Origin of the sequence: Shewanella sp. T24-MNA-CIBAN-0130 (assembly GCF_040310185.1) — a bacterium.
GTDB lineage: Bacteria > Pseudomonadota > Gammaproteobacteria > Enterobacterales > Shewanellaceae > Shewanella > Shewanella psychromarinicola.
The window spans coordinates 1-57,671 of the sequence record NZ_JBEOPP010000017.1; the positions used below are offsets into that span (position 1 = coordinate 1).

54 protein-coding genes (1 of these 54 running past the window's edge) are annotated in these 57,671 nt (G+C 42.1%); 27 read left to right on the top strand and 27 right to left on the bottom strand.

Translation table 11 applies throughout. The annotated features are described in order from the left end of the window. Positions 1 to 813: 813 nt before the first annotated feature. Positions 814 to 1,044, bottom strand: coding sequence for a hypothetical protein (locus AAEZ02_RS09170; protein WP_101032051.1), 231 nt, complete (start codon positions 1,042 to 1,044; stop codon positions 814 to 816). A gap of 374 nt (positions 1,045 to 1,418) precedes the next feature. Here AAEZ02_RS09170 and AAEZ02_RS09175 point away from each other — a divergent pair, with 374 nt between their 5' ends. Next, positions 1,419 to 1,865, top strand: a complete 447-nt coding sequence (locus AAEZ02_RS09175; RefSeq protein ID WP_124011744.1) for an Hsp20 family protein — start codon at positions 1,419 to 1,421, stop codon at positions 1,863 to 1,865. Between the two features lie 140 nt (positions 1,866 to 2,005). On the opposite strand, the gene soxR is transcribed toward AAEZ02_RS09175, so the two are convergent. Beyond that, positions 2,006 to 2,449 carry a redox-sensitive transcriptional activator SoxR gene (gene soxR / locus AAEZ02_RS09180; protein ID WP_101032049.1) on the bottom strand — a complete coding sequence of 148 codons (444 nt, stop codon included), beginning with the start codon at positions 2,447 to 2,449 and terminating at the stop codon, positions 2,006 to 2,008. Positions 2,450 to 2,546: 97 nt separating this feature from the next. Here soxR and AAEZ02_RS09185 point away from each other — a divergent pair, with 97 nt between their 5' ends. Next, the gene (locus tag AAEZ02_RS09185; protein WP_164839497.1) at positions 2,547 to 2,972 is read left to right on the top strand and encodes a VOC family protein; all 426 of its coding nucleotides are present in this window, start codon (positions 2,547 to 2,549) and stop codon (positions 2,970 to 2,972) included. 103 nt (positions 2,973 to 3,075) lie between these two features. On the opposite strand, the gene pepE is transcribed toward AAEZ02_RS09185, so the two are convergent. Next, positions 3,076 to 3,783, bottom strand: a complete 708-nt coding sequence (gene pepE / locus AAEZ02_RS09190; RefSeq protein WP_351122812.1) for a dipeptidase PepE — start codon at positions 3,781 to 3,783, stop codon at positions 3,076 to 3,078. Between the two features lie 266 nt (positions 3,784 to 4,049). Between pepE and htpX the strand changes: the two genes are divergently transcribed. After that, the gene (gene htpX, locus AAEZ02_RS09195) at positions 4,050 to 4,913 is read left to right on the top strand and encodes a protease HtpX (RefSeq protein WP_101032046.1); all 864 of its coding nucleotides are present in this window, start codon (positions 4,050 to 4,052) and stop codon (positions 4,911 to 4,913) included. Positions 4,914 to 5,207: 294 nt separating this feature from the next. Then, on the top strand, positions 5,208 to 7,727 hold the full coding sequence (locus AAEZ02_RS09200) for a sensor domain-containing protein (RefSeq protein ID WP_124011742.1): 2,520 nt from the start codon (positions 5,208 to 5,210) through the stop codon (positions 7,725 to 7,727). A 67-nt stretch (positions 7,728 to 7,794) separates the two neighbouring features. Here the strand turns inward: AAEZ02_RS09200 and AAEZ02_RS09205 are convergent, their stop codons facing one another. Both AAEZ02_RS09205 and AAEZ02_RS09210 read right to left on the bottom strand, forming a co-directional pair. Continuing rightward, positions 7,795 to 8,157 (bottom strand): hypothetical protein, encoded by a 363-nt coding sequence (locus AAEZ02_RS09205; RefSeq protein WP_233768546.1) that lies wholly within the window; start codon positions 8,155 to 8,157, stop codon positions 7,795 to 7,797. A 64-nt stretch (positions 8,158 to 8,221) separates the two neighbouring features. After that, positions 8,222 to 8,485, bottom strand: a complete 264-nt coding sequence (locus tag AAEZ02_RS09210) for a hypothetical protein (RefSeq protein WP_101032043.1) — start codon at positions 8,483 to 8,485, stop codon at positions 8,222 to 8,224. 136 nt (positions 8,486 to 8,621) lie between these two features. Here AAEZ02_RS09210 and AAEZ02_RS09215 point away from each other — a divergent pair, with 136 nt between their 5' ends. The 6 genes from AAEZ02_RS09215 (at position 8,622) to AAEZ02_RS09240 (ending at position 14,728) form a co-directional block, all read left to right on the top strand. Beyond that, positions 8,622 to 10,127, top strand: coding sequence for an ATP-binding protein (locus AAEZ02_RS09215; protein WP_164839496.1), 1,506 nt, complete (start codon positions 8,622 to 8,624; stop codon positions 10,125 to 10,127). After that, positions 10,124 to 10,828, top strand: a complete 705-nt coding sequence (locus AAEZ02_RS09220; RefSeq protein WP_124011740.1) for a response regulator — start codon at positions 10,124 to 10,126, stop codon at positions 10,826 to 10,828. Before AAEZ02_RS09215 ends, AAEZ02_RS09220 begins: the two co-directional genes overlap by 4 nt. 755 nt (positions 10,829 to 11,583) lie before the next feature. Continuing rightward, positions 11,584 to 12,456 (top strand): 6-carboxytetrahydropterin synthase, encoded by an 873-nt coding sequence (locus AAEZ02_RS09225; RefSeq protein ID WP_124011739.1) that lies wholly within the window; start codon positions 11,584 to 11,586, stop codon positions 12,454 to 12,456. 126 nt (positions 12,457 to 12,582) lie between these two features. After that, a complete protein-coding gene (locus AAEZ02_RS09230) occupies positions 12,583 to 13,404 on the top strand; it encodes a M23 family metallopeptidase (RefSeq protein WP_351122828.1) in 822 nt (273 codons plus the stop codon). A 196-nt stretch (positions 13,405 to 13,600) separates the two neighbouring features. Further along, positions 13,601 to 14,002 (top strand): GFA family protein, encoded by a 402-nt coding sequence (locus tag AAEZ02_RS09235; protein WP_124011737.1) that lies wholly within the window; start codon positions 13,601 to 13,603, stop codon positions 14,000 to 14,002. Between the two features lie 486 nt (positions 14,003 to 14,488). Next, positions 14,489 to 14,728 carry a CDGSH iron-sulfur domain-containing protein gene (locus AAEZ02_RS09240; protein WP_124011736.1) on the top strand — a complete coding sequence of 80 codons (240 nt, stop codon included), beginning with the start codon at positions 14,489 to 14,491 and terminating at the stop codon, positions 14,726 to 14,728. A gap of 168 nt (positions 14,729 to 14,896) precedes the next feature. Here AAEZ02_RS09240 and AAEZ02_RS09245 read toward each other — a convergent pair whose 3' ends face one another. Next, the gene (locus tag AAEZ02_RS09245; protein ID WP_101032035.1) at positions 14,897 to 16,516 is read right to left on the bottom strand and encodes an NAD(P)/FAD-dependent oxidoreductase; all 1,620 of its coding nucleotides are present in this window, start codon (positions 16,514 to 16,516) and stop codon (positions 14,897 to 14,899) included. 396 nt (positions 16,517 to 16,912) lie between these two features. Between AAEZ02_RS09245 and AAEZ02_RS09250 the strand changes: the two genes are divergently transcribed. The 5 genes from AAEZ02_RS09250 (at position 16,913) to AAEZ02_RS09270 (ending at position 19,684) form a co-directional block, all read left to right on the top strand. Continuing rightward, a complete protein-coding gene (locus AAEZ02_RS09250; RefSeq protein WP_124011735.1) occupies positions 16,913 to 17,530 on the top strand; it encodes a cytochrome c oxidase subunit 3 family protein in 618 nt (205 codons plus the stop codon). A 3-nt stretch (positions 17,531 to 17,533) separates the two neighbouring features. Continuing rightward, a complete protein-coding gene (locus AAEZ02_RS09255; RefSeq protein ID WP_233768545.1) occupies positions 17,534 to 17,791 on the top strand; it encodes a cytochrome C oxidase subunit IV family protein in 258 nt (85 codons plus the stop codon). Positions 17,792 to 17,901: 110 nt separating this feature from the next. Beyond that, on the top strand, positions 17,902 to 18,711 hold the full coding sequence (locus tag AAEZ02_RS09260; protein WP_101032032.1) for a CbbQ/NirQ/NorQ/GpvN family protein: 810 nt from the start codon (positions 17,902 to 17,904) through the stop codon (positions 18,709 to 18,711). A gap of 11 nt (positions 18,712 to 18,722) precedes the next feature. Further along, a complete protein-coding gene (locus AAEZ02_RS09265; RefSeq protein WP_351122820.1) occupies positions 18,723 to 19,355 on the top strand; it encodes a cytochrome c oxidase subunit 3 family protein in 633 nt (210 codons plus the stop codon). A 41-nt stretch (positions 19,356 to 19,396) separates the two neighbouring features. After that, a complete protein-coding gene (locus AAEZ02_RS09270) occupies positions 19,397 to 19,684 on the top strand; it encodes a cytochrome C oxidase subunit IV family protein (RefSeq protein ID WP_101032031.1) in 288 nt (95 codons plus the stop codon). A 125-nt stretch (positions 19,685 to 19,809) separates the two neighbouring features. On the opposite strand, the gene AAEZ02_RS09275 is transcribed toward AAEZ02_RS09270, so the two are convergent. From AAEZ02_RS09275 to AAEZ02_RS09290, 4 genes are all read right to left on the bottom strand, one after another. Next, a complete protein-coding gene (locus AAEZ02_RS09275; protein WP_101032030.1) occupies positions 19,810 to 20,178 on the bottom strand; it encodes a hypothetical protein in 369 nt (122 codons plus the stop codon). Positions 20,179 to 20,445: 267 nt separating this feature from the next. Continuing rightward, positions 20,446 to 22,287, bottom strand: a complete 1,842-nt coding sequence (locus tag AAEZ02_RS09280) for a nitric oxide reductase activation protein NorD (protein ID WP_124011734.1) — start codon at positions 22,285 to 22,287, stop codon at positions 20,446 to 20,448. Between the two features lie 103 nt (positions 22,288 to 22,390). Continuing rightward, positions 22,391 to 23,779, bottom strand: coding sequence for a cbb3-type cytochrome c oxidase subunit I (locus AAEZ02_RS09285; protein ID WP_124011733.1), 1,389 nt, complete (start codon positions 23,777 to 23,779; stop codon positions 22,391 to 22,393). A gap of 3 nt (positions 23,780 to 23,782) precedes the next feature. Then, positions 23,783 to 24,229: a c-type cytochrome gene (locus AAEZ02_RS09290; RefSeq protein WP_124011732.1), complete on the bottom strand. Its 447-nt coding sequence runs from the start codon at positions 24,227 to 24,229 to the stop codon at positions 23,783 to 23,785. A 769-nt stretch (positions 24,230 to 24,998) separates the two neighbouring features. On the opposite strand from AAEZ02_RS09290, the gene AAEZ02_RS09295 reads away from it, so the two are divergent. From AAEZ02_RS09295 to AAEZ02_RS09305, 3 genes are all read left to right on the top strand, one after another. Continuing rightward, the gene (locus AAEZ02_RS09295) at positions 24,999 to 25,250 is read left to right on the top strand and encodes a GlsB/YeaQ/YmgE family stress response membrane protein (protein WP_101032025.1); all 252 of its coding nucleotides are present in this window, start codon (positions 24,999 to 25,001) and stop codon (positions 25,248 to 25,250) included. Between the two features lie 694 nt (positions 25,251 to 25,944). Then, positions 25,945 to 26,610, top strand: a complete 666-nt coding sequence (locus tag AAEZ02_RS09300) for a DUF3047 domain-containing protein (protein WP_124011731.1) — start codon at positions 25,945 to 25,947, stop codon at positions 26,608 to 26,610. Positions 26,611 to 26,826: 216 nt separating this feature from the next. Then, complete coding sequence (locus AAEZ02_RS09305) at positions 26,827 to 27,189, top strand: hypothetical protein (protein WP_124011730.1); 363 nt, start codon at positions 26,827 to 26,829, stop codon at positions 27,187 to 27,189. 66 nt (positions 27,190 to 27,255) lie between these two features. On the opposite strand, the gene cls is transcribed toward AAEZ02_RS09305, so the two are convergent. Beyond that, positions 27,256 to 28,710, bottom strand: coding sequence for a cardiolipin synthase (gene cls / locus AAEZ02_RS09310; RefSeq protein ID WP_124011729.1), 1,455 nt, complete (start codon positions 28,708 to 28,710; stop codon positions 27,256 to 27,258). 267 nt (positions 28,711 to 28,977) lie between these two features. Between cls and AAEZ02_RS09315 the strand changes: the two genes are divergently transcribed. Continuing rightward, positions 28,978 to 29,844: an endonuclease/exonuclease/phosphatase family protein gene (locus tag AAEZ02_RS09315; protein ID WP_267898627.1), complete on the top strand. Its 867-nt coding sequence runs from the start codon at positions 28,978 to 28,980 to the stop codon at positions 29,842 to 29,844. 392 nt (positions 29,845 to 30,236) lie between these two features. Here the strand turns inward: AAEZ02_RS09315 and AAEZ02_RS09320 are convergent, their stop codons facing one another. The 3 genes from AAEZ02_RS09320 to norV all read right to left on the bottom strand — a co-directional run bounded on the left by AAEZ02_RS09320 (position 30,237) and on the right by norV (position 33,297). Then, the gene (locus AAEZ02_RS09320; protein WP_101032020.1) at positions 30,237 to 30,572 is read right to left on the bottom strand and encodes a TehB family protein; all 336 of its coding nucleotides are present in this window, start codon (positions 30,570 to 30,572) and stop codon (positions 30,237 to 30,239) included. 77 nt (positions 30,573 to 30,649) lie between these two features. After that, positions 30,650 to 31,795: an NADH:flavorubredoxin reductase NorW gene (norW, locus tag AAEZ02_RS09325; RefSeq protein WP_124011727.1), complete on the bottom strand. Its 1,146-nt coding sequence runs from the start codon at positions 31,793 to 31,795 to the stop codon at positions 30,650 to 30,652. After that, entirely contained in the window at positions 31,792 to 33,297 is a 1,506-nt protein-coding gene (gene norV, locus AAEZ02_RS09330; protein ID WP_351076049.1) for an anaerobic nitric oxide reductase flavorubredoxin, read from the bottom strand. The genes norW and norV overlap by 4 nt, the downstream gene beginning before the upstream one ends. 1,481 nt (positions 33,298 to 34,778) lie before the next feature. Between norV and AAEZ02_RS09335 the strand changes: the two genes are divergently transcribed. After that, positions 34,779 to 35,447, top strand: coding sequence for a LuxR C-terminal-related transcriptional regulator (locus tag AAEZ02_RS09335; protein ID WP_351076052.1), 669 nt, complete (start codon positions 34,779 to 34,781; stop codon positions 35,445 to 35,447). 100 nt (positions 35,448 to 35,547) lie between these two features. Here AAEZ02_RS09335 and AAEZ02_RS09340 read toward each other — a convergent pair whose 3' ends face one another. The 6 genes from AAEZ02_RS09340 to AAEZ02_RS09365 all read right to left on the bottom strand — a co-directional run bounded on the left by AAEZ02_RS09340 (position 35,548) and on the right by AAEZ02_RS09365 (position 41,815). Beyond that, positions 35,548 to 36,492, bottom strand: coding sequence for a hypothetical protein (locus AAEZ02_RS09340; RefSeq protein WP_124011724.1), 945 nt, complete (start codon positions 36,490 to 36,492; stop codon positions 35,548 to 35,550). 38 nt (positions 36,493 to 36,530) lie between these two features. Further along, positions 36,531 to 39,008, bottom strand: coding sequence for a fimbria/pilus outer membrane usher protein (locus tag AAEZ02_RS09345; protein ID WP_124011723.1), 2,478 nt, complete (start codon positions 39,006 to 39,008; stop codon positions 36,531 to 36,533). Then, positions 39,008 to 39,823, bottom strand: coding sequence for a fimbrial biogenesis chaperone (locus AAEZ02_RS09350; protein WP_124011722.1), 816 nt, complete (start codon positions 39,821 to 39,823; stop codon positions 39,008 to 39,010). Before AAEZ02_RS09350 ends, AAEZ02_RS09345 begins: the two co-directional genes overlap by 1 nt. Positions 39,824 to 39,915: 92 nt before the next feature. Next, complete coding sequence (locus tag AAEZ02_RS09355) at positions 39,916 to 40,647, bottom strand: fimbrial biogenesis chaperone (protein ID WP_124011721.1); 732 nt, start codon at positions 40,645 to 40,647, stop codon at positions 39,916 to 39,918. A gap of 72 nt (positions 40,648 to 40,719) precedes the next feature. Then, complete coding sequence (locus AAEZ02_RS09360; protein WP_124011720.1) at positions 40,720 to 41,211, bottom strand: hypothetical protein; 492 nt, start codon at positions 41,209 to 41,211, stop codon at positions 40,720 to 40,722. Positions 41,212 to 41,308: 97 nt separating this feature from the next. Then, positions 41,309 to 41,815 carry a hypothetical protein gene (locus AAEZ02_RS09365; RefSeq protein WP_124011719.1) on the bottom strand — a complete coding sequence of 169 codons (507 nt, stop codon included), beginning with the start codon at positions 41,813 to 41,815 and terminating at the stop codon, positions 41,309 to 41,311. Between the two features lie 1,313 nt (positions 41,816 to 43,128). Between AAEZ02_RS09365 and AAEZ02_RS09370 the strand changes: the two genes are divergently transcribed. The 3 genes from AAEZ02_RS09370 (at position 43,129) to AAEZ02_RS09380 (ending at position 47,121) form a co-directional block, all read left to right on the top strand. Further along, complete coding sequence (locus tag AAEZ02_RS09370) at positions 43,129 to 43,725, top strand: LemA family protein (RefSeq protein ID WP_351076058.1); 597 nt, start codon at positions 43,129 to 43,131, stop codon at positions 43,723 to 43,725. A gap of 21 nt (positions 43,726 to 43,746) precedes the next feature. Continuing rightward, positions 43,747 to 45,693, top strand: coding sequence for a M48 family metallopeptidase (locus AAEZ02_RS09375; RefSeq protein WP_124011717.1), 1,947 nt, complete (start codon positions 43,747 to 43,749; stop codon positions 45,691 to 45,693). 771 nt (positions 45,694 to 46,464) lie between these two features. After that, on the top strand, positions 46,465 to 47,121 hold the full coding sequence (locus AAEZ02_RS09380; RefSeq protein WP_267898626.1) for a glutathione S-transferase family protein: 657 nt from the start codon (positions 46,465 to 46,467) through the stop codon (positions 47,119 to 47,121). A gap of 242 nt (positions 47,122 to 47,363) precedes the next feature. Here the strand turns inward: AAEZ02_RS09380 and AAEZ02_RS09385 are convergent, their stop codons facing one another. Further along, positions 47,364 to 48,599, bottom strand: a complete 1,236-nt coding sequence (locus AAEZ02_RS09385) for an MFS transporter (protein WP_124011715.1) — start codon at positions 48,597 to 48,599, stop codon at positions 47,364 to 47,366. Positions 48,600 to 49,172: 573 nt separating this feature from the next. Here AAEZ02_RS09385 and AAEZ02_RS09390 point away from each other — a divergent pair. Next, entirely contained in the window at positions 49,173 to 50,054 is an 882-nt protein-coding gene (locus tag AAEZ02_RS09390) for an MYG1 family protein (protein ID WP_233768666.1), read from the top strand. Positions 50,055 to 50,460: 406 nt separating this feature from the next. Further along, entirely contained in the window at positions 50,461 to 51,063 is a 603-nt protein-coding gene (locus tag AAEZ02_RS09395) for a class I SAM-dependent DNA methyltransferase (RefSeq protein ID WP_124011713.1), read from the top strand. A gap of 274 nt (positions 51,064 to 51,337) precedes the next feature. Here the strand turns inward: AAEZ02_RS09395 and AAEZ02_RS09400 are convergent, their stop codons facing one another. Both AAEZ02_RS09400 and AAEZ02_RS09405 read right to left on the bottom strand, forming a co-directional pair. Beyond that, positions 51,338 to 51,913 (bottom strand): VOC family protein, encoded by a 576-nt coding sequence (locus AAEZ02_RS09400; protein WP_124011712.1) that lies wholly within the window; start codon positions 51,911 to 51,913, stop codon positions 51,338 to 51,340. Positions 51,914 to 51,964: 51 nt separating this feature from the next. After that, a complete protein-coding gene (locus AAEZ02_RS09405; protein ID WP_101032012.1) occupies positions 51,965 to 52,468 on the bottom strand; it encodes a L,D-transpeptidase family protein in 504 nt (167 codons plus the stop codon). 166 nt (positions 52,469 to 52,634) lie between these two features. Between AAEZ02_RS09405 and AAEZ02_RS09410 the strand changes: the two genes are divergently transcribed. Continuing rightward, entirely contained in the window at positions 52,635 to 53,465 is an 831-nt protein-coding gene (locus AAEZ02_RS09410; RefSeq protein ID WP_101032011.1) for an ion transporter, read from the top strand. A gap of 60 nt (positions 53,466 to 53,525) precedes the next feature. Beyond that, entirely contained in the window at positions 53,526 to 55,064 is a 1,539-nt protein-coding gene (locus AAEZ02_RS09415) for an MATE family efflux transporter (protein WP_124011711.1), read from the top strand. Positions 55,065 to 55,184: 120 nt separating this feature from the next. On the opposite strand, the gene AAEZ02_RS09420 is transcribed toward AAEZ02_RS09415, so the two are convergent. From AAEZ02_RS09420 to AAEZ02_RS09435, 4 genes are all read right to left on the bottom strand, one after another. After that, positions 55,185 to 55,385: a DUF2986 domain-containing protein gene (locus AAEZ02_RS09420; protein ID WP_101032009.1), complete on the bottom strand. Its 201-nt coding sequence runs from the start codon at positions 55,383 to 55,385 to the stop codon at positions 55,185 to 55,187. 308 nt (positions 55,386 to 55,693) lie between these two features. After that, on the bottom strand, positions 55,694 to 56,143 hold the full coding sequence (locus AAEZ02_RS09425; RefSeq protein ID WP_124011710.1) for a hypothetical protein: 450 nt from the start codon (positions 56,141 to 56,143) through the stop codon (positions 55,694 to 55,696). Between the two features lie 169 nt (positions 56,144 to 56,312). Beyond that, positions 56,313 to 56,669: a glutaredoxin family protein gene (locus tag AAEZ02_RS09430; protein ID WP_124011709.1), complete on the bottom strand. Its 357-nt coding sequence runs from the start codon at positions 56,667 to 56,669 to the stop codon at positions 56,313 to 56,315. Positions 56,670 to 56,788: 119 nt separating this feature from the next. After that, a protein-coding gene (locus AAEZ02_RS09435; RefSeq protein ID WP_124011708.1) for a DUF748 domain-containing protein crosses the window boundary here: on the bottom strand, positions 56,789 to 57,671 show its 3' portion. It continues 2,417 nt past the right edge of the window; the window shows 883 of its 3,300 coding nt (coding positions 2,418-3,300); its start codon lies off the right edge, out of view; it ends in the stop codon at positions 56,789 to 56,791.

Below are 57,671 nucleotides of genomic sequence, written 5' to 3' on the forward strand. Positions count from 1 at the left end.
AGCCCGCTATTATATAGCGGGCTTTTTTACGTCTGCAATTTAACAGCTTCGCTGCAATTTATGGTGTAGAGTTTGTTTTATGGTGTAGAGTTTGTTATTGGCCAAAACAAGACAGCAGTTTGTCGAATATGCCCATGGGAGAGTAGGTCATTTCCACGCGCCTAATTTACTTGAAAGAGTAGTGAAACAGCCCGCTATTACATAGCGGGCTGTTTTTCGTCTGCAATTTAACAGCTTCGCTGCAATTTATGGTGTAGAGTTTGTTATTGGCCACAACATGACAGCAGTTTGTCGAATATGCCCATACGAGAGTAGGTCATTTCCAGGCGCCAAATTTACTCGAAAGAGTAGTGAAACAGCCCGCTATTATATAGCGGGCTTTTTTACGTCTGCAATTTAACAGCTTCGCTGCAATTTATGGTTTAGAGTTTGTTATTGGCAAAACATGACAGCAGTTTGTCGAATATGCCCATGCGTCCCCTTCGGGGATAAAAGAGTAGGTCATTTCCAGGCGCCTAATTTACTCGAAAGAGTAGTAAAACAGCCCGCTATTACATAGTGGGCTTTTTTACGTCTGCGATTTGAGATGTTAATGATATATCTGCTGTTAACGTGCGCTGACTCAGCAAAATATGATCGCAGTGTATCTGAGATTTTGACCAAGTGGCCATTGGTCGCTATAACCACCGATTTTCGCTGAGATAAAGGATTTTGGAACTGGTTTGACTTTCCCCGTGCTCAAGACAGTAAAGCCATCCACTGCGGTGGCTTTATGCTTTGAATATTAGTTGTACTTAACAGTACTCAATCACCTTATGCGTTATTAATTTTTTGTTTTAAGTCGTATGCATCTTCGGTAACAACCCTTTCAAGTACTTCAATGCGTTGGCGTAGGGAGCTTATTTCATCATGCAATGCTTTATTATTAGTTGCTTGTTCTGTTGTCGCACGTACTTGGCGTTCTCTAAGTTTCATTATACTAACAATAAAGCTGCCTAAAATAGCCAAGATTGGGATCAGTAATGCCATTGTTGCTGGGTTCATAAAATGTCCTTATTTGTTTTTATTCGTTGCCCATTATTGTGACAACTTAGGCCAAAATTACCAGTAACAAAAGTCATCACTGTGGAATTAATATCACGGAATTGTTTATCTCATTAATTTAACTCTATATGAGTTACTGATTCTAATGAGTATTTATAAGTAATCGCTATTAATAAGTGATTTATTTACTTGAAGCACTTGATATCATACAGGCGGTCCATATATCTAACTCTGTAGCAGGAATGATTAACGAAATGCTCGATAGAGGTTTCAGTAAACTTGCTAGCACAGTGCCGTAAGGGCTGTGAAAACTGTCCGCCACTGACATAGACAGTGGTTATTTTTTACATATTGCTTTAGACAAGGGTATGAACATGCGTAATTTTAATCTTTCTCCAGATTTAACTCCTCTTTACCGAAGTGCGATTGGCTTTGACCGTTTAGCACAACTTGCTGAACACGCTGCAGCGAATAATGCCAACTGTGGTTATCCTCCTTATAATATTGAGCTTTTAGGTGAAAATAGTTACCGAATTACCATGGCCGTTGCAGGTTTTTCGATGCCAGAATTAGATATCATGAGTGAAGGCGAAAAACTGATAGTAAAAGGCAATAAGACAGCCAAAAGTGATGATCGCAAATATTTGCATCAAGGTATCGCTGAGCGAGGCTTTGAGCGCAGCTTCCAATTAGCTGATCATGTTCGCGTAGTGGGTGCGGAATTAGAACATGGTTTGTTAAATATTGATTTAGTTCGTGAGATTCCAGAAGCAATGAAACCACGTAAAATTGATATTGTTTCAACCAACTCCCTTGGTTAGGCCAATATTGTTAGGCTGATATGATTGGTGGGCTAAGTGTTAACTGCCACTTAACCTACATTGTTAACCTTGTAGTTTATCTCCCCCCCCTATTTAGCGTTTTTGCTTACGCCTAGTTTTTAAACTAGGCTTTTTTGTGCTTAATTTTTATTTAACAGCACCGGACCTGGACCTTGCTCGACTAGAATATCTTCTGGGTTATACAGTGGACAGTGTTTCATCGATAAACAACCGCAGCCGATACAAGCTTCTAATGAGTCTTTCAACTTTTGCATCTTAGCAATCCGCTGAGTTAGCGTCTTTTTCCAGGCATTTGATAAATCGGCCCAATCTTCTTTAGTGGCGGTTCTACCATTAGGGAGACTGGTAAAGGCGAGGTGTATTTCATCTAACGAGATCCCTAATTGCTGCGCAGCTTTGATGAGCGAAATCCGCCTGATAACTTCTCGTGCATAACGGCGTTGATTACCTTGGTTTCGCCAACTGCTGATAAGACCTTTTTGCTCGTAAAAATGAATCGCCGAGATGTTGATCCCGCAGCGTTTTGCAACTTGGCCCACACTTAATTCTGTTTCTACTGACATTAGCACTCCAAATTTTTTATCATTTTGGCAAATCTAATCCTTTACCTCAAGTTAACTTGAGGTATTAAGCTGTGCTGTATCAATAATAAGGAGATAAGTGATGAGATTAGAACATTTAAATTTAGTGGTGCATGACTTAGATGAAACATTAGTATTTTATCAGGCGGCATTTCCCCATTGGCGGGTTCGTGGTGGCGGAGAGTCGATTTGGCATGGCACACCACGGAAATGGCTTCACTTTGGCGATGATTTTCATTATTTATCATTTAATGATTCTGGTACGGGTGAGGTGCGCGACCTTAAAAGCAATGCATTGGGCTTAGCTCATTTTGCTTATGCAGTGGATAACATTGATGCGTTAGTGGCAAGATTAGCACTGGTGGGTTTTGAAGTAGCCATTATGGGTGGACATGACCCTTTTTACAAAAGCCGTTACTTTATTGATCCGAATGGATTTGAAGTAGAATTTGTTGAATACTCAACGGATATACCCAGTGAGCGAAATCAGTACGATAGTGAGTAGCCGATATACTGCACCATTGGGCTTATTAGAGTAAGCCCAATAATTTAGGTTAAAGCCGATTGCAACAAGCTAAAATCCGATATTCTTATTAACAATACGCTGATTAAAGGAAGTGTGATAAGTCACTGTTAACGGCTATCTCAACTTCTTGTTGCTTGCCATGGAATAAGTAAGCTACTTCATCGCCAATCAGTTGCAATGTCTCCCCTCTACGCCACAATGCACTGCCTTCCTGAATAGCTATCACCGGCGTTAATGGGTCTACCATCGTAAACTCTAATAGCCGTTGTGCGCGTGTTTCACCATTGTGCCCCGGCATTTGGTAATTGGTGTAATGCGGATTTAATTGAAACGGAAGAATGCCTAAGGCTGTAAAAGAGGGAGGCTCAGTAATTGGCATATCATTAGTGGTACGAATGCTAGCACCGGTAATGTTTGAACCTGCGCTCCAACCAACATACGGCATGCCATTTTCTACTTGTTCACGGATTAAATGCACCAAGTCATAACGATACAGTTCGTTGAGCAATTGGAATGTATTTCCGCCACCAACCAAAATACCCGCTGCATTTTTAATCGCTTGTTTGGGATCGGAAAATTGATGAATGCTAGTAATGATAATGGGCAGTGGTTCAAGCGCAGTTTGTACTTTAATTAAATAGTCATCGTAACTTACACTGACGCCAGCATAGGGAATAAACAGCCATTGCTGCCCAGGTTGAGTTAATGGGCGGATGAGTTCGAGAGTATGGGTTAAATAAGCTGAATCACCGACACGTGAAGCACTCAACATTAGTGCATTAATGGTCATAAAATGTCCTTTGGTATTTTGTTTTTGATAGTTTATCAAAAATTAATCATTACCGACAATTAGTTGGTTTTTGTCGTTTTTATTCAGTTTGGTTTAATAATATCTGCCTAAAATCTGCTCGCTAGAGATTCAAGAGTATGATTAATCCGCCTATATAAGAAGGATAAATATTTTTTAATATAACTAAGCTTGAATTTTAGATTTATTGACATATTATGTCTTTAGTAACAACTGAAAATCGGCACTTTCGCCATACAGGAGCTTAAATGAAGCGTATATTTTTGTTGATCGCAACCAACTTTGCCATCTTACTGGTTGCCTCAATTGTAATGTCTATTCTTGGTGTTAATACCTCAACGATGGGTGGACTGTTAGTATTTGCTGCCATTTTTGGTTTTGGTGGTGCGTTTATCAGTTTAGCTATTTCAAAATGGATGGCGAAGAAAACCATGGGTTGTGAAGTTATTACTCAACCACGTGACAGTATGGAACGTTGGTTAGTTGAAACGGTTGCACGCCAAGCTGAAAAATCTGGAATTAAGATGCCTGAAGTGGCAATTTACCAGTCACCAGAGATGAACGCATTTGCAACGGGTCCAAGTAAAAATAACGCCTTAGTTGCTGTGAGTTCTGGTTTGCTTTATGGCATGACCCAAGACGAAATTGAAGGCGTTCTCGCTCATGAAGTGAGCCACGTGGCAAACGGTGACATGGTGACCTTAACCTTAATTCAAGGTGTGGTGAATACTTTTGTTATTTTTGCAGCACGTGTCGTTGCTGGCATTATTAATAATTTTGTTTCCAGTAATGACGAAGAAGGTCAAGGCCTAGGTATGTTCGCCTACATGGCTGTAGTATTTGTACTTGATATGCTATTCGGTATTTTGGCATCGATTATCGTAGCTTACTTTTCACGTATTCGTGAGTTTAAGGCTGATGAAGGCGCCGCGCGTTTAGCAGGCAAAAATAAAATGATTGCCGCATTAGAACGTTTACGTCAAGGGCCTGAATCTGGCGCTATGCCAGCACAAATGTCAGCCTTTGGTATCAATGGCAAACGTTCAATGGCTGAGTTATTGATGAGCCATCCGCCATTAGAAAAGCGCATTGCTGCTTTAAAAAATAGCTAGCATTCAGGAGTTTACCGTCGCACTGACGGTAACGAATCCCACAAAGGAGTCTTTTGGCTCCTTTTTTGTTTTTGTGTAATATTATGATTGAATCTGAGTTGTTAATCAGGTAATTATAGTGTCCTTATAGTATTAATCGCTCGAATCGATTGCATTGGTTGTTTAATTACAGCTAATAAGGCCGATTCTGATATAATCTGACTTGGCACTAATGCTAATAAGAATACTCATAATAGTACCCATAAGATTTGGCTTATCAAAGCTTACTCAATAAGCACTATTCAGGAAGGTGGTATGCTGAAAAAAGCTATTTCTCCAGCGCAATTAAGAGAATGGCAGCTAGAAATAAATGATATTTCTGCCGAGTTTCGTCTTACAATCATGTTTTACCATGTCAATTCTGATAACAGTATTGAAGCTATTTGTACAAGTCAAAATATTGATGAAATGACTCAGCGACAACATAACGCTAGCGTGTTACAACATCTTAAAGCAACACCCCCTAATAGCGTAAAAGAAGTAGGCCAACACACTAGTGTTTATCATCAGCTTATTCGTTCACCTCAAGGTCATATCATCGGTGTGATCAGCTTTAGTGCCAATAACATCGAACCGACTCAGGCGACTTTATTTCAACCTTTATCTGCGATGCAAGCGCGCATAGCGGATATGTTAACTAATGCCATTCGCTATTATATAAGCTCCTTAACCGTTGATTTAAATATCACAGAGTCAGTGTCCCCAGGTGTTGATTTACAGTCTTTTATTGATGCTTTTGATGAACATGTTTGGGTTAAGGATGCTAGCGGGCAATATGTTGCCTGTAATAAAAGTGTTGAACGAGCTTGGCGAAAATCTAAAGAACAAATTGTCGGTAAAACTGACGTTGATCTTTTTGACCAACGCACCGCCGAAGAATTTATTGAGGGCGATAAATTAGCCATTAATAACGGCGCAACGGTAGTGGTTTCTGAATGCGAAGAATTCGACATTAATTTTAACAAAGTGTGGCTCGAAACCATCAAGGCTCCGATCCTTAATGCCCAAGGCCATTTGGTCGGTGTCATCGGCATGACTCGTAATATAGCCAAACATAAAGAGGCAGAAGAACAGTTAACGTTAGCTGCAAACGTGTTTCAAAATGCGGTCGAGGGAGTCGTTATAACTGACCGTGATGGTAATATTACTGAAATTAACCAAGCGTTTACTGATATCACCGGTTATAGCCGTGAAGAGGTAATAGGTCAAAACCCTAGAATACTCAGTTCGGGACGTCACCCAAAAAGCTTCTTTGAACGTTTGTGGAATACCTTGCTTGTTCAAGGTAAATGGCATGGTGAAATTTGGAATCGTCGTAAATATGGGGCTATTTTTCCGCAAGCTATTACCATCAGTGCGGTATTTGATAAACAAAATATCATTCAGTATTACGTTGCAGTGTTTGCCGATATTTCAGCACAGAAACAAAATGAAGAAAAACTCAAAAACTTAGCTTATTTTGACCCCCTGACACAATTGCCTAATCGGATGCAATTTATGTCACTGCTAGAGCAAGAGGTTAATCACTCTCACAGGGCCAAAAAACAGTTGGCTATTGTGTTTTTAGATATCGATTTTTTTAAGCACATTAATGACAGTTTAGGTCATGTTATTGGCGATGAAGTTTTAGTTGAATTGGCCAATCGTTTATCTTATGCATTATCTGATTTTGACGCATTAGCACGCTTAAGTGGCGATGAGTTTGTGGTTATGTTGCCTAGCATCACGGGCACTGATTCTGTTACTTCTTCGGTAGACCGTATTCGAAGTGTGTTTGAACAGCCATTTATTCTCGATAATTCCCAATCTGTACGTCTTACTGCCAGTATGGGGGTGGCGATATATCCAAGTGATGGTGATGATCATGACAGCTTATTGCGTAATGCTGATGCAGCAATGCACCGTGCAAAATTAGATGGGCGAAACAATTATGCCTTTTATACTGAGTCAATGACCAAACAGGCTGTGGCGCAATTAAAACTGCAAACAGCATTGCACCAAGCGCTGGTGAATGAAGATTTTTATTTAGTTTATCAGCCGAAGTTGAAACTGTCTGATCTGACACCCAGTGGCTTTGAAGCGCTAATTCGTTGGCATGACCCTGTCTTTGGCAATATTTCTCCGGCAGAGTTTATTCCATTAGCTGAGAAGATTGGCTTGATTTGGGATATTGGTTTATGGGTATTAAAGGCAGCCTGCCTGCAAGGGGTTGAATGGCTAACTCAAGGTAAAATGTTTGAGCGTATTTCAGTTAATGTGGCTAGCTTACAGCTGCAAAGAAATGATTTTGTCGATAAAGTGCGCTCCATTTTATTAGAAACCGGATTACCTGCCAAACATTTGGAATTAGAAGTAACCGAGTCTTGTATGATGATCGATCCCGATGCGATTATTCATGATTTGAAATTATTAGGTGCTATGGGAATTGCCTTGAGCATCGATGACTTTGGTACCGGTTATTCTTCACTCAATTATCTGAAAAAGTTACCGATTGATACGTTGAAAATCGATCAGTCGTTTGTGCGTGATATCCCTCATGATGCTAATAACACCGTCATTGCAAAGGCTGTTATTGCACTTGGGCATGCACTGAATTTGCAGATTATTGCTGAAGGAGTCGAAACCGTCGATCAAGCAGATTTTCTGCGGCTCAATGGCTGTGATTTTGCTCAAGGATATTTGTACAGCAAACCGCAATTGCCACAAGATCTTAACGAGTTTTTACCTATGATCCGTAACAGCATTAACCTGCCCACTGAAATTAACTTAAAGTAAATAAAATAGCAGCTTACACAATATGTAAGCTGCTTTTATATCACCATTACGACTTTTTAGTACTGTATTAAGCGTAAATATCTACGTTCACAGAGGTTGAATTACTGTTAGCCGTTTCGGTGTTATCACCATTATAAATACTGCTCAACGCCTCAAAGAAAATACTGCCGATGTCCTCGTCAGATAAGCCTTCTGTAAGTGGTTTTAATTCATCCAACATAGACTTCAACGACTCTTGTTGCTCGTCGGTCAATGATGACAACATGTCAGTTGTTAATTGCTGTTGATCATCAGACAAGGTCGACACCGCTGTATCTAACCCAGGCGGTACACCGCCTTTTGGTGGTGGCGGACCATCAGGACGCGGAGGTCTTTGGGTGTTCTCGGCCGATGTCATTTGCATCGAATTGTTACCACTAGTCACTTGCATATTTACTCCTTAAGCATTGATTATTAATTATTTTAGGCAAGAATACCCCTTAACCACACGAGTGTTATTTGCGTTGTTTTGGCGGTTGTTTCATATCGTCAGGACCATTGGCGGGTACAGCGACAAGCTCGCCATCGATAATTTGACAGCTTGCTTCAAGGGTGTCGCCACGGGGGGTGTCAAAACTAACCTGATCATTTTCAGCACTGTTAGCACACGCTTCAACAGCTTCTTTAGGTGGTTTTCTATCATGTGGGTTAGCATTAGCACCGACAGATACTAATAACATAAAGCTAAGTAGACCAATACTGATTGGCTTAAGAGTCATGGTGACACTCCTTGGTTAGGTAACTCATGGCAATATAACCTAACAATGTGGAGTAATTGTGCAGAATTGGAGGAGATTTTTATCAGTTATTTATCGCGACTAGTTTGTGCGTATATAGCTGGTTATAATGTCTTTTATGAAAATATCTCAAAAGCTTTTCTTAGCCTTCGTTGGCCTTACCAGTATTGTACTTATCGCCACGTTATCATTAGCGAGGTGGAGTTTTGACCAAGGTTTTTTAGACTACATCAACGGATTAGAACAAGAGCGTTTACAGTATTTATCGAATGAACTATTGGCACTTTATGCGGCTAATCCGGTATCACAAACTGATCCATCAGTAATGACAGAGCAACAATCTACACGAGTGTGGAAGTCTATTAATCAAAAAGCATTAACACAAGCCATTGCGCTTCATGCGCCACGTCCACAAAAATATCGTCCAGACGGCAGCGCAATGCCCCCCCCAAAACCGATTGGTGATAATCCTCCTCTGGGACCGGGATCACAATTAGGTCCTCCTAGACGACGGCCTCCGTTTGCTTCACCACCTTCTGGTCCACCGACAGGGTTATATTCAGCAGCGCAACAATTTATCGTCGGCGCCGACATTGACCATGCGGACGTTCTCATTAGCTTACCGCTAATATTTGATGATCAGGTCGTCGGTTATTTATACAGCAGCCCTATTAGAGACATTGAATCTTCTTCGGCTACGGCATTTTCTCAGCAACAACGCTGGACCAGTATGGGAATTGGTTTATTGTGTTTACTGCTTGCGAGTGCGATTGCTTGGTGGTTATCTCGTTTTCTGCTTATTCCGGTAAAGCAAGTTATGCTGGGCGTGTCATATTTATCTCAGGGTAATTATGATCAACGTTTATCGCCTCAGCGCACCGATGAATTAGGCCAACTAATGGCCAATATTGATCATCTGGCGCTGACATTATCTAAAAATCGTAGTGCCAAAAATCGTTGGTTAGCGGACATTTCGCACGAATTGCGTACCCCTTTGAGTATTTTATGCGGTGAAATTGATGCGATTAAAGCGGGGATCAGAACATTTAATCACATTCAGTTAATCTCACTTGAACAAGAAGTGCTGCGTATGAAGCACTTAGTCGATGATTTGTATGAACTATCTTTATCTGATGTTGGTGGATTACGTTATCATTTCCAGCGGGTGAACGTCAGTGAATCACTACACAGCACGCTTAATAGTATGGCTACCAGCCTACAAGATAAAGGCCTAACGCTACAAAGTAAGCTCCAGCCTGAGGTGTATTTATCTGCCGATATGCTTCGTCTTGAACAGCTATTTATTAATTTATTAATGAATTCTATGGCTTACACAGACAGTCCAGGGGTAATTGATGTGCGATTATCACAACAAAATAAAACGATGAGATTAACTATTAATGACACCAAGCCCAGTGCCAGCATTGAAGAGTGTGAACACCTGTTTGAGCCATTATATCGCCAAGACAGTGCCCGCACACGCCGTGGTAGTGGTGCAGGTCTTGGTTTAACCATCTGTAAGAATATTGTCGAAGCGCATGATGGCACCATTAAGGCCATCCCATCACCACAGGGTGGACTTTGTATTGAAGTACTATTACCTATGCACAGGGAATCATTATGAGTGGACATGTTCATCAACAACCATTAACCATATTAGTGGTGGAGGACGAGCCTAAAATAGCGCAGATTTTAGTTGACTTTTTAGCCCTTGAAGGTTTTAACACCTTGGTACAACACGATGGTCGTGAAGTGATTGAAACGGTTAAGTCTCAACAAATTGACTTTATGATTTTAGATCTGATGTTGCCCTATAAAGACGGTTTAACCATTTGCCGTGAGTTGAGGCAATTTTCAATGCTGCCAGTATTAATGTTAACGGCGCGGGTAGATGAAATTGACCGCTTAATGGGCTTAGATATTGGAGCAGACGATTATGTGTGTAAACCATTTTCGGCTAGGGAAGTCGTCGCTCGGGTCAAAACGATTTTAAGACGAGTTGAAAATACCCATGGCAGTCAAAGTGAACAGATTATTCGTTATAAATATCTGCAGATCAACATCGAACGTTTTAAATGTCAGGTCGACCAACAAGAGATTGAATTAACACCGGTTGAATTTAGATTACTGCACACTTTGCTAAAAAGACCCGGTGTAGTGCACTCTCGCGACAGCCTAATGCAAGTTTGCTATGTTGACGATCGTATTGTCAGCTCGCGTACCATAGATAGTCATGTCAAAAATCTACGACATAAGTTGGCCCAAGCTAGTCAACAAAAAGAACTATTACATTCAATTTATGGGGTAGGCTATAAGGTGGAATGAGCTGGTAAATAATACCAGCGCATGTGGCTGGCTCGAGGCATGCAGAGCGTGTGGTAAGTCCGTTTGGCTATGATGAATATAGCTTGTTAGCTGCTCACCTTATTGATAAACGGCCTGGTATTGTCGACATAAAACGCCCTCAATCTGCCCCGTTTTTTCGAACATCTCTATCCGCCATGCCCATAGCGGTGGGCTTTGACAAGCAACAGTGGTATGCCTTCACTTATGACGCTTAGTTTACTGGTTCTATTTATGTTGGTCCGTTAAGAGCTATCATCACTTGGTACTATCTGTGCGCTACAACGCCTTATTCATCAGTTATCTCGGTTTAGCAAATGCTTAACTGAGATCATTAACGCTCCACTTTCCGCTTCTTCGGTAGTCATCTGGTTATTAAATATTATTGAGTCGACTTACTTTTATTTATTATATCTACAAGGATATTTGCTCGCTCATCGCTTCGCTTTTGTTTGACATGGCATTGAAATAATTCGCGGTATCAATGTGGTATCAATGCGGTCTCATTTTGATCTCATTTGGGTCTCATTTTGACATCGAACACACTGACGAGACATTGATTTAGACGATCGGCAGTAGAGCATCGGTATTTAACTATCGGTATTAGCGCAATTGGTTGTAGACTAAGAGTTGATAGTCGGACCAAGGTGGATCAGGTAAGATAGTGCTTCCACTGGCATGTGCTATTTGGAATACATTTATACTGAGGTGGACTGTTTTTCTGCCTAGGAGCATTAATGCAACTGTTTGTAAAAGATTTAACTGTTATTGATTTTTCTTATCTTTGCCCCATTCGCGGCATGGTAGGTGAAAGCTGGATTGTCGATGTGCTATTAGATGGCGGCTTAGATGAGCAAAATATGGTGCTCGACTTTGCCAAAGTCAAGCGTACCATCAAAAACACCATCGATGATGTTGCCGATCATCGTTTGTTAATCCCTACTGCTTGCAGCGAAGTGCGCTGGCAGCAAAAGGGCGACCGAGTATGGATGGACTTTAGCAGCCAAAAAGGTGATATCCACCTGGCGTGTCCATCACAAGCTTTTGCACTGATCCCAACCGAAGTTATCGACTATGAAAGTGTTAATGACTTTTTGAAAAAAGCCTTACGTGAAGTGTTGCCTGAAAATGTCCAAGGTATCAGCCTGACATTACGCCACGAAGCACTTGATACACCGTTTTATCATTACAGTCATGGTCTACGTAAACATGACGGTAATTGTCAGCGTATTGCTCATGGTCATCGGAGCCCGGTAACGGTATTTGAAAATGGCATCGCGACACCTAAATGGGACCACTATTGGGCTGAACGTTGGCAAGATATTTACCTTGGCACCGAAGAAGACTTAGTGTCTATCAAAACACTTCATTTGTCTAAGCAAACGAAAGTCAGCGACGAAACGCATTTTGGTTTTCACTATGTTGCCCCTCAAGGTGATTTTCAATTAGCGATACCTAAGCATTGTTGTGACTTAATTCCCCATGACACCACCGTCGAGTTATTGGCTGAATACATGGCTAAAACATTGTCGAGTAAAGAGCCCGAAAGTCATTTTAAAGTCATCGCTTTCGAAGGTATTGGCAAAGGAGCCATTGCAGTAAGAGGTTAATCAAGTATTATTAATGGGCTGCCATACGGTAGCCCTTTTTTTATGTTTTTTGTCGCAATTAACAAGGAATACATTTCGATTATGTTATTAAAAAAGACACTTTTACAATCGATTTCAACGGCCGCAATGCTGGTGATCAGTCTATGCGGACTCAGTACTAACGCTGCAGCGGTGACGTTTCAAGGTCAGTTTGAACAAGGTGCACTAGTGCGTGGCGCCGTGCCAGCAGGCAGTAAAATTTTACTTAATGGCCAACCGGTAAAAATCACCCCAAATGGTCAATTTGCCATTGGGTTTGATAGAGACGCGAAAGCAGAGCAAGTGTTTAAAGTCATTTACCCAGACGGATTAACCGAAATTAAACCGCTAAAAATTGCCGCGAGGCAGTACAAAATTGATCGGGTCACTGGCATTAGCCAAAAAATAATGAAACCCGATCCTGTCGCCCAAAAAAGGGCGGCTAAAGATGCCAAACAGACTCGCGCCGCCAGAGGCTTATTCAGTCAGCAACAGGCATTTATGCAGCCCTTTATTTGGCCAGTTACGGGCAGAATTTCAGGCGTTTATGGCAGCCAACGGGTATATAACGACGTTCCCGGTAACCCACATTTTGGTGTTGATGTTGCACGTCCAACAGGCACGGTCGTCGTCGCGCCAGCAGACGGCGTTATTACCTTAGCCGAGCCTGATATGTTCTATTCTGGTGGCACTGTGATTATCGATCACGGTTATGGGATTAATTCAACATTTTTGCACTTAAGTAAATTGTATTTAACCGTCGGTGACAAAGTTGTGCAGGGCGATAAAGTTGCTGAAATTGGTGCAACCGGTCGCGTTACAGGTCCGCATTTAGATTGGCGCTTAAATTGGTTCCAAATGCGCCTAGATCCAGTGTCAATAGTGCCGTCAATGGCCAGTGTGTTGGCAGCGGAGAAAGCGGCAAAATAGTTTTTAGCTTATATTTTATCGTTCCGGTAATGCGATTAAGTTGGAAGAGTTTGTTTATGTTTACATTTTTTGAACTATAGCGGGCGCGATTTTCGGTTTAAATGAACCACTCTGGTGATATTTTAATGTTACCTCGAGTTAACGACATAGATAGCACGAGTCAATCGTTACATTATAAAGCACAAAGGGTCTTGGCATGATCAAACGAGTTGGCAATACCAACATTGAACTGAAACACAAAGCGATATGTCATTGTGGTGCGGTTGAACTTGAACTCACTTTACCAAACGGCATCGAAAACCCGAGACGCTGTGATTGTTCAATTTGTCGTAGAAAAGGTGCCATTGTTGCTTCGGTTAAACTCGATGGAATTCGAGTGGTAAAAGGCCAAGATGTGCTTAAGCTATATCAATTTAATACCAACACCGCGAAACACTTCTTCTGTTCTCACTGTGGTATCTATACTCATCATCAACGACGCTCAAACCCGAGCGAATATGGCTTTAACATTGGCTGTTTAGACGGCGTCAATCCATTTGATTTAGGTAACGTGGTCACCGGCGATGGTGTCAATCACCCAATCGATCGGACTGCTTAACAACAAGTAAAATTTGACTAACAGTAATCGTGGGTGTCACATTCATTTGTTCGCATGAGACGTTTTCCCAGCCAATAGCTGCCGACGTACAAAGCTCAGTCAAGTCAGGGTGCCGATCGCAATGTCATGCATATAGTAAGAACACAAAGAGACTGAGCCACTAGGTCGCTGGTGTTGTCAGAAGAGTGAAATGGGACGGTTAAGGTTTATGGTCAATATAATGAGAATAAGACTACAACTGAAGATGTTTAAGCATGGATCTACATTGAGGTTATCGGGATTATTTCGATTACAGTTGACCAGGTCATACGGCTCAATCTTATTAGCAATGTTGCTAATTTATGTGCTGGAATAATCAAAGGCTATCGCAATGAATGATGAAAGCAGCTATGTTGTTGATTATAAGAATGGGTGGCTTAGTTTCGTTCTATAGTTTAGTTGTTAGTTTCGCTGTTATGTTTATTAGCTAGTTATGGAGAATATATTATGAGTAAACCAATACGTGCTTCAGATACCCCCTATGCAGTCGAGGTAGAAGCGGGTAAAAATTATTTTTGGTGTTCATGTGGGGAAAGCAAAAAACAGCCTTTTTGTGATGGTTCTCATAAAGGTTCTGAATTTACACCAGTAAAATTTACTGCCAAAGAGTCTGATAAAGTGTTCTTTTGTGGCTGTAAATCAACAAGAACTCAGCCAATGTGTGATGGCAGCCATAAACAAACATAACATCAACTGGAACATCAACAGGAAAATCACTCGCGGGGCGGGGCCAAAACGCGGGAGTTTTCCAGTGATATTAACATTAAATCTGCGCGGACATTTCAGCACTTGCGGCAGTGGCAATTAAGCGATTATCCATATGTGGCGTTGTTGCGCTGTTAATTTAAGACGACATTAACGGTTGGCTATCTGTTTTAGCATGTCTAATGCAACGGCTTCGGCAATACTGATGCCGTCGATACCCGCCGATAAAATGCCGCCTGCATAACCGGCACCTTCACCTGCAGGGTACAAACCTTTGGTATTAAGACTTTGATAATCTGCGCCACGTTTAATTTGCACTGGTGAAGAGGTACGCGTTTCAACGCCCGTTAACATGGCATCTTTACTGTCAAAACCTCGAATTTTCTTACCGAATGCGGGAATGGCTTCGCGGATCGCATCGATGGCGAATTGGGGTAATGCATCGCTTAAATCAGTCATTTTTACATTGGGTTTATAAGATGGCTCAACATTTTCAAACGGTTTACCCACCCCCGCGGCTAAAAAGTCGCCTACCATTTGCGCAGGTGCATCATAATTACTGCCGCCCATAACATAGGCATTGCGTTCCAATTTACGTTGCAGCGCGATCCCTTGCAGTGGATCGTTATCAAAATCACTTGGGTCTATCCCCACCACAATGGCACTGTTAGCATTACGTTCACTTCGCGAATATTGGCTCATACCGTTAGTGACTACCGCATGCTCTTCTGACGTTGCCGCCACAACCACACCACCAGGGCACATACAAAAGCTGTACACACTGCGACCACTTTTACAATGATGGACCAACTTGTAATCTGCAGCACCTAACATTGGGTGGCCCGCGTTACTGCCAAAGCGGTCTTTATCTATCATGTCTTGTTTGTGTTCAATACGAAAACCAATCGAAAATGACTGCGCCTGCATATACACGCCTTTATCATGCAACATTTGGAATGTATCACGGGCACTGTGGCCAATCGCAGCAATGACATGTGTAGAATGCAGGACTTCGCCATTTCTAAGTGTGACACCCGTCACCTGACGATCGCTAATATTGATTTCATCGACACGGGTTTCAAAGCGAACTTCACCGCCTAATCGGATGATCTCACTACGCATTTTCTCCACCATAGTCACCAGTTTAAAGGTACCAATGTGTGGTTTGCTGACATAAATGATTTCAGCCGGTGCGCCCGCGGCAACAAATTCTTGTTTTACTTTTAAGCCTTTAAAACCAGGGTCTTTGACTTGACTGTATAACTTACCATCAGAGAATGTGCCCGCACCACCTTCACCAAATTGCACATTGGATTCGGTGTTTAGCTCACTGGTACGCCAAAAACGGAAGGTATCTTTAGCGCGTTCGTGCACTGATTTACCGCGCTCTAAAATAATGGGCTTAAAACCCATTTGCGCCAATATAAGTCCGACAAACAAGCCACATGGTCCCATACCTATCACCAATGGGCGCTCCGTTAACCCTTCTGGAGCACAAGCAACATACTTATAATCGGTATCTGGTGAAACACGGATGTTGTGATCATCAACAAGCGACGCCAATAACGCCACTTCGTCTACATTGGTTAATGTCACATCCAATGTATAAATTAACCAAATTAAATTCTTTTTACGGGCATCGTAGCCACGTTTAAACACATGTATGTCAACCAGCTGCTCCGCGGAGATAGATAGCTTTTGCAATACCACATCTTGCAGCGCATCTTCATTATGGTCGAGAGGCAATTGTACTTGGTTTAAACGGATCATGATTTACCTAAAAAAGAGACTTAAAAAACAGCGCATAGTTTACGTGATTTAGCTCTAAAATGAAATTATCTATCGATGTCATATGCCATTCAGGCTGCGATTGGCGAAAGCTCATCATCGCTACTGGACAGGTTAAAGGGTGTTTTTAACATTTATTGCGCCGATTGGTTAATTAAGCGACCATTTTTAGGCCTTTATTTTCGTCACTATCAGGATGTCGTTTAACTGCCCCAATCGTTGTCCTGTCATTAACAACATGCTATATGGCTAGATTATATTTATGTCTTGGGTAAGCCCTGTCAAGAAAAGGGATTTCACGCCTGTTGTGTATTATTGAACTAAACTTAGGTAAACCGACAACCATTGGCCAAAAGGGCTTATGATGATCATTACCCGATGAATAGTGAGCCCCCCAAAGCACCTTTGGGCATTTTCCCTAGTTCCTGGAGTGAGCTGCGGGCTGGTCGAATCCCCGGTAATATTCCGATATGGGTGGGGATCCTATCTGAACTCACTGAATTTGGTATTTTTTTCGTCGCTTATTTTATTGCCAAATACCATTACCCAGAAGCTTTTTCTCAAGGCCCCCAAAGTGTAAGTACCCTCGCGGGGGTAACAAACACATTGATATTACTTTCAAGCAGTTACTTCATTGCAAAAGCCATGATCAATATTCGGTTAGACAATCGAGCCAAGTGTGAAGTCTATCTGTGGCTCACTCTGGCTTGTGGTTGCTTGTACCTATTGGTGAAATCCGGCGAATTCTATTGGAATCATCAGCAGGGTTTTCGAACCAGTAGCAGTGAGTTTTTTACTGTTTATTACTATATGACTTTTAATCATTTCCTCCATGTGGGTTGGGCTGCATGCGCGGTTTTATGGGTGATTTTTCGTGTGCGTAGAGGAGCCTATTCAGCGAAACAACATTCAGGTCTAGAAGCATTAGCCATGTACTGGCACATGATTGATTTGATGTGGATCCTTATTTTTCCACTCTTGTATGTTCTAAGGTAGGCCATGATGAAATCTTTTGGAAAAATGGAGTATTGCTGGTGGGCGTTGATTGGAATAACGCTATTTAATACGTTTTTGGGTGAAAAATTTAACTCTTCAGCGCTGGTTAGCATCTTGGTTGCATTGACCGTGATGTGTAAGGGATTAATGATCATCGATCATTTTATGGAATTGCGTCATGCCCATCGATACTTGCGATTATTGATGCGAGCTTATCTTATTTTCTTCCCATCCTTGATTATGGTGACGACTTTATTATGAATCAACTTTGTTATTAACCAACAGCGATGGGAGTTTTTCAGCCAAAATGTTAATAAATGCTATATTTAAATAGCTTTCTTTTCGAGTAGTGTCGAATACTAGGGACCCATATGACCTTATCAACTACCACTGCAATTGCTATTAATGAACAGATATTTTATCAGCAGCAAGACAACGAAATACAACTGTTCGAGTACGCGTTTTCTCATCAACTGCCATTGTTAATTAAAGGGCCTACGGGCTGTGGTAAAACGCGCTTTGTGGCTTATATGGCGGAGAAACTAGGCAGACCTTTATACACTGTGGCATGTCATGATGACTTAACTGCCGCGGATTTAGTGGGACGTCATTTGATTGGTCCAAAGGGTACCTATTGGCAAGACGGACCGTTAACGAGGGCGGTGAGAGAAGGCGGTATTTGTTATCTCGATGAAATCGTCGAGGCACGTAAAGATACCACAGTGGTATTGCACCCACTTGCCGATGATCGTCGCATATTACCGATCGAACGAACCGGAGAAGAACTCGCTGCAGCACAAGGTTTTATGTTGGTGGTGTCCTATAACCCTGGTTATCAAAATATTCTTAAAGGAATGAAGGCGAGTACTCGGCAGCGCTTTGTCGCATTGCGGCTTGGCTATCCAAATCCTCAGCTCGAGATCCAAATACTGATGACGGAATGTCAAATAGATCAAGATTTAGCGGGTAAGTTGATTGAATTGGCCGGGTCACTGCGCAGACTGGACTGTGACTTAGATGAAGTGGCTTCTACGCGCTTATTAATTTATGCGGCGCGAATGATATCCAGTGGTATGTCGCCACTGGCCGCGTGTCGCAGTTGCCTTGCGGAGCCATTGTCTGATGATCTCAGTACCGTTGAAGCGCTCATGGATGTCGCTCGACTGTATTTTGATTGTTAATGCCCTTGCAGATGAAAAGTCATAATATGGTCAATACCGGATCCAATCAGGTACCAACCGGTGATGTCGCGGGTGTGACATCAAGCCCGCGGCCACATTTGCCGGGTGATTTGGCAATGTGGTTTTTCATTTTGGCAGAGCTAACGGTATTCGCTATTTTTATTATTGGTTTTGCAGTAACACGGCAGCTGTATCCCGATATGTTTCAACAGGGACAAACCTACCTGCATCCCGTCGCCGGTGGGATTAACACCATTGCGCTAATTTCCAGTAGTTGTTTGGTCGCCCTCAGCTTAAATGCGGTAAAGCATTCACGCCAAGATTATGCTGCGGCGCTATTGGGCGGTGCGTTACTCACGGCGGGAGTCTATTTAGCGGTGAAGTCATGGGAGTATAACGAGCTGATCCAACAAGGATTTGGTTTGTCGACCAATACCTATTTTACCTTGTATTTTTTTATCACAGCATTCCACTTTATGCACGTCATTCTCGGAATGATTATCTTGGGCTCCATGGCATACAAAACAACAAGAGGAGCCTATCAGGGTAAGAGCCTTTCGGGTTTTGAGTCAGGAGCTTGCTATTGGCATATGGTAGACCTCGTGTGGATCATTATTTTCCCGCTGTTGTACGTCATTAATTAATCATAACTAATCATAACTAGGCTAATGTGAGGCTGCAAAATATGAACAATCATCAAGGTCTCATTCTTCGGGTATATCTCTATCTGATTATCCTGACTGCCGCTTCTGCTTATGTGGGCAGTGTTGCGCTGGGCGCAAGTAATGCCTGGTTGCAAGGTGTAGAAGATATTGTGTTAGCTAGCATTCTGCTGGTGACCTTGATAAAGGGACTACTGATTGTTGATGTCTATATGGAATTGAAACCGGCGCCAGCATTGTGGCGCAACTTATTACGGGCTTATGTTACCTTGCTCCCGATAGGTATTGGATTGATTTACTATTTATTTTGAGTGCCCAGTGGTTCACTCTTGAATCTCATATTAATATAATTAACCATATGATTAATGAGTTTTTAATAAGTTATTTAATAATATTTGCATTACTTATTGATGTCTTTTCGCCATAACATGAACAACTAAACTTGTTTGTAGCCCATTTTATTACCCGCCCACGCCCGCACTAACATCCATACCGCAATCAAAATAAAGAAGGCATGCACAGAGATAAAATAGGTAATCACAAATACCCAAGTCATGCCCGAATTGAAGCCTCCAAATAAAATCATCAGTGCACTTACCAGTATTAATGCCGTTGCAGCGGCTAAATTAAGCTTGATGGCAAAATTGAGGTGATAAGCGGAAAACGAGTCGGAAGCAAATTGATTGATTTTGCTAAGCAGCACGATAAACGATAGCAGGGGTAAAAAGGTGAGATTGAGCAGAGACCACAAGGCGATTGCAGACGCTTGTTTTATTTGTTTTTGATCGTATTTATTTAGTTTCATGTTTACATACCTGCCTGCGGTTATCTGGGTAAATAAATGATCATCAGTAAGCAAAATAACGCAATGAATACAAAGGCCCATAAAAAAACTCTGGTTTTATAGACACGGCTACTAGGGTGCGCTTTTGGTAAAGCCATACCACAGTGGCAACAGACAGGAACGGGGTCGGTCAAATACCTCGCCGTTTTACTATCAAGTGTATTTTCAGTCTGGCAATACAAACAGGGAACTTTTTCAATCATTTAGGTCTCCTTTGCTTAATAAAGTCTAGTAAGAAGATTGGGTGAGCTGATGATATAAGTGTGGCAATTTTGTCGGTAACTGGCTTGGGTCAAAGATAACGCTGAAGCCATTATGGCCAAAAATATAAGGCAGGTATTGGTCAGCCTTTTGATCTATGGTGATACAAAATGGAATGAGTCCAAGGCGGCGGGCAGCGATAATCGCTTGCTTGGTATCTTCAATGCCATATCGACCTTCGTAATTATCGATATCATTCGGCTTGCCATCAGTCAAAATAAGCAGCAACTTTCGGTGGTGTGTTTGTTCCGCCAAAATATTGCTCGCTTGGCGGATGGCGGCACCCATTCGGGTATAAAAGCCTGGCCGCAAACTTAGGATCCTGCCACGTATATGATCATTGTAGGGTTCGGCAAAGTTCTTTAATAGTGTAAACCTAACGTGATGGCGCTTTACCGATGAGAAACCATACAGCGCAAATGGATCGCCCACAGCCGCCAAAGCTTCACTGAATAGCAGCATGCTGTCCTTGATGACATCAATGACCCTAAGTTGGTTATTGATGTAGGCATCTGTCGACATAGACAGATCCGAGAGTAACAAGCAGCTTATGTCACGCTGGCAGTTCTGAAACCTAACGTAGAGTCCAGTTTCTTGCGCCATAGAGGTCTGACTTTCAATATGGAAATCCAACCAAGCGGTTAAATCAATTTCATCTCCGCTCGGCTGAGATTTTTGCCAGTTTTTAATACTTTGCAGTTGCTGGAATTGTTGGCGGATCTTTTTGGCAGCTGAGTCTAATGACCGCGGCAATGGCTGCGGCTTACTGTCGCGGGGCAACATAGGTTGTAATAGACAACGCTCAGCCACCAGTTGATTCGATTTGTAATTCCACTCTGGCAGCGTAATGCCTTTCCCTAAGGGCAAGTCATCCTCAATTGCAGAAGGTAAGTCGAGATCTATTTTAAGCTTGGCGGTTTTTTGCTTTGAGCCCTTTGCCACCGTAATAATATCAAGGTCTTCAGCCACTCTTTGGGCATCATCGTCTTCGGTGTCGTCCTCTGCGCGATTCACCCTAGAAAACTCGCTCCACGAGAACAAGTTTTCTAAGCGAAAAACCATCAGACTGTCTTTGGTGTCATCTTCTTCTATTCGCTGTGATTTTTTTCTAGCCTGTACGCTTTGCTGCTTAGTTGCCGCGGATGAACCTTGCTCTTCTTGGCAATCAATATCTGCCGCGCTAAAGGGGTTATCTTTGACGTTCTCATTGGGGTACAACCAGATATAAATGGCTTGAGGTGCATAGTGTGCAACCGGAAATTCAATAATAGATCCAGGGTGGGTTATTGCTTGGATCACTGCCCGTTCGAGCGGTTGTAAGGATTTAGGCAATGCTTCAACAGGAACTCGTTGCTTGAGTATTGCTGTCACCAGTCGTTGATAACGAGGCCTTAGAGCGGGGCATTTATTGAGTACTTTGGCTACGACAGCTTGATTGTCTCTGGCCCAGTGGGTGAACTGCTCTGGGTAATGCGGGGCAAGGGCAGCAAGCCAGAGGTAGAGTTCTTTATTGAGTTGTGGTGTATCAAAAATAGCGATGGATTGCGGCAGACGAAGGCTGGTTTCGTCTTGCCAAGCAAGGCTGACTTGTTGTTTGGCGCCAGAAATTTTATCGATAAAATTTCTATGAGCATAATAATCACGCGGCACTGCGGCTTCGACGCGTTTTGTCGGTGAGCCTCCTAGTGCGCGAAAAATCACCCCAACGGATTTCTTGATATCATCAAATTGAACTCGGGCATGATCAAATTCAGTGTTGCTCTTTTGCACAATGAACTTATGCCAAATACTTCCCACCCATTCTTCCATTTTAGTTTATGTGCCTCCATGGTGATAAAAATAGGGGGGAACTAGCGGCAATAACGACTCCGCGATAACTCTATTCGATTAAAGCAGTCCATTGTTCAGTTCGCTATTTAGCGACCTTTCTATCGACAATAAAGTTACACATATAGGTTATTAAGCCGATCAAAAATATGACCCCCGTCGCTTCTCGTGCCCAATAGAAAATTGATAATTTATCTTGGGTTTCCATAAAGCTGAGTGCTTCGCCGCCTTCAGGTAGACGTTGTAACCAGACCTGCAATACCCCAGCTCCAGTTAAGAACAGCGTAATGAAGACCATGGCAACCGTCATTAGCCAGAATCCCCACATTTCAAGTACTTGCGCTTTTTTACTCGATGCTTCGCCGATACCGCGTAACTTCGGCATAGCATAGGAAATAATGGTGAGTACTATCATTGCATAGGCACCGTAAAACGCCATATGGGCATGTGCCGCAGTGATTTGGGTACCGTGAGTGTAGAAATTAACCGGTGCCAATGTATGTAAAAATCCCCACACACCAGCGCCCAGAAATGCCATCACTGCCGTTCCTAACGCCCACAGCGTGGCGGCTTTGTTTGGATGTTCTCGGCGGCGGTTATTGACCATGTTGAATGCATACAGCACCATGGCAAAGAAAGGTAAAGGTTCTAACGCGGAGAATACCGAACCCACCCATTGCCAGTATTCTGGGGTGGCTAACCAAAAAAAGTGATGCCCAGTTCCCAGTAGTCCGGAGATCAATGCCATCGCCACAATTACATACAGCCATTTCTCAATAATTTCCCGGTCAACACCAGTGATCTTGATCAGTATAAAGGCGAGGATCGCACCCATAATTAATTCCCACACGCCTTCCACCCAGAGGTGGACCACAAACCACCAATAGAATTTATCCATAGCAATGTTGGACGGATTGTAGAAAGAAAACAGGAAAAAGACAGCCAGACCAATTAGCCCGGTGAGCAGTACCATGTTTATCACCGTTTTTCGGCCGCGCAACATGGTCATGCCGATATTGAACAGAAAACCGAGACAGACGATAACAATGCCAATTTTAGTAATTGTGGGCTGCTCTAAGAACTCCCGCCCCATCGTCGGGAAATACTCATTTCCCGTGATCTCAGCCAATCTTGAATAGGGCACCAACAAATAACCCAACACTGTGAGTGTGGCAGCAACTGCAAATACCCAGAAAAGCAGGATAGCGAGTTTAGGGCTATACAATTCGGTTTCAGACTCTTCGGGAACAAGGAAATAAGCGGCACCCATAAAGCCAAATAATAGCCAAACGATGAGTAAGTTAGTATGCACCATTCGAGCAACGTTAAAGGGAATGATCCCCGCGAGAAAATCTCCTACGACATATTGCAAGCCCATCACCAAGCCAAATAGAATTTGTCCGGTAAACAAAATAAGCGCAAATATAAAGTAAGGTGTCGCAACTGATTGAGATTGAAATTTTAAAGTGCTCATTGCTTAACCCTCAATGTTCGGTGGCCAGCTGTTAACATCTATTTCAGCGGTGAATTTCAAGAACTCTGCCAAATCGTTAACCTGTTGTTCCGTTAAGTTAAATTGAGGCATTTGTCGACGTCCAGGGATACCGAGAGGTTGAATTTTCATCCAACCTTGCATAAAGCCTTTAAATGCATCGAGATCACCGCCACCGCGGCGATAAAAAACATTTCCCAACTCTGGCGCATAATAAGCGCCTTCACCAATGAGTGTATGGCAACCAATACAGTTGTTGTCTTCCCATACGGCTTTACCGTTTACAACGGCTTGGGTGAGGTTCTCTCGATGATCAGATTTGGGCATTTCTCTGGTGGTATGCATAGCGAGGCCGGCAAACAATAGTAGAAAAAACACACTGCCGCCATAGTATATATTTCGAGCCATACCTTTCGTAAAAGTGTCTGACATATTGCTATCCCTTATACTTACTTACTTTAACTTTTGGTCAAAGATTAGCTAAAAGGTCAACTAAGTGTAGTGCACACTGAATTATTCACTGGAATTATTAGACATAATCGACACAGGGACATGACACTGCTTGTAATCAGAGTTGTTTAGCTTGGTTTTTTTGATCAAATATCTCCCTAGAAAAGCCTATTCCAGGCTGTTGCCCCAGTTATTCTGATACTCTAACAATTAACCACCAGGGGAACAGGCTTGATGATCCTATGACTTTGTTCATCACCAGCCACATAGCAAGTTTTTGGGGACTGTTAAATGCTAATTGATACTGCTAAAGTTGATGCGATGATGGAGGGGTATCTACAATACTCAATAGAAATGTGTCACTTTGGTCTTGTTCAGTAAGCTTTTTTATAAAATGAAAATGGGTGACTTGGTTAAGCGTAAAAATGACACAAAGCGAGAAAAATTCTTCCTCTTTGCTTTTCCAATATAAGGGGGGCGTGAAGGTCGTAGCTGAGAGTGGATCATAGTATTTGATCGCTGGACAATAGAGGATAAATTTTTAAACGTCATTTATCCATTCGGCTGATGGTGTGATGGAGCACCTATGCCAAGGAATAAGCCTTCAAAACTGACGTTGCCGCCATAGCCTGCGACTTCAGGTAAAAGAGGTGGTCAATAAGTTAACTCAGGGACTCAGTAACGCTGCCTCTGTGTTGGAAGTGTTAGATTGTAAAAAAATATCAACATGGGTTATTAACAGGAGTGAATTATGGATATAACAGGCTTATTGATTACGTTAGCCATTGGCGCATTAGCCGGCTGGTTGGCTGGGACGTTAATGAAAGGGATGGGCTTTGGTCTACTCGGTAATATCGTAGTCGGTATTGTAGGGGCAGTGGTCGGGGGGTTTGTATTTAGTTTACTAGGCATTTCTATGGGAGGGCTACTGGGTTCAATTATTACCGCAACGGCGGGTGCTGTCATCTTGTTATTTGTTGTTGGCCTTATTAAAAAGCTATAGCAAGCTAACATATACCCAAACGACCTCGAAATGCAGGGTTGTGTATGTCCAGAAGAGACCGAGTTCAAGGTGCTAGGAATAGGGCAGCCTTCGGTCTGCTAGGTTCTAGGGTCGCTGCGCTCACGGATAGAGCGGTCTGGCACCTAGGCCCTTGGCTTGTCATATCAGGGCTAGCGACAGCTTCGCTGCTAAGATTTTATAGGATCTCGCCGCGCAGCGTCCTAGCAGCGTAGCGATCTAGGCTCTTGCGATACAGTCTCTTCAATCACTGTCTTGTCCAGTTATCCTTCGGGAGCGCTGAAAAGAGCATGTTGAAGTGGCTTGGGTATAAGTACTCAAAAACGCAAACTGCTATAGCATAACCATGACAACACTATTGTGAGCCGATACAACACGCCTTATGAGTATTGTTCTGAATATGAATATGTGTATGAGTAAATCGGCCTCTTTTGTTGGTTTACTTCAGCCATAGTGGTCATGGTTAATTATCTAGGGCTCAATTTACTGAGAAATGAGCTCTATGTATGTGCCTGAATAAACAAAGACTATCGCAATGGATGCTGAAAGAGACTATGTTATTGATTATAAATGTGACTTGGTCGTCTTTAGTTATCATTATGGCTTAGATCAAACTCACTGATAAATGTATCAGTGTTCGGCGTTATACCACTTAGTGTAGTGATAGGAGGACCACATGCTTCGATGGACTATTTTACTTTTTAGCATAATCGTTTGCTTGAATGTGACCGCTGCTACTAACCTGACCTCATTGAGTGACAAGGGGATTGATAGCTGGGAACCCAAAGAATTCTCAGGTGAATCAATTTACACCATAGATGAATATAAAGGGCGCTTGGCGCTAAAAGCACTCAGTCATAATGCCGCATCAGGGTTAGTGTTAGAACAGCAAATTGATCTTACTGCAACGCCTTACCTAAACTGGAGTTGGTTAGTCGAAAAAACGCTGCTGCAGTTAGATGAGCGCAGTAAAAAAGGCGATGACTTTGTCGCTCGAATTTACGTGGTTATCGATGGTGGTTTTATGGTGTGGAAAACCAAATCATTAAACTATGTTTGGTCGAGTAATCAAGATAAAGACTTGGTTTGGGATAATGCGTTTGCTGGCTCAAGTGTCAAAATGATGTCTGTTCGAGGAAAAGAAGCGCAAAAGGGTCAGTGGTATCAAGAAAAACGCAATGTATACCAAGACTTGATTGATATTTTTGGTGATAAAGGCAGTGAGCAAGCGAACCAGAAAGCGTATAAATACATAGACATTATCGCGATTATGACCGATACCGATAATAGCGGCAAACAAGCCGAATCTTATTATGGTGACATAGTATTCAGTGCAATGTAGCAACTTGTTAATCAGCGATTCAAATAGCATAAAATTAAATCAATACAATAATTTGCACTTATGTTTAGCTAGCGAGTCAGCCGGTAATTTTAGGGGTGGTAGACTACATTTAAAATATTGATTTGCATTTAAAGTATTGATTTACATTTTACATTTTACATTTTACATTTTACATTTTACATTTTAAGTTTTAATTTGCTTAATCATGGAAGATTTATGAACATCAAAAATTGGATTTGGAAGATATTCACAATATCGGTTATCTGTGTCTTGTTACTTAACCCAGAGTTAGTGTCTTTAGCTGTGCTTGTTGATGCTGTTGGGCTTGATTTATTGTTATTACTTATTGAAGTACAGATAGTGGCTGTTAGTGGCTATTATTTTCAAACTTGGTTTAAGCCAATATTGATGCCTGCCTATAAGTTATTAGGTAAAGTGGACCCTTACTTTTTCATCCCAACAAGGGCTTTAGTTGCCAAGTACCCGATGATTTTGTGCCATGCAGTGCCCTTTTTAATATTGCTCATTATCGGTGCAGCAGTCGTTAAACCTGTGATTGATACGGGTGATATTTGTTAAGTTACTATTGTTGAAAGCTAGAACTGGCTATGCGGCCTCGAGTAAGCCGCATTGCTTGTTTTATCGTTAAAGCAGTGGGCTGAATAAGTAAAAAAACTGTTCCACTAATCGTTTGATCAAAGGTCTTTTGCGCCACTGACGAGCATCCATTTTTATCGAGTTAGCCATATATTGATGTTGGACTTGACTGAGGGACTGAGTAAATTCTACATTGTCTACAGAAAGAGTGACTTCGAAGTTAAGCCACAGGCTGCGCATATCAAGGTTAACAGTACCGATTAGACTATGGTGCAGATCAATTACGACTGATTTTGTGTGCAGTAAGCCGCCAGCAAAACGATGAATATTTACGCCCGCATTAAGTAATTCACCAAAGAAAGGCCTGCTTGCCCATTCCACCATCAGTGAGTCGTTTTTGTCGGGTATGATTAAATTAACCTGCACACCACGCAAGGATGCAGCAGTCAACGCAAAGAGTAGGTTTTCACTGGGCACAAAATAAGGGCTGGTGATGGTGATGCTGTGTTTCGCTTGATAGATACTCAGCAATAAAACCTGCTGGATCATGTCCTCAGGCATGCCAGGTCCAGAAGGGATGACTTGAACCATGTCGGATGCTTTATCTTCATGGGGATAACATTTTGGAGGCTCAGGTAACATTCTTTGGTCGGTTTCGGTTTCCCAATCCCACGCGAAAATACAATTAAGCACTGGCACATTGGAGCCGGTGATCCTGACCATAACATCTATCCACTCACCCACTCCGGCACTTTGATTAAAAAACTTGGGATCAATGAGATTCATTGAACCGGTATAACCGATTTGGTTGTCTATCACGACTATTTTACGGTGAAGTCGGATGTCGAGCCGGCGGAATAACATACGTACAAGAGAAACGGATAGCGCCGAAATAATAATTATGCCTGCATCGCGCATCAATTTTGGCCACTTGCTGTTAAAAAATGTTCGGCTTCCTGCTGCATCTAATAAGATTTTTACTGCCACATCACGTTGAGCGGCTTGGATAAGGACTTGGGCAACTTGGTCAGCAAGTCCGCCGGGATGCCAAATATAGAACTCTACATGAACCGACGTCTGTGCTTGTTGGATATCTTGGATCAGGGTAGTTAAAATTGTGTCGGGTGATGATTTAAGCGTGAGTTGATTATTGGATAATGTCGGGATCCCGAGGCGTTTTTCGCATAATTGGCTTATGGTAATGGTGTAATCATTTAAATTTTGCGGACGATATTGCTGGGTAGTGAAAAGCCGGCTAAGCCATTTCCGATAGGGGATATACATTTCTTTGGCTCTGGCTGCGCGCTTCTTACCAAGGTTCAGCTCGCCAACGAGAAAATAAAGCACAATGCCTATGATGGGGACCACATAGATTAGCATCATCCAAGCTAAGGATACGCCCACAGAGCGCCGTTTATAGACAATACGAGTGGTGATCCCGGCAATGATCAGCCAATAGGCTAACACGCTGATTAACGTTAATACTTTGTAAAGCTCAACCATAGCAAGCCAGTGGATCAATCATGCAGAAAAAGATATATTTATCATATCAGGTTTCAAACTATTTGATCTACCATCTACCATCTACCATCTACCACCTGCCATCTGTACGGCTGGGTATATCAAACAGTTTGTTTTATTATAAAGGTGCTAGTCTTAATCAAACGGGTGTTAACCAAGCTCAAGCATAACGTTCAAACATCACCCGTAAAATGAATAGAGGTATCGTCAATCGGCATTTTTCGCTCAAAGCCAACATCAATACCAAGATTGCAACCAAAGCACAAGCTGCTAGGGCTTGCTCGATGGGGGAGTCTTGTTATCGTCATATTAATAATGACGACAGTAGTGGTTGTGCCATTGTTTATTCAGTTTGCGACTAAACCTCAGGTGATTAATAGTGAGCAAGAGTCGTTTGCTGCTCAATGTGTTGATGCCATACCTAAAGCCAATTTGGATATGGATGGTCAACTGGCTGTCGCGAGCTGGAATATCTATAAACAGCAAAATGCAGGCTGGCAAACGCTGTTAAGCCAACTGGCCAAGCAGAATCAATTATTGTTGCTGCAAGAGGTTAAGTTATCTGACAATTTTCAACAGTGGCGCCAACAAAACCAGCAGCAATTGGCGATGGTACAAGCCTTTCGTCAAGGTGATATACCGCTTGGTGTAATGAATATGTCTGAAGTTGCAGCGAGTCAAAGTTGTGGATATTTGACGGCCGAACCCCTAATTCAATTTCCCAAGTCGAGTCTGTTAAGTTACTTCCCCTTGTCCAATGGTGAAACCTTGCTAGTGGCAAATCTACACAGTATTAACTTTGAATACGCTCTAGATAGTTACACTGAGCAGTTACAGCAGCTGTTACCGGCATTGAGAGCCCACAAAGGCCCAATCATTTTCGGTGGTGATTTAAATACATGGCGCTCCGCTAGATTGTCCATGCTAGCTCAGACGACAAAGGCATTAGGGTTGAAAGAGGTAACACCAGCAGAAGACACCCGAACAACTGTGATGGGCTACCCCATTGACCACCTTTATTTCCGGGGACTGACGTTAGAGTCTGCAAGGGTGATCACCACCCAAACATCGGATCATCATCCTTTGTTGGCACAGTTTAGATTAGGCGAAAGTTAAACCACATAGCTTATGGTGATTTTGGTTTTTTGGTTTTTTGGTTTTTTTGCGAACAGTGCTCACTATGGTTAAATTATTAACGTATTAATAAAAATTAAGTAAAATTAAAAATTCGAATGTAGAAAACACAGCGTTTTAAATCGTTCACGTTTAAATCTCAATAGGGAACGCCTACAAAGTTTACCCATGGTGTGTCATTTTTTGCTCACGTTATCACGGTAAGAGCATAATATTACATTATGCTCTCCCTGCTATTCTCTTCATTTTGGTACATCTGAATCTTATCTTTAAGTCGTTTTTCGAGTAAAAAAGTGTTGTGTCACTGCTTTATCTAATCTGTAGAGAAAACCCCGTGATCAGAGCGAAGCGAAGTCGCGGGGTAATTTATCTTATTACTTCTTATTAAACATAGCTTGACCAGTTTTATCCTTATCGGACCAAAAATTAATATTGAATTGTGCATCAGGGCTTAATTCAATGCGGTGCCAGTACTCTGGCGGGCTGGTGGCAAACTGGCCAGCATTAATCACTACTTTCACTTCTGGCTCAGTCGCTTCGCTGTCTGCAAAACCAAAATACGTGACTACACCTTCCATCACACATAATTGGCCGAAGACACCTTCAGCGGTATTGTGGTGGTTAAGTAGCGCATCAGGCACATTTTTAGTGGTGAAAAATGGGGTAGAGCGTTGAATGGTCCAGTTTGCTGGAATACGTTGATGAGACATCATTCTCTCCTAAATTGATACATTAGCAGGCTTAGTTGAGCCTACTGGTTTAAATACTAAATACTAAATACTAAATACTAAAGATTAGCTGGCAAGGCTCTCAGCAGTGGAAAGGTGTTTTTCATGTGTCCTTCTGTTACCACAAAGCCGATGATCTCTTTTTGCTCGTTATACGCTTTTACTGAGCAACCTAAAGCATCAATATCAACCTGCCAGGATGCAACATCTATGACGGTATTACCGCCTAATTGGATAGGCATTTGCGGCGTTTTAACTTTGACCAGCATAGCAGGCAGTTTCAAATCTGTCGGTTGGCCTAATAAGGTTTTCGCTAACGCATTGGCGCTTAACATAATCGGCTGCAGGTAGGACATCACCTTGCCGTTTATCTCGGCGCAGTCTCCCAAGGCATACACATTATTAACTGAGGTTTGCAGCTGCTGATTAACCACCAAGCCGTTGTTGACCTTGAATCCCGACTTTTGAGCTAAACCCACATTAGCCTTTAACCCCGCCGCTGAAATGACACAATCAACAATATGTGTTTTACCCGAGCTGAGTGTGGCACAAATTCCTGATCCGGTTTGGTTTAAGGAGCTAATGGTGCGGCCAAACTCAAATTCAACACCTGTTTCGGTCATCTTCTTTTGTAATACACTGGCGACTATATCTGGCAGCATCGTTGCCATAAGGCCGTTGCTTGGATCTACAACTACTACGCTTTTACCGCAACGGTTAAGATCCATTGCTATTTCAGTACCGATAATGCCGGCGCCAATCACTAAAATCCGCTGCGCATTCTGTAGCTGCAGCTGCGCAGTTTCAAACTCGCGCAAACTATTTAAGGTGATCACCTTGTCGGTTGCATTACCAAGCATCGGTGGAACAAATGTTTTTGCCCCCGTTGCCAGCACCAATTTTGTGTAAGGGTAGGCGACACCTTTAACAAATACCGCCTGTTGATCGCTATCAATGCAGTCAACCTGAGTAAAAGCATGCAGAGTAATATTATTCTCAGAGGCAAATTCCTGCGCACTGAGGCGAATTAAATCCGCACTGCTTTGTTGATTACTAAATACATGGCTCAAATCAGGCTTATTATAATCGTGGCCCTCATCGAGGGTAAAAACAGTTATAGGTATGTGCTGATCTGTGCGCCTAATGGTTTTGATTAACTGATATGAGCCAAAGCCGCTACCAATAATGATGATGGGTGCACTCATGATACTTTCCTTGCTTCAATAGGGATAAATACCTCTTTGCCAAGGCCGCAATCTGGACAGAGAAAGACATCTGGTACTTCGCTCCACGGTGTTCCTGGTTCAACATCTTGATTAGGTTCGCCCAATACTGGCTCATAAACCCAGTTACACACAGTGCATAACATATTTTGTGAATCATCAATTGCCGAAGCAGCCCCGCATTCAGGTTTACTTTCCCGAGACTTAGTTGCTGGCTTAGCGGTGGCAGTGGCTTGATTGTTTTTGGCTAGGGATGCTGGTGAAATGGATTTAACATTACTAAGATCATGCCATGCCCAGTTTTTGGCAATCTGTCGCCCATGGTCGCGGCATTCGCGCATGGCTTTACCATCAGGTCGCCATTTTGCTTTTAGGCCCACAATCGTATCAAATCCGGCATCGGTAAGACGGGTGTGAATACGATCGACCGCACCGCCGTTCCAACCGTAGCTGCCAAAGGCACCGGCTTTTTTATCTTTAAAACGCAGGCCGGTGATCTCTTCTAGCATCCCAGCGACTTTCGGCATCATCACATTATTCATGGTAGATGAACCCACTAATATGCCTTTAGAGCGGAACACATTGGCTAAGATGTCATTTTTATCATGGCGGGCCACATTAAAGACTTTAACTGACACCCCAGGATCAACATCGTGGATCCCCTGAGCAATGGCATCAGCCATCATGCGGGTATTATTAGACATTGAATCATAAAAAATAGTGATCCTGTCTTCCTGATAATTATCTGCCCATTGCAGATATTGATGAATAATCTGGGTAGGGTCATCGCGCCACACTACGCCATGGGCGGTGGCAATAATATCAACTGGCAGATTAAAGCTCAGCACCTCGTTAATTTTAGCGGTAACCAGTGAGCTAAACGGAGTTAAAATATTGGAGTAATAACGTAAACATTGGTCCATCAATTCAATCTGATCAACCTCATCGTTAAACAGATGCTCATCGCAGTAATGTTGACCGAATGCATCGTTACTAAACAATACGGCATCCTCGGTTAGATAGGTCATCATACTGTCTGGCCAATGCAGCATAGGCGTTTCAATAAACACCAACTGCTTGCCGTTACCGATATCTAGCGTGTCGCCGGTTTTGACAATATTGAAATGCCACTCTGGATGATGATGTAAGCCAGTAATGGAATCGATAGCATTTTCGGTACAGTAAATCGGGGTATTAGGGATTTTAGCCATCAGAGCCGCTAACGCGCCTGAATGATCTTCTTCAGCATGATTAATAACAATGTAATCAATCTTATCTAGGTCAATTTCCATCTCAAGATTTTGAATAAACTGCAGGCTGAAGCGATGATCAACGGTATCGATTAAGACATTTTTTTGCTCACGGATAAGGTAACTGTTATAACTCGTCCCTTTGGTTGTTTTATATTCAGTGCCATGAAAATCCAATATTTCCCAATCACGTTGGCCAACCCAGTCGATATTACTTTTAATGTGAATTGTCATATTTACACCTGTATTAAATTGAAAAGTTACAAATTCATAAAGTTAAATATTTTAATGCAGACTGCATGCCAACTAGTTAAGTAACTGATTAATTGGGTAATTATTTAAATTAAAGTTTAGTCGTTGTCATATTAACAACTCTAAAAGGTGTCTTAATAACACCCGCGTGTCAAAATGACACGTTCAAGGTAGTGTCCTCTCAAGAGTCTAATAAAGACCTGATCACTGGCCGCCTAGTCTTTGGTCACCCTTACTTGCTTGGCGGTAATGAATCATGGCTAGACCAAGACACATGATAGTGAGCTAGACGAGACTCCTTATGGTAATAACCGTGAGTAAGCAGGCCGCTTTTCTGATGTAAACCTGAAACATTGCTCAGAATTCATTATGTAATGTTAATTATCTAGAGCTCACTCTATTGAAAAAGCCCCCCAATTGAGTACCTGAATAGTCCTAAAATGTATCGCAATAAATGCTGAAAGAGGCTATGTTATTGATTAAAGTAATAGCTTGGCTAATTTGTTAAGCTTGGTCAGCAAGGAGTAGAGTTGCTCGATAATGTGAGGTGATGATATTCCTCATTTTCATTTAACATGTTAAGTGCTGGCAAGTCTCATACAAAGTGCGATGGTTTTTATTGGATTCTAAGGATGATTTACTAAAAAGGCTCAATCTTAGGGAATGTGCTATTCTTTTCTAGAAACGTGTCATTTTTTTGCTAGCGTACATAGACACGATCTCTAGCGCTAGGATAAAAAACTATTGGAATAAGTAGATTTAGCGGGGGTGAAACTAATTACAAGCACAATAGTCATGGGAATTATCATTGCAAGACAACAGCCAAGACAATTTATTGATGATAATCGGTTGAATATACCCACGCTGTGGAACGCTAACACAGCGTCCGGAGATTGATGTTAACTGGCGATGATACCAACGTCGCATGGAATTATTTTTGCTTAAGAAATAAAAGTGTTATCTATGGTGGATGACTAACTTCCGCACAATAAGTTTAGTCGCCAAGAAGTGATCAAGCTTTACCCTAGTCGCTGGCAAATTGAACTGTTATTCAATGAATTTAAAAGTGATAGGATACCGAAAAAAGTTGTTACGCGTCAGCCACTTTTAGTCGAGGGGTTGATCTGGGAGAGCCTGCTGAGTTTGCCGATAAAGCGTGATATCGACCGTGTCGCTCAGCGGCGGTTTAAAATGCAATTATCCCAGCTATAAATGGCCAAAGTAATGCAATCTTGGTTTGAGTGGCTATTAAATCGCTACTAGGAAATTAATCAACAGAAGGTTTATGGAGGGATAACATTTATCACGGCAAATATCTGTCGAGGTTGAGTGTTAAATAATAATATAAACAATGGTTTGTGGTCAGTTCTGGAATATTTAAATGCTTAAAGTCCAGTGTATGTGCTAACAGTAAAATACTGCGATGTGTGCACCACAACTGTATTATAAGGAAATTATTCATTATGCTTAAACTTACATTGGTTTTAGTCACGAAGTTGACCATTCAGAGTAGAGCCTTTGCTGATCTTTTAAAGACGAGTCTAGATTGTGAGACCCGATTTATTAGTAATGAAATGGAACTGGAGAACCTCGATAGAGCATTAAATCCATTATTACTTGTTGATGTGGCTAACCTACCCAATATTGACGATCGTTGTTGGCAAATCCAGTTTGATACGAATCTTTCTCAAGTGCATATCGTTTTACTCAATACTTCTAAAAAATTCGATAAACAAGACTTACTCGATTGGCCAAATTGTTGCGGTATTTTTCCACAATCATCTTCACTGGTTTTATTGCTACAGGGGATGCGAAAAATTCTCGCCGGTGAATATTGGTTACCAAGAACTATGATGTGCCAGTTACTGCAACACTACCGAAAAGAAGATATACATCCTGAACAACCTATGGTCTCCCTCACTCGCCGTGAGTGCGATGTACTTAGATTAGTGACTGAATGTAAATCCAACATTGATATTGCCAATGCACTATTTGTGAGTGAGCACACGGTCAAATCACATCTTTATAAAGTATTTAAGAAAACGGAAGTTAAAAATCGTACCCAGGCAGCGAATTGGGCAAAGGATAACCCATCTGCATTTAAACAATTGCAAAGATACGACAATAAATAACCTCACTGAAGTGTTAAGCTGGGATCTTTTTACTGATCATGGTCGCATTTTTTATTTTAAATAAAAAACTAGGTTAAACTAACATTAACAGCGACCAAAACTAAAAACTTCCCAGACCAGATGCACTGATATCAATATGAATTTCATCTTCATAGATTCCCCCTGGTCGATTTTCTGTTTCACCAATTTGGATAGTCATAGGTATCCTCTGCCCATTATGGTTCTGTGGCGCATTAACAACCAGCTGATTGCCCGTTACCGTAAAATCAATGACACTGTCAGCCACACTAAATATGTAATCGATATCCCAACGCTCTTGTTTACTTTGATGCCTAAGCTTACCTTGATTATCTGAACGGAAACTAATTTCATAGCCAGCAGTACTTCGAATAAATAAATTAGGATCGATATTCAGCCTTTTTCCTGTTGTCAGGCGACCAAGGTCTAATGGATAAAGTCGTTGCGATAATCCATAGAAACTGATGCTTGCAACAGGAGGAATGCGTGCAGAGATCAATTGATTACGTTCATCTAATACAGTTGTAGACTGTTCAGGATTTGGAATAAGCTGCACGAGTAATTGATTGGTATAGTCTCCTTCTGAACCAAATTGCTGCGCAGGGAAACGTAATTGAAATCGAAAAATGGACTGTTGTGGTGATACCTCGGCAAACCAGTGTCTATTTTGAATAAAACTGCCTGACGTTTGAAGATAGGGGGAAAATGTCAATGAATTTCCGCTTTGCCCCGAGAGTTGATAGCCTTGCTCGATAGTCGAAATCATTAAACTTAAGGCACAATCTTCGTTAGGATCACTAAAACTCACTTTCACCTCGTAGTATTGCATTAACCCAAATGGACTTGTGGTAAAGACATCATATTGATTTTGTGCGCCTGAACTCATTAAACTGACACTTTGTACCCTTGCTTCACAAGCCGCAAAAGCACTAGCAGAATAAATACAGGAAGCAAGAAACATGGCCGTCACGCAGCAAGCCAGTTTCAGCCTTGGCATGATCACTTCGATAAGGTTAGTTAGTGTCATATGGACTCCAGATATATTGGTGCTCTATACACCCTGCGTTAATCAACATAAAGATTACCTAAGCGTAATAAAGCCTTGCTATCATCGCTTATGACTAGCTGATATGTTCGTACGTTTTTGCTATTTAACTTAAGTAAGTAACTACCAGGCTTAAGGCCACTAATGGCAAAGCGACCGCTGCGGTTAGTGAAAAAATCTAAAGCCTCAAAATTTTCATCCGTTTGCGATATTGCTTGTCCGGCTAATAAACTAATAGGCTCACCGGTTTGTTTATCAAATAAGGAGCCCATAGCTGTGATAATGGCATCAGACCCTACCTTAAGCGAATAACCTTGTTTATAACCTGGGTTAAGCGCAAATACCCCATCACCTAAATCGTAGCCAGGGGGTAAATCAGTCACCTCATAGGAAATAAGTTGCTCACTATAAGCCGGTAGATCTGGCACAACCATGGCGCCTAACCCATCGGTATAAACCCTTGAACCTTCATCTGAAATATCTACATCAATGCGATTATTAGCCAGATTAGAGTAGGGTTGTATAATGGCAAAGCTATCGCCAACCGGACGACTAATCGCAACGTTTGCACCAGAAAATACCAATGCTGAAGCCAGTTCTGCGCGGCTGAAATGGCTGCTCTCATTATTACTTAAATCATTAACGCGACTAGTATGCTGTAGGTTAAGATTATATCGATTTGCAGAGTAATCTATACCGGCTTCAAGGTTGGCATCGGTATCACTCGTGCGCTGACCACCAATAAACATATTGACGCCACCCGTTTTACCTATGCCTTTAAGGTAACTATATTCAGTTTGCAAATCTTCCATATCACTACTATAGCTGCTGATTACGCGAGAATATCCCCCAAATGGCCAACTTAAGGTAAATAATGCATTAAATTCATTAGCATCATCCTGGCGATCTTTGTGGGTTAATCTAATACTCCAACTGGCAGGAGTATCAAATAAATCGCCGGAGAGTGCAGGGCTGATTGTCCAATAGTCACCTTGTTCCTGATATGAATCAACATAGTTAACGGTCAGACTGACACGCAAAGCCTGGGTGATCGATTGACTATAACGCCCGGTAAAGAAGTTCCTGTTAATATTGAGCGTAGGCATTAAGTTTATTGGATTAATTGCAGAAATATTTTGTTGCGAAAAGAAATCATCAACTCGACTAAATGACTGCGAAAAATACTCATGAAAGAAACTGAGCTGAGTGTTATTAGGATCATCAGCAAAATCAACATCGAAACCTAGGCTGGCAGCCACGCCTTCACCGACAACATCTTGATGGCTATAAGCGACATTTAAATCAAAAATACCTAATGGCGTAGCAAATAAACTGCGCTGCCCTAGCTGATATAACTCTTGTGCCGCCTGCAGGTTAACGCCGAGGGTCAGAGATGGCGACACGCCATACTCAAACATACCACCGACAATAAATGCATCGTTATCATATTTGAGTTTATCTGCAACTAATTCGCTACTCACTCCCGAGCTAAATGCATATTCAAATTCACCGGGTTTTAATAAGTCCATACCCGTAGCGATACTAAAGTTAATTCGCTCTTGGCGACCATTGCGATCGGTTATCAGCAACTCGACATCACTTACCCCCTCTGCTAATGGAATATCCTCGAGATTATAGGAGCCCGCCCCTAAACTTAGTCTTTTGACCACCACGCCATCAATCAGGACATCGACTTCGGAAGTACGCTCTAAGGTAAATTGACGTGCAGCGGTTGGCCTCACATTACGGGTTGGAATAAGCGAAAAGTCACGAGAAACTCCGAATCCAAGAAAATCGACCCCATTTTGAAAACCGCTGGGACGGCTATAAAAATCCCCCAACACCATACGAGTACCTTGGTTGGGGAAGTCAATATTAAGCCGAGTACCTTGGCGAGAATACACCCCTGACTTACCATCTAATTTATTATAGACAGCTTCATACTCTAATAAGGCATGGCGGTAATTAAGCCCCGCCTCAATAAGATGGTTGAAATCGGTGAAACCTTGACTTTCTTCACTTATATTTTCCGTATTTGATGACGATAAGTAAAGGTTGGTATATCCGCTTAACGTTGAAGCGTCGATATAACGCCGGGTATTTTTTTTAGCTGCAAACGATAAACCGCTTACTTTAAGCGCCTCAATGGGAGCTTGCATGATCAGCTCTAAACTCGACATATCAAAAGTCAAATTAAGCCCCACCTGAGAAAAATCGGCTTGGTTTAATACATCATCATGTTGGTACCCAGCTAATGCCTCGAGGACTTCCGGCACTATAGTATCCGCAAGTAAGGCCAAGGTTGATTTTGCAGGGAGTTCAATATTTTGATCTGCGGTGATAATTAATTCGACGTCACCAATCGCACTATCTTGCAATCGCAATAGGCACTGCAAACGAATGTCTCGCCCAGTGGGGTTTAACTTTATCTCCTCGTTCGCCAAACCTGAAAGCGGCAACAAGCTCAGTAATAGCAATAGTTTACATAACCTGGCCATTAGGGTTCTCGCTCTATGGGGGTTAGAGCTAAACTAAATCCTACGGATAAAGGCCTATCAAGGTGAATAGACAGATTGCGCTTCGAATTGGGTGGGAAAAATGTATTAGTTTGCTCGGCGACCAACGCCTCCCCTTGTATAGTAAGTTCGGTACCGTCGACCCGGGTAATAATCAAGCGATAGTCATTTAGATCGGCGTACTTTCCTCCTTGGTTGTCAATGCTGAATTGCAATAAAGCCGAGGCCTTTGCCTGTTTATCTTGAGAGGGATTTTCCTTTTCGCCGTTGGCAGCTTGCTGGGTTATCGAATTGCGCTTTATCACTAGCAGAGGCTTCATACCAATGGCTGACACATGTACTGCCGCGTTAAAATGGACGAAGATCTTAACCCCACTCTTGTTGGTATTGTCGTCTGACAACTGAGGTTGGCTAAAACGAATAAAATAACTTTGGGACTCAGGCAGGGATTTTTGTCCTAACCACTGTACGCGAACCGACTGCACCGCCCCGGGGGCCAACACGATGGCGGGAGGGAATACTAATAAATCAGGGGTTGTTTCAGGTACAACGGTATAACTGGAACCAACGGCGAACGGATTAAACTGGATCCGATTAACATCGATTTCAACCGGCAATGTAACATTAGAATTATTTTTAATTAAAATTTGCTGATAATTAGGCCGGCTATCAATAGAAAGCGCGGTAACCATGGGAGATATTTCCATCCCATATACAGCCTTTGCCATTGACAGTGTAAGCGTAAATATAAAGCAACAACCAACCACGGCATGCAAGCCTAGTGAATTTCTGTGCATACAACTCCCTGTAACGCTAAGGTTATTCTATTGTCTAAACAAGCGTTAAGCATCACCACTACAATAATAGATATCCCATAAAATCAAAATCGCTATTTCACCATTTCAATTTCAATATTAAGTTTGTCCATACTCAAGGTTTCAATTGGCTGCATGGTTAAGGTACGAGAGGAGTTCGGTAAAATCAAACTGCCGGAGACTAATTCGGAAAGCTGTTCTTTAGTTAACTGCAGTGACTTTACACCATCGCTGACACGCCATTGAGTATTACTAAGACGCACATAACGGTTACCTGAATTATTAATCGTTACCTGCCAATTATTATCTTTAAAACTGATATTTTCGACGGCCAGAATGGCTTTAGCATTGGCCGGCACTACATTGACCAAAGTATTAAAATTGACCGCTAGACTCAATTTTGTGGCACTCTGCCCTGACACGGTAACGGGCAATTGTCGAAAACCTATGCTGTACGCTTGCGACTGGGAAATATCAGGTTCGCCTAAATAACGCACCATCACAGCTTGTGAACGCCCAGCTTGCAATACTGTTGTAACCGGAATAATTAATAAATCATCATCAGCTGGAATATATTCAATATTGCCTGAACTGTTAATTAGCACCTTAAGCGGTACCATTTCAAGTGTAAGTGGTTCGCTGTCGTTATTTTCAACCCGCAAGGTTAATTGGGCATTTCTGCCAACAGGCTCCATTTCGGCCACCATAGGCTGAACTTTATAGGCATATACCTTAGTTACACCAAGGGCACCAATAAGGCATGCCAGCGCTAATAGGCATGATATTTTTTTATTATTTTTTATCATCTGTCACTTCCCAAAAAGATAATGAAACATGAGAGAGTAATACTCCCTCATGTTTTATTTACTTAACCTAAATTAGTTTGCCGCATCAATTTGTACTGTTAAGGTATCTGAATAACCACCAGACCAAGTTGCCCCACCAGGTGTCATAAACGACAATACACCAGCAGCGCCACCGAGCAATCCAGTAGCTGAATATGAAGCATCGACGTTGGCACCATTAGTTCCAACACCGCCTGGCGCATTAAGAACTAAATCTGGATAAGCACCAATTGCCAAAGTGGCGGTATATGGAAGCGATTGATCCTCTGCATCATCTGACTCAAGGCCACCTTCAGCACTGATCATTTGTATCGTTGCACCGTCAGCATCATTACATTCAACAGTTAATCCAATATTTGCTGCATTGGCAGATCCCGAGACGTTACCAAAATCTCTTAATTGGGTATTTAGACCTGAAACCTCACAAACCGCGGGCACATAACCGACTAACTGAACATCACCGGCATTTGCTGTACTTGCGAAAAGTGCTGTTAAAGATGCTGCAACTAAAGTAATCTTTCTCATGGTAAAACTCCTTGTAATATTTCAGATTGGTTTTTTACTAGCCGACCAGTTCTTGCCAACTGGTCGGCAACTTTTCTCCATTGGGGAGAAAATCTCATTAAATACCCTGCTGAGTAAAATTGGGATAAACCTCAATATGCAGGGTATCGCTGTATTTTCCGGCATGTACCAGTGCCTCAGGCAGTGTAATATCTAAGCTTGCTGAAGTCGCAAACGGAATATCCTCGCCAGCACTAAATCGCCGTTCTTGTTGAATATCAATACTATTAGCCGTTAATCTAAACTGAATAGATTCTATTTTTAGCTCAATATCATAGGCCGCAACCACATCATTTTCAGCCTCCGCTTGGCTTAGCTTAAGCCCACCATTCTCTGAGCGTAGGGCAACCAACATCGCTTGATTGCAGTCAATTGCTATCGTTGTGGAGTGGACTAACTGCTGGCTAAAATCGAAAGTGGAGCTGGTGGGTATTGCTATTACACACCTATCTTCAATAACACCTGAAAGTGCCAGAGTCAGTGATTCGTTGGCCTGTGTAGTTGTTAGGCTGTAAGAGAAGTGTAAAACGAGGAATGCGGTTGTATATTTTACAAAAAAAAGCATATTCCTCCCATTTACATTCATATTAATGTCCCCATTACATTAGATTACAGATTACTTTTACATCGATTACCTGAGATAGGTACAGATGAAAGTGTTGCAATAATGTTAGCCATAATACTGATTAACACAATATGAATTAAAGTATGAAGTTTGAGATAATCATTCATACTTACTGTTACGTTAACTCATACTTTCTCAATGTCTTTCTATCAGGGTTAACTATGTAAATTATTGAAAAATAGGTTTTTTACTCGAAATTATAGGTCAGTACATATATATTGGAGTATGACATAGGTATCAGTCCGGCGAACGACACCTCGCTTAGGTAATAAATGATCAGCTTGTTAAGGTTTTGGGATCAGTCCAGTTCCAATCGATGATTAAGTCGTAGAGGCGCCGTTCTCATTATGGCCAAAGAGCCGATTTTTTTTTACAGAAAGGCCGAATATTTGGACGCATTTACAGTATTTTTATTCATCATTAAGCTAGTGGTACTATGATGCTGCCAACAAAGCCACGGTGAGTCGACGTTGTGAGTTATCCCGTGGACGGTCTTATTTCAGCGTTAAAGACTAGAGTGTGCTGGTAGAAGGTACTGACCGAATTATCCGTGGAGAAAAAGTGGTTCGATTGGCTTAAGCAGCCAACACATTCAAGACAGACTCAACATCCCTACGAAGAACGGACTTAACATTACCAACAGCTTTGGTCATTTACCCAAAGGTGCTGTCGGTTCGTTACCCACATAAACCGAATACTGTAGATATTTCTAAAATGGTGTCAGATGCCGCAAACCGCCAATGTTGGTATTGTGGTTAAAGCCTAACCTTTGCAATTACTTGCAAGTCATTTTCAGCTTGATTGGTATCACGCATGTTTTGCTTGTTGAAATCAGCCAATTTCTTCATTTTCATATACCTTTCACTACTTAGGGCTCACTCTTCTGAGCAATGTACTTAATTTATGCACTGGTATAATTAAAGGCTATCGTAATGAATGCTGAAAGAGGCTATGTTATTGATTATAAGAATGGCTTGGGTTAGTGGCTAGCAAGGCTAGAAAAGGTCGCTGTACAATGACAGCCTATGCCTATCGACTGTTGAGACTGGATGATTTATGTTAGTAATTAGGTGCTTAATGTATGGGTTTGGCTATTGTCTGAATGTTACTCGAGTCTTTCATTTCGGTTTTAGTGATAGCCCATTTGGCACAAGCTTTTAGATGAGCCTGGTGTTTATGAATTCAATTACAACGCGTACATAACACTAATAGCATCGAAAGGATGCGTAAATATTTGGATAAAGGTGAAAAATATGTCAATCACATTGATAGTTATTCTGGTTCTGGTGGCACTGGTGTTTTTTTATGTGACCGGGGTATTTAATAAACTGGTTACGCTGAAAAATCGCTACAAAAATGCCTTCGCACAGATCGAGGTGCAATTAAAACGTCGATATGACTTGATACCTAATCTTGTCGAGACCGCCAAGGGTTATATCAAACATGAACGGCAAACCTTGGAAGCCGTGGTAGAGGCACGTAATACGGCGCAGAATATGTTGTCAAAGGCGGCGGCCGATCCCAGTAACACTGATGCCATAAAAGGACTGAGTGGCGCTGAAAGTAAACTGGGGGAGGCCATGATGAACTTTAACATGGTGATGGAGGCCTATCCGGATCTTAAGGCCAATCAGAATATGCTGCAGTTAAGTGAGGAACTTATCTCCACGGAAAATAAGGTCTCTTTTTCCAGGCAGGCCTTTAACGATCAGGTGATGGCTTATAATACTTATAAACAAACTTTTCCTCCGGTGTTTTTTGCGGCGCGATTTGGTCATGGGCAAGATGCAACATTGTTGGAGTTTGAAGATACTGTGGCCATCCAGGCGGCACCCAAAGTCTCATTTTAGTCATTTTCCTAGGTATGCAACATGAATTTTTTTGAATCCCAGGACCGAGCACGTAAAAACACTTTTCAGCTGATTTTGCTGTTTAGCTTGGCGGTGATCATCCTGATCGTGATGGTTAATCTGCTGGTTATGTTGGCGTTTGGTTTTATCGACAACGAGCAAATGTCAGCGGGTCAGTCTTTTTGGCAGCAAATGGATTGGCGCACTTTTGCCACTATCAGTTCGGCAGTCGTTCTGGTGGTCTTGGGAGGCAGTCTTTATAAAATCATGGCTTTGTCGGCTGGTGGCAAGGTTGTTGCCGAAGGGCTAGGAGGGCAATTAATCGCACAAAATACCACGGTTCTGAATCAACGAAAATTATTAAATGTGGTAGAGGAAATGGCTATCGCTTCTGGTACGCCAGCACCACCGGTATATTTGTTGGCTGACGAGAACGGTATCAATGCATTCGCCGCCGGTTTCTCCCCCAAAGATGCCGTTATTGGCGTGACTCAAGGAGCGATTGATCACCTCAGTCGCGATCAACTTCAAGGTGTCATCGCTCATGAGTTTAGCCATATTTTTAACGGTGATATGCGCCTAAATATCCGCTTGATCGGTGTTCTTAACGGGATACTGATCCTCGGTATTATTGGTTACCACTTACTGTATTCCACTTCTCGTTCTCGGCGTGGACGGGACAATGGTAAAGGGGCCGCAGGAATATTAGCACTGGCGATTGGGCTCATTGTCATCGGCTTTGCCGGGACTTTTTTTGGCGGCTTAATAAAAGCGGCCGTGAGTCGACAAAGAGAATACCTAGCAGATGCCTCAGCGGTTCAGTTTACCCGTAACCCAGAAGGCATTGCGGGTGCATTGAAACGCATCGGCGGGCTAGAGTTTGGATCTTTGATAGAGGATCCCGGGGCAGCTGAAATCAGCCATGCTTTTTTTGCTCAAGGCGTTTCAGGTTTGATGCAAACGTTGTCCGCTACCCATCCACCACTGGCAAAGCGTATCTTGCACATTGATCCCCATTGGGATGGCAAATTTGCCACTGTCGACAAGCTCGAAATAGACCAAAGTGTGCAATCTGGCGATGGAAAAGTATCCAAGGCTCAGCCAGAATTGGCGAAAAAAATGAGCACAATTGCTGCCGGGGCGTCCATAGTTGATCTTGCCAATAGTATTAGTCAAATAGGCAATCCTACGCGGGAAACGGTCGATTATGTTCGGGCGTTAATTGCGCAGTTACCCACTGTCATCAAGGATGCTGCTCGCGAACCCTATGGGGCTCGGGCCGTTGTTTATGCCCTGCTATTGGATAAGGATCAGCAAATTCGGCTTAAACAATTAGCTTATTTACACCAATATGCCGACGCAAATGTTGCCGTTTTTACCCGTAAACTGCTGTCTGAAATAGATAGGTTAGAGGCTGGCTCTCGGCTTCCATTAATTGATATTGCCATCCCAGCTCTCAAACAGTTATCACTGTCTCAGTACCAGATTTTCAGAGTCAATATGGATGCTCTGATTGACATGGATTTTAAACTTGTCTTAAAGGAGTGGACCTTACGTAAAATTCTGTTCATTCATCTGGATGCTCACTTCTTCAAACATCCGCGCAGCCTACTGGCTAGCGTAGATAGCGAGCAACTTAAGCCCGAAATTGCATTGCTGCTATCCGTGTTGACCTATGCCGGTCAGCAAGAACAGGTTGTCAGAGAGGACGTTTTTATCACCGCGGTAGAAGCATTGGGAATGAGCGAGCTCAAATTAGTTAACGAAAATGCAGTCAAGCTATCAGATCTGGACACAGCGCTACAAAAACTGGAAAAGTTAACTCCTATGGCCAAACCGATGTTATTGCACGCCTGTGCCGTTTGCATCATGCGCGATCAAAAGATAGATCCGGTTGAGGTTGAATTATTACGGGCTTTTGCCGATGTTCTGGCTTGTCCAATGCCACCACTGATCTCTTATGCTTAAGCATTGTATCGCTCAATTTACCTTGAGTATGGATTGCACTCGTTAGCCTTAACTCATAAGAATATGCACCAATAATGGAATGGACCTACCGTTTGCTCGTCTTTTTAATAAGCGATTAAATCATCAAATTAAATGCATCTCCCGCCATATTATTAACTGCGTTGCAAGAAACCTATCTAGACAAATGGATCGAAACCTACAAAAAAAGATCGAATTCATTTGGGAAAATGTGCCGCGGCTCACCGGCAATGAAACATTACTTAATGGGAAATAGGTTGGGGCTGATAAGAATTTAGCTAAAAGCTAAATTGAAGGTCACCATTTTAAAAACGGGTAACGGTTAGCTTAAGTCAGAGCCATTACATTTGAGATGGAAATGACACAACAATGATGACTTAAGAGTGTTGCTGGCATCGCAATGATCTGCTGTACCATAGCGACATTAAGTCAATTTTTTAGACAAAAAATAATAAAAAAATAATATAAAAATTAGTGGCTTATGTTTTTTAGGTAAAAGGGAATGCAGCCCTCCATTAAACCCACTAGCCATCGGCTATTGCTTGACGTCAATACTTGTCTCAATTGGTGCTTTGGCGCGTCGTTAAGTAAAGGCCAACAAAAGAGGCTATTTTAAGGCGCCCCGGGGCATTAAGCGTCTTCGTTTTTTATTCTCAGATGCAGTCACTGTCGATGTAGGCAGAGGATTATCGGTGGCCAACGGCAAGGTGAAGTATAAAAACCGCCTCCCAGTGGTATAGTTGGTTAATTTCGTTGCACAACAGGAGACATATTATTTACACACTGTATTGGGATCGCGGTGGGGCCAACATGGCCACTCACGCCGTACTGGAAGAGTTGGGCGTGGCCTACGAGTTGATCGAGATCGATTTGGCTAAACGAATGCAACGTACACCGGAGTACCTGGCGATCAACCCGAACGGCAAGGTGCCCACATTACAGCACCGGGGCGAAATCATTTATGAATCGGCGGCGATTCTGATGTACCTGCTTGACCAGCACCCGAATGCCGGTTTGGCCCCCGCACTGCATTCGCCGCAACGAGGGCATTATTACCAATACCTCACTTGGATGTCGAACACCTTGCAGGAAGCGGCTAACCGCTGGGCCCACCCGGAGCACTACGTCACTGGCGATACCGATTTGCCCTCTGTGGTGGATAAAGCAACCCAGGACCTGAGCCGCTGCTGGAGCATCCTCAACGATGATCTGGGCAATAAAGGCCCATGGCTTCTAGGTGACAGACTAAGCGGCGCCGACTTTCATTTGTTTATGGTGGCCTACTGGAGCAGCCGCTATGGCAGTCGAGCGCAAGACTGGCCAAACCTACGCCGCCACATGCAAGCCATGCTTCAACGCGACTCTATCCAACAGATGATGTCTCAGGAGGGACTGACATTGGAATGCTGATCCGAGGTGGGATGGTTCACGCACTTAATAGAATTTTGCAGTGAATAAGTCCCTATGGCCATTAATTCATTATGTTTAACACTCGTGGAGTCCATATACGCAAAGTGGCACAACGCGAGATAGAACTAGGGTGAAAATAATTTTAAGGTAGTGGCCATTTTTTCTTCATAAAGAGCATGTTTCCATTAGGCAATTGTAGGGCTGTGATTACTGTTTTTGGTGTCTATTTGTTGGTTACATAATTAAATTTTCAGTTTCTTCTCGTGAGAGTATGAAAAAAAAGCGAAAAACATTGCCAGTAATATGTACACGGCGAGCCAGAAAAAAAGCTGAGAGCCTGTGATCCCATTATCAATGAGATAACCAAATAAAATCGGAGAAATCGAGGTCGATATCACACCAAGAGAGACCATGAGTGCGCGTATTCTCCCAAGATACTTGGTGCCATAGACTTCAGCCCAAAGCGCATTAATGATTGGGCTACCGGAGCCCATGGCGATGCCGAGTAAAATAAGTAGCGCGTAAGCAACCCAGTTGCCTGTTAGTTGCGAGGCCAACAACAAAGCCATGAGCATTGGGATTGGGTAATATTTTAACAATTGTCTCCCGCTGAATCTGTCAACCAATGCGCCCGTATACATTGATGAAAGCCAATGGGCAATCCCATAAAAGACGAAGCAATTGGCAAAAAGCATGGGTGTCCAGCCCATCTGAGGAAGAAAAAATCCCTGATGAATAAATATTCCTGTCACGATGAATGGTGCGGCAAGGACTGTGGGTAGTACCAACCAAAAACGATAATCGGCAAGTAATGTTCTTCTCGATCCATCCTCTTTGAGTGGTTTAGAAGGTTCACAGTCTAAAGTTGGATCATGTTCGGCATATTTTTGATTTCTCGCACGTTTAATAAGAAAAAGTGCCAGAGGAAGATAAAGTAAGGGGACTGATACTGCTATGATCAACCAACTTTGTTGCCACCCGAATTGTGCAATAAAAAATACTGCAATGGAAGGCAGTATGATTTCACCTAAGGGAACCCCTGTGGTTGCTACACTTACACCTTTGCCACGATTCAAAGAAAACCTTTTCATCATTGTGGTTATGGCGGTGTGTGGAAAAAGTCCCTGACCAAAAAAACGCAGGAGAAAAAGTCCGACAACAAGCGTTGTTAGGTTATTGGTCTGCCAGAGCGTAAGCGCTGCCAGAGAAAGTCCAATTGTGCAGAATAGGATAAACTTTTCTAACGAGACTTTGTCAATACTCCCACCAATCCACATGATAAGTAGGCCACTGGCAAGTGTTGCCATAGAGTAGGCGGTTCCATAGCTTGTGGCTGATAGACCAAGACTTTCTTTAAAGCTGTCTCCGAACCAGCTAATGAAAAACGACTGACCGAAGTTGCCCATGAAAACGGTCATCACGCCAAAAATGAGAATTGGCCAGCTGTGGCTTATAAAACGTAAATATTCGCGGATCATGTATTATATAAGCTCCCTAAAAAATTCACACAATTGACTTTTTTGATGGTTTGTCAACAAAGGGAAATGCGGATGACTATTATGCTATTCACATTTAGCTATGTTTCCAAGTCCAAATAGCCAAATGAACCTATTTCCTTTTTACTCTATTGCCTTTGTAGGATAGGCGGCTTTGTCATTTTTGTTTATGTGCATGTTAGCATGGTAGGTTTCTAAGTCGCTTTTACCTGAAGATAGCACACCGCCACAACGGGGCTTGATTGATGGATAATAAACTATCTTTTTAAATGCCCTTGCATCAAAGGAGCCATAGTATCAACGCTAGATTGTTGCTGCCAATCTGGTAAAAGCCGATATAAAAAAAGCGATGTATACGAAGCAGAATGAATGATTGTGTTCAAAGCAGTATTTTTTCGTAAATAGATTTTACTCTTTCTATACGGCACAAACTTTTTCTTTACAGAAATGGGTTTTCTTGTTGATGAGTGAAACGTTATAATTTCGAACACTTAACTGAAGTATCGTATAAATAATGCGCGCTTTGGTGATAACGTAAATGGATATATTATTTTGATGAAGATATTTGGAACACACAGCGGGGCATTTCATGCCGATGATGTTTTTGCCATTGCGGCGTTGTCGATGTTGCATCCGGAGTATGAAATACATCGCTCACGTGACCCCAAAGTATGGGCAAAATGCGATTACCTCGTTGATGTTGGTGGTTACTACAATCACGATGAAAAGGTATATGACCACCATTTTAAGAACGGTCCGACATACGATGATGGTTTAAAAATGTCATCTATCGGCCTTATTTGGTCTCATTATGGTACTGAGATTTGTGGCTGTCCTGATATTGCCGATAGGATTAGTCGACGTTTGATTAGACAGTTTGATGCAATTGATAATGGAGTGACATTAACACATCATATTGAAGACTTTTCTGATGTGCGCGAAATCTCACTATCGGGGTCAATTTCTATGATGAACCCTCAGGACCACTCTAAAACAGACGACGTTTTTGAGGGCGAAGTAGTGCGCGCTCGTTTAATGCTTCAGACTGCCATCGCACAAGCCAAGCACTGGATTGATAGTCGGGAAGGGGTGGAACTTGCTCTTAACGTGGCTCACAATGAAAAACGTTCATATATCATTGTGCCTGAAGATTGTAAGTGGATAGAACACCTGTTTAACAGCAATGGAAATGAAACGATACTTTATGCAATATTTCCAAATGGTGAAAAATGGTACGCCCGCACCGTTCCATCAGCTCCTGGAGAATTCTCTAACCGTAAAGATTTTCCAACATCATGGGCTGGTTTGAGTGATGAAGCGTTTTCAAAAGTGGCACAGATCCCAGATGGCGTATTCTGTCATCATGGCTTATTTATCTGTGCAACAGGTTCACTTCAGTCAACTATGAAGTTAGTCGCTGATGCCATTAAAGCCTAAACCGACAACGCCATGATAAATGTTTGTATTTGGTAAGCAGTGCTCAGTAAAAGGTGAAGACCTAAACGAGCTTGAACGTAGGGCTGTGAACCAATGTAGTACTCAAAACATGGCCAAGATTGTTGGCGGCATCAAAAGGATTTGCTGCGCCATAGCGTCATTACGTAAACTCGTTAGTAAAAAGACTAGCGAGTTATCTTTAAACGCAATGACATCATGCTAATGCGAGCCTGTAAACGATTCAAAAGATGTTATTAGTTTATAGACATTCGAAATCATTCTGAGACATTCAATATCACACGAATATATTCGCTCTTCATTGGCGATAACAAGTCTAGATAACCTCAACAATCCAGTAGCCAACATCGCGGCTGAGCTCAACGTTTTACCGAAGTAGGAAGCAAAGATGAGTAGAGATTTTTTCGAGCATAAAGCAGTTATTTTCGATAGCGATGATAATAGAGTTTCAAATGTCGAAAACATTGCCAATGCTGTCATTAAAAATGTAAGCCTTGATCGACAAATGCACTTAATGGATTTTGGCTCAGGTACCGGATTGCTACTTGAGCGCATTGCGCCGTCTGTACGAAAAATTACTGCTATTGACATTTCAAAATCGATGAATGATCAGCTTGAAAAGAAGCGAGTCAGTCTTAGTTGTGAAATTGATATATTGGCCATTGATTTAGAATCTACAGATATCACAGATAAATTTGATGGCATTATATCTTCAATGACAATGCATCATGTGAAAGATATTGGGGCAATGTTCGTTAAGTTCTATTCTCTGCTAAATGATGGCGGAATAATCGCTATATCTGATCTTGACAAGGAAGATGGAAGTTTCCATACAGAAGATACTAGTGTCTACCATTTCGGTTTTGACCGAGATGCGATTGCTCTTGCAGCAAAGCAAGCTTGTTTTCGAGAGGTTGAAGTCGTTGATGCTAGTGTAGTGCACAAGTCACAAGGAGAGTTTGCGGTATTTTTATTAACGGCTAAGAAATAAGCATGTATCAAGTTGATCAAACGAACAACACCGTTGGCTGTTGTTCGTTGCTTACTTATTTTCTTGTCATTGATCTAAACAAGCCAAACTCAGTTATGGCATTGGCATATCGATGTTTGGCTTGTTTTATCTAATCTGTAGAGAAAACCTCGTGATCAGAGCGAAGCGAAGTCGCGGGGATGAATCGATAAACTAACCTTGCTCTTGAATATATTGACGGATCGTATCAACGGAAGTGCTGCCGTTTCCAGATAAAGCGTTATTAGTACTATGCTTAGCAGGCTTGTTCACTTTCAACAATCTTTTGAATATCGTGCGGGTGTACTTTAACGCAAATGCCATTGGCCTTAAACGCTATGGTTGGGTTGGCTAAGCGCTCTTTATCGCCTTTTGGCGAACTTTGCTTTACCTTAATGTCACTGTTTTCTGAATCATTACTCGCAATAATATCAGCCAGTTGTGGCACTTTTTCGATAAGCTCTGCGACTAGTTCATCACAGGTTTGTGCCTGTGACGGAAACACTAACTCGACATGTTCCCAGCCTTCAACTGGATAAGCTTTGTCGGATGGGAAGGGCAGTTCAACACATTGAATGTGCATTGCGCCAATAACTAATGGCTCGGTTAATTTAATGATTAAAATAGGCCGACCGTTAATGATATTATTGGAGATTATTTTGCCATGTTGGCTAAATTCATCAGCTAATAACTGCGCCATGTGGTTGTCGTTCACTCGTAAGGCGGCATGATCGCAGTATAGTGATAAGTTCTCTAGGCCTAACTGATCAATAAATGCCGTAATGCGCTGACCAAAGTCGACCCAAGTATGTTGTAGGTGTTGGTAATTCATTTTGTGACCCAAAAAACAAAGCAAAAATGGTATGGTTGAGATTAAATCAGCCTATGGCCATATTTCAATCGGTGTACCGGCATCAATCATTTGCCATAATTCATCCATTTCTTTGTTGGTGACGGCAATGCAACCATTGGTCCAGTTGTACTTTTGTGCTTCTTTTGGCGGCAACGTTGAACGAGGGTTTTCACCGTGGATCATGATCATGCCACCGGCTCGGATCCCTAATGCGTCAGCCCTTAATTTATCTTCTTCATTGGGATACGAAATATGAATCGATTTATAAAATGCACTATCAGATTTTTTATAATCTAAAACGTAACGGCCTTGTGGAGTGCGTTGATCACCTTCTTTAAGCTTATGACCACTGGGCACATCGCCCATGGCAATGAGGTAACTTTTAACCACTTTTCCGTCACGCATGACAGATAAACGAGATTCGGATTTATTGACCACAACTAAATCCACTTTTGCTGTTGTTTGGCTTGTCGAAGCAAGCGCTAATAACGGGCAGAAAATTAAGGCTATAAATAATATGTACAACGCGCGCATGAAAACTCCGTAAACCAATGACCTTTTTAATTTTTATTGTAAAATGACCTTATTTCGAATGTTAACATCCGACAGTCAATGTTAGATTTTAACGACTACAAGGGTTAATTGATATTAGTTAACCAAGTTTATTTGCAATTTATTGCCCAAGACAGTGAATATTAAGATGAATACCGAAGAAAAACCCGACAGCCCACTGAAACAATACCTTAGAAGTGTGATTTTTGGTACCGAAACCTTAGCAGGAAAACGCTTCGATATTGCCCTTATGGTCTGTATTGTACTGAGTGTGTTATTAATTTTTATCGATACGATAGAACGAGTTAATTCGCCGTACGGTGACTATATTCAAATTGCTGAATGGACCTTTACGGTAATCTTTACCGTTGAGTACATATTAAGGATCTATTGTTCGCTTAATCGGTTACACTATGCACGCAGCTTTTTTGGTGTAGTGGATTTAGTGTCCATTTTACCCAGTTATTTAGACTTGATTTTCCCAGGTGCCAATGTGGCGTTAGCGCTAAGGGTACTGCGTTTATTTCGTGTGTTTAGGGTATTAAAGTTACTTCGATATTTAAGAGATGGTCATATATTACTCAAAGCCATGATGCAGTCGAGTCGAAAAGTGTTTATGTTTTTTTTCGCAGTAAGCCTGATTATCATGGTATTAAGTGTGATTATGTATGTAGTCGAAGGCCCAAATAATGGCTTTACTTCAATACCTCAGTCCATGTATTGGACCGTGGTGACCATTACCACGGTTGGTTATGGAGACATTACGCCACAAACACCATTAGGTCAGGCGATTGCGGCACTGACTATGCTCATTGGTTATTCGATTATTGCCATTCCAACAGGCATTTTAACCGCTGAAATTACACATGAAATGGTCAGAACCCGTGATTTACGTAAATGCAGTAATTGTGGCAAGAAAGGCCACGATAACGATGCTGAATATTGTAATCATTGTGGTAGCGAACTGGAAAAACTCTAGGGTTATCGGCCATAAAGCGAGCTTGGGTTTGCTTATATATATTTACACTCAAGGATACTAATGACCACTGCTAAATTTGTTGAGGGTTCGATTTTACGCCATATCCTAGTGATGAGCTCTACTGCTGCAGTAGGGATTTCGGCACTGTTTGTGGTCGACTTACTCGATATTTTCTTTTTAAGTCTGCTCGGCGAAGTTGAACTTGCCGCTGCGGCAGGTTATGCCAGCACGATTTCTTTTTTTACCACATCAATAGGCATCGGCTTATCTATTGCTCTGGGTGCATTAGTGTCAAAAGCAGTGGGTGCTAAAAATATTAAGTTAGCTAAACGATTGTTTTTAAACAGTGCCATCGTGACGTTAATCACCAGTGTGCTGGTGGCTGCGGTAGTGATTGCGTTTATTCCAGAACTGTTAGCCTTGGTGGGTGCAACAGGGCGCACGGCGGAATTAGCGCAAAGCTATTTATATATTCTGGTGCCATCATTACCGTTTATTTGCTTAGCAATGGCACTTGGCGGTGCATTACGCGCGGTGGGCGATGCCAAATTGTCGATGATGTCGACGCTCGCCGGTGGTGGTGTAAATGCCATATTAGATCCTATCTTCATTTTTTCCTTATCAATGGGGATAGAAGGCGCGGCCGCGGCTTCGGTATTGGCTCGTATTGTTGTGTTTATTATCTCCGCCCGCGGCGTAGTGATAAAACATAAACTGTTAGGTCGGTTTTCGCTTGATGAGTTTAAACAAGACCTCGGGACTATTTTTTCAATTGCCGCACCGGCAATGCTGACCAATGTGGCAACCCCCATTGGTAATGCGGTGGTAACGCGAGCTATCGCCGATTTTGGTGATAGCTATGTGGCTGGTTGGGCTGTATTAGGTCGTTTGATCCCCGTATCGTTTGGGATGATTTTTGCACTGTCGGGGGCCGTTGGACCGATTGTGGGGCAAAACTTTGGTGCCAATGAAATTGAGCGAGTTAGATTGAGTTTGACCAAAGCGATTCAATTTTGTGTGGTTTATGTGCTGGTGATGTCACTTGGACTGTATCTATTACGCAATGTCATTATTAGCAGCTTTGCTATGAAAGGTGATGCGGCAGAGCTTATTTTATTTTTCTGTCAGTACATTGCCGTGTTCTTTATCTTTTCGGGAATTCTGTTTATTGCCAACGCCTCATTTAATAATTTAGGTAAGGCCAAATATTCCACCTTTTTTAACGTCGGTAAAGCAACCGTCGGCACCATACCCTTTGTCTATTTTGGCGCGCAGTGGGGCGGCGTGTTTGGGGTATTAATTGGCCAGGTTATTGGAGCGATTATCTTCGGTGTGATAGGTATTTTCTGTGCATACCGATTAGTCGACAAAATTAGTCGCCAAGGTTTGTTGCCGGCTGGTGCCAACCAACAACTGTTAGAAGACGATGCGATAAACATTGATATGGTTGCAGCACCATCACCTATGCCAGGACGCACTCAGATGGCCCAATTGGATGAAGAGCCCTTTTGTAAGCAATTTGCGCAACAAGATAATGCCGATGACACTATTGCTGACGAAACCAATACTGACAAAACGAGCGCCGATAAAACTAATTGATCTAATCAGCATTTAACACATCATGAATACCTATTTAACAGGCAATAAAAAGCCCCTATTATATTGGCTAAGGCCAACATAATAGGGGCTTTTTGTCACTAACACCCTTGTGAGGCGGCGTTAGTCTTTATCAGTTTCAGTGTTGCTGGTCTCTGTTGCTGCGGCTTGTTCTGCGGCTTCTGTTACCGCAATTTTTTCGCGTTCAGCTTTAGAGATATAACGCTCAACAGCCTTGCTGCTAGGGTTAGACGGCACCACTTTGTTTTGGCGAGCCTTGGCACGTTTAGCCAGCTTTTTGATCATCTCTTGCTTTCTATTCATCTGATTTCTTACTTTGTAAACGACAAGCTATTGATATCATTTTTGATGATAAACAGCTTATCAAAGCGTGATGACACTGGTCTTAGAGCCAACGGCAACATCACGAGAAAATTTGGATGCTATTTTAGCTTAATTGCTTAGCTGGATATAGTGTTTTATCCGTCAGCGACAGTATTAGTCTTTCAAGTCAGGTAAAACATCATCAGCTAAATTACCTCAACTCGGGTTAAAAGATGAGATAAAGCGGTAAATATCAGAATATTTTACCTGATTAACAACCGTTTAGTATCCCGAACGGGGTTTACTCATTAAACCCCGAATTTTTTGATATCTTCAGCGGTAGCACCATCGTTACATTCGCCACGAATTTCACCGCGTTCAGTTTCAACATAACGACTTAATTCGATAAATCCGGCTTTACAATAACCGTTCATTTCGATGGTTTTTTTAAGGCCAAGATCGATTTGTTGATGCCACAGTTCTAGGCGATTTTCAGCTTTACGTAGTTCTATTTGATAGCTTTGGGCATCTTGTTTACTGCGGCGAATGACTCTATCTCGAGGAGCATCACCGGGAATGCTACGATCAAGGGCGGTAGCTAATTTGGCTTTATAGACAAATAACTTAATCCCTTTACCTTTAATTTGCGTGCTGAATGCGTCGCGAAACTGGCCAACATAGTCCATTGGGTCTGGTTCGCTGGTGCTACAGGCGCTTAGAAGTATGGCGCTACAAATGATTAAGCCGATTTTTGACACACATAACCTCATCAGTTTTTTATCCTAAATGATATCTGGAAAAAGCTGCAGAAGATAATTATCAACCATTTATTGATACAACAATGGTCTAAAAAACAAAAGAATATATACAGCAATCTGTTAGCCACAGCATTAAGCTAAACTGTGGCGAAATAATACGAATTGTGGTTTACGCAAAACGCTCGTTGAGGTAGCTCATAATGGCTTTTGATTCATATAGCCATTGGGTTTTGCCATCTTGCTCGATACGTAGACAAGGGACTTTGAGTTTGCCACCTTGCTCGGTTAGCACGCTTTTGTGCTCATCTTGTTTGGCATCAACTAAGTTGATGGTTAAGTTTTGACGACGCATTTCACGACGAACTTTGACACAAAAAGGGCAGGCGGCGTATTGATACAATGCCAGCGATTGAGTCTGTTGATCGACAATGACTTGTTGATCTTGCGGACGTTGGCGCTTTTTAGGAGCAAACACAAAATTTAACAACAAAATAATTCGACCTAAAATCCAGCGAACGATAAACATATAAAACCTCAATCTTAACAATATTAATGATACGGCATGATTGCAAACGCCTGTTATTCCTCGTTTACAATGTATGCGCAGTCTACCCGATGTCGAGAGCCGTTAATAGCTATGACGGGTTAATTTACTTGTAGTTCAAGCAATGCTTCAGCGGCATCTTCTACGGTGTTGATGCGGCTTTCTAGTACAAAAACTTTTCCCGCATCAATGCCTGCTTGATCAATTAAATACGCTTTAACTGCGCTGGCCCGCTGTTGTGCTAATTGGCCAAATTCATCTGTAGTGATCTGCTGGTGGTTTTTAAGCATATTGTATAAGCCAATGTGCCAGCGAGTAACGAGCTCTACTTCTGTCAGCTCTGGAGTTTCTTGTTGTAAAGATTGTTTTATCGCTAATGGTGGCTGCGACAATTCTTGCTCAACTAATTGATACAGTGCATCAGCTGATGGCCCTGTTGCAGGGAACTGGCTGGCAGATAAACTTTTTGGTAACGCGTTAAATTTTATCCCTGCTGTTATAGCCAGTTGTTTATGCAGTTTGATTTCAGCTAACGCTTGTTTATCGTTAATTAAGTCAATACTGCCTTTAATATTGAGATTCAGCAGCGGTCTGTCTATTAATGCTTTAGCCAGTTTGTCGAGGGTATTTTTTTGTTTAAGTGAAAGACTGCTGAGTCCGTAATCAAAACTGATTTTATCCATTTCCTCATCACCATCCACAAGGCCTGCTAAGAATGAAAAGGGTGAGGTCACGGCTTTGGTAATAATATTACCCAAAGCATTCACGATTATGCTTCCAAAGCTGAAGTTGGGAGAATCAAGGTCCCCTGAGACATCAACGCCCAAATCAATCACACCGTGGCGATCTTGCAATAATGCCACCGCCAACGTCACCGGTAGACTGGTTGCTAAACTGCTATTGCTGGGTTTGCCCAGTTTAAGTTGATCAATGACGACGTGATTACTGCCAACTAATGCAGTGTTTTTAAGTTGGTAGTTTAGG

Coding starts and splice junctions, on each gene's coding strand:
- AAEZ02_RS09170 (WP_101032051.1), bottom strand. CDS start 1,044: ATGAACCCAGCAACAATGGCATTACTGATCCCAATCTTGGCTATTTTA.
- AAEZ02_RS09175 (WP_124011744.1), top strand. CDS start 1,419: ATGCGTAATTTTAATCTTTCTCCAGATTTAACTCCTCTTTACCGAAGT.
- soxR (WP_101032049.1), bottom strand. CDS start 2,449: ATGTCAGTAGAAACAGAATTAAGTGTGGGCCAAGTTGCAAAACGCTGC.
- pepE (WP_351122812.1), bottom strand. CDS start 3,783: ATGACCATTAATGCACTAATGTTGAGTGCTTCACGTGTCGGTGATTCA.
- htpX (WP_101032046.1), top strand. CDS start 4,050: ATGAAGCGTATATTTTTGTTGATCGCAACCAACTTTGCCATCTTACTG.
- AAEZ02_RS09200 (WP_124011742.1), top strand. CDS start 5,208: ATGCTGAAAAAAGCTATTTCTCCAGCGCAATTAAGAGAATGGCAGCTA.
- AAEZ02_RS09205 (WP_233768546.1), bottom strand. CDS start 8,157: ATGCAAGTGACTAGTGGTAACAATTCGATGCAAATGACATCGGCCGAG.
- AAEZ02_RS09210 (WP_101032043.1), bottom strand. CDS start 8,485: ATGACTCTTAAGCCAATCAGTATTGGTCTACTTAGCTTTATGTTATTA.
- AAEZ02_RS09215 (WP_164839496.1), top strand. CDS start 8,622: ATGAAAATATCTCAAAAGCTTTTCTTAGCCTTCGTTGGCCTTACCAGT.
- AAEZ02_RS09220 (WP_124011740.1), top strand. CDS start 10,124: ATGAGTGGACATGTTCATCAACAACCATTAACCATATTAGTGGTGGAG.
- AAEZ02_RS09225 (WP_124011739.1), top strand. CDS start 11,584: ATGCAACTGTTTGTAAAAGATTTAACTGTTATTGATTTTTCTTATCTT.
- AAEZ02_RS09230 (WP_351122828.1), top strand. CDS start 12,583: ATGCTGGTGATCAGTCTATGCGGACTCAGTACTAACGCTGCAGCGGTG.
- AAEZ02_RS09235 (WP_124011737.1), top strand. CDS start 13,601: ATGATCAAACGAGTTGGCAATACCAACATTGAACTGAAACACAAAGCG.
- AAEZ02_RS09240 (WP_124011736.1), top strand. CDS start 14,489: ATGAGTAAACCAATACGTGCTTCAGATACCCCCTATGCAGTCGAGGTA.
- AAEZ02_RS09245 (WP_101032035.1), bottom strand. CDS start 16,516: ATGATCCGTTTAAACCAAGTACAATTGCCTCTCGACCATAATGAAGAT.
- AAEZ02_RS09250 (WP_124011735.1), top strand. CDS start 16,913: ATGAATAGTGAGCCCCCCAAAGCACCTTTGGGCATTTTCCCTAGTTCC.
- AAEZ02_RS09255 (WP_233768545.1), top strand. CDS start 17,534: ATGATGAAATCTTTTGGAAAAATGGAGTATTGCTGGTGGGCGTTGATT.
- AAEZ02_RS09260 (WP_101032032.1), top strand. CDS start 17,902: ATGACCTTATCAACTACCACTGCAATTGCTATTAATGAACAGATATTT.
- AAEZ02_RS09265 (WP_351122820.1), top strand. CDS start 18,723: ATGAAAAGTCATAATATGGTCAATACCGGATCCAATCAGGTACCAACC.
- AAEZ02_RS09270 (WP_101032031.1), top strand. CDS start 19,397: ATGAACAATCATCAAGGTCTCATTCTTCGGGTATATCTCTATCTGATT.
- AAEZ02_RS09275 (WP_101032030.1), bottom strand. CDS start 20,178: ATGAAACTAAATAAATACGATCAAAAACAAATAAAACAAGCGTCTGCA.
- AAEZ02_RS09280 (WP_124011734.1), bottom strand. CDS start 22,287: ATGGAAGAATGGGTGGGAAGTATTTGGCATAAGTTCATTGTGCAAAAG.
- AAEZ02_RS09285 (WP_124011733.1), bottom strand. CDS start 23,779: ATGAGCACTTTAAAATTTCAATCTCAATCAGTTGCGACACCTTACTTT.
- AAEZ02_RS09290 (WP_124011732.1), bottom strand. CDS start 24,229: ATGTCAGACACTTTTACGAAAGGTATGGCTCGAAATATATACTATGGC.
- AAEZ02_RS09295 (WP_101032025.1), top strand. CDS start 24,999: ATGGATATAACAGGCTTATTGATTACGTTAGCCATTGGCGCATTAGCC.
- AAEZ02_RS09300 (WP_124011731.1), top strand. CDS start 25,945: ATGCTTCGATGGACTATTTTACTTTTTAGCATAATCGTTTGCTTGAAT.
- AAEZ02_RS09305 (WP_124011730.1), top strand. CDS start 26,827: ATGAACATCAAAAATTGGATTTGGAAGATATTCACAATATCGGTTATC.
- cls (WP_124011729.1), bottom strand. CDS start 28,710: ATGGTTGAGCTTTACAAAGTATTAACGTTAATCAGCGTGTTAGCCTAT.
- AAEZ02_RS09320 (WP_101032020.1), bottom strand. CDS start 30,572: ATGTCTCATCAACGTATTCCAGCAAACTGGACCATTCAACGCTCTACC.
- norW (WP_124011727.1), bottom strand. CDS start 31,795: ATGAGTGCACCCATCATCATTATTGGTAGCGGCTTTGGCTCATATCAG.
- norV (WP_351076049.1), bottom strand. CDS start 33,297: ATGACAATTCACATTAAAAGTAATATCGACTGGGTTGGCCAACGTGAT.
- AAEZ02_RS09335 (WP_351076052.1), top strand. CDS start 34,779: ATGCTTAAACTTACATTGGTTTTAGTCACGAAGTTGACCATTCAGAGT.
- AAEZ02_RS09340 (WP_124011724.1), bottom strand. CDS start 36,492: ATGACACTAACTAACCTTATCGAAGTGATCATGCCAAGGCTGAAACTG.
- AAEZ02_RS09345 (WP_124011723.1), bottom strand. CDS start 39,008: ATGGCCAGGTTATGTAAACTATTGCTATTACTGAGCTTGTTGCCGCTT.
- AAEZ02_RS09350 (WP_124011722.1), bottom strand. CDS start 39,823: ATGCACAGAAATTCACTAGGCTTGCATGCCGTGGTTGGTTGTTGCTTT.
- AAEZ02_RS09355 (WP_124011721.1), bottom strand. CDS start 40,647: ATGATAAAAAATAATAAAAAAATATCATGCCTATTAGCGCTGGCATGC.
- AAEZ02_RS09360 (WP_124011720.1), bottom strand. CDS start 41,211: ATGAGAAAGATTACTTTAGTTGCAGCATCTTTAACAGCACTTTTCGCA.
- AAEZ02_RS09365 (WP_124011719.1), bottom strand. CDS start 41,815: ATGCTTTTTTTTGTAAAATATACAACCGCATTCCTCGTTTTACACTTC.
- AAEZ02_RS09370 (WP_351076058.1), top strand. CDS start 43,129: ATGTCAATCACATTGATAGTTATTCTGGTTCTGGTGGCACTGGTGTTT.
- AAEZ02_RS09375 (WP_124011717.1), top strand. CDS start 43,747: ATGAATTTTTTTGAATCCCAGGACCGAGCACGTAAAAACACTTTTCAG.
- AAEZ02_RS09385 (WP_124011715.1), bottom strand. CDS start 48,599: ATGATCCGCGAATATTTACGTTTTATAAGCCACAGCTGGCCAATTCTC.
- AAEZ02_RS09390 (WP_233768666.1), top strand. CDS start 49,173: ATGAAGATATTTGGAACACACAGCGGGGCATTTCATGCCGATGATGTT.
- AAEZ02_RS09395 (WP_124011713.1), top strand. CDS start 50,461: ATGAGTAGAGATTTTTTCGAGCATAAAGCAGTTATTTTCGATAGCGAT.
- AAEZ02_RS09400 (WP_124011712.1), bottom strand. CDS start 51,913: ATGAATTACCAACACCTACAACATACTTGGGTCGACTTTGGTCAGCGC.
- AAEZ02_RS09405 (WP_101032012.1), bottom strand. CDS start 52,468: ATGCGCGCGTTGTACATATTATTTATAGCCTTAATTTTCTGCCCGTTA.
- AAEZ02_RS09410 (WP_101032011.1), top strand. CDS start 52,635: ATGAATACCGAAGAAAAACCCGACAGCCCACTGAAACAATACCTTAGA.
- AAEZ02_RS09415 (WP_124011711.1), top strand. CDS start 53,526: ATGACCACTGCTAAATTTGTTGAGGGTTCGATTTTACGCCATATCCTA.
- AAEZ02_RS09420 (WP_101032009.1), bottom strand. CDS start 55,385: ATGAATAGAAAGCAAGAGATGATCAAAAAGCTGGCTAAACGTGCCAAG.
- AAEZ02_RS09430 (WP_124011709.1), bottom strand. CDS start 56,669: ATGTTTATCGTTCGCTGGATTTTAGGTCGAATTATTTTGTTGTTAAAT.